This window comes from Kitasatospora phosalacinea, assembly GCF_030268885.1.
Lineage (GTDB): Bacteria > Actinomycetota > Actinomycetes > Streptomycetales > Streptomycetaceae > Kitasatospora > Kitasatospora phosalacinea_C.
In genome coordinates this window covers 1-49269 of record NZ_BSSA01000043.1, presented here as the reverse complement: position 1 = coordinate 49269, position 49269 = coordinate 1, and the positions used below count along the sequence as shown (strand labels likewise).

Genomic DNA, 49269 nt, shown 5'->3' with positions numbered 1-49269 from the left:
CCCGCGCAGCGGGTCCCTACGGGCCTTCGGCCCTTCGGTTCGCCTCGCGCTCCGCGCGAGGGGGCCGCCCTTCGGGCGGCCTGGACCCGCTGCGCGTGTCCGGCACCGCGGCTTCGCCGCGGTGCGGCCCGTCGCTTCGCTCTGGGCCTGGGCGCGCCTCCGCTTCGCTCCGGCGGCCGGGTCGGCTGATGCCCGGTCAACTCGTTGGCCTGGGTTTTTGGCTGACGGAGGGGCGGCCTTCGGCCGGGCTGACTAGGGAGAGGGGTGCCCGCCGGCTGCATGTCGGACCGGCCGGGGCTCGACTGGCATCGGCGGGCACCCGCCGTTCGTCTGCCCCGCTTCCTGCGGGTCATGCCATTCCGCCAGACGGCCTGTCATCCTCGCAGGTGCTTCACTTTGCACCGTCAGACGATCTCGCCGTTAAGGGGCTCCCCTCTGGGAGGAGGCGCTATGGCATTCCTCCCAGATAATGTGAGGAAAACCGGCCTTCCCTGCATCAGAAATTCCCCGCTTGAAAATCCCGTCTCAGGGCCTGTGTGAATTCTCCGTCGAATTCTCGGAGTGCGTGGTTCCGCCCAGGAGGTGTTGCTCGATTGCGGCCGGGACGCTCGCGGTCACCGCGAGGATCTGGTTCACCCCGGTGAGGTCGAACAGTCCTTGGACCCGGGGTGTGGGTGCTGCCAGCACGATGGGGATGCCGTGCTGGTTGCGGCTGGCGGTGATCAGCTCGCTCAAGCCGCTGGAGTCGCACGAGTCCAGTTCGGCAAGGTCCAGGACCAGCAGAGGCGGGCGGTCCTGGAACGCGGCGGCCAAGGCTCCGCGCAGCTGGTGGAGGCTGTCGTAGTCCAGTTCGCCGGCCAGGTGCAGCACGCGTGCGGGGGTGGGGGCGGGCAAGGTGGTGATGCGCAGGGTCGAATCGAAGTCCTGTGTGGCCACGTGGTCAGCTTGCCATGGCGGTGGGGACGGGTTGCCCCGGTAGTGCTGTCGCGCCCGGCCAACAGGTGGGCGCTGGGGGGTGTTTGCGCTGCTCACCGGGCGTAGCAGTGCCCCTGTCGCGCCCTTCTCGGCGGGGGCGTGACAGGGGGTCGTGACAGCTCTGGAGGTCACCGGAAGAACCGGCGCTTCCTGGGCTCGGGCGCGGGCTCCGGGTCCGGCTTCGGCTCGCGGGCCCGGAGCCGGGCTTCCCGGGCTTCGTCGGCGGCCTTGAGGGCGAGGGCTGCTTCGGCTTCGCGGGCCCGGTCGGACTCGGCGCGGCAGGGCTGGCACTCCTCCTCGCCGTCCCAGCTCCCGTCCATCTCGTTGTGGTAGCTCGGGTCGTCCGGCCGTCGGTGGCAGGTGGGGCAGTGGCGGCGCTGCATGTCCTGCTCGTGCTCCTGGGCTTTCTTGGCCTCCCGGGCCTTCTTCGCGGCCTGCTGGCGGGCGTTCTGGCGCTTGCGGTAGGCATCCCAGCCGTCGGGGTCGGCGAGGGCGTCGGCGAGGGTCTCCAGGCGGCCGTGGTGGCCGTAGCGCTGCCAGGCCGGGCCGGTCAGCCCGAACTTGCGCAGGTGCGCGAGCGTGGTGGCGATGATGGGGATCGTGCCGCTGTAGTCCCAGTAGTAGGGCTCGTCGGGGTCGCTGCCCCGGGTCCAGCGGGGCTGCCAGAAGGGCTGGGAGGCGTCTTGGACGGCCTCCAGGCGGTTCTGCAGGGCGATGGGGCCCAGGCGCCCGCCGAAGACGATGGCGACCGGTGGGAAGACCTCGTTCGGGTCCTGCCCCCGCACGGCCCGGGGCCGGTGGTTGTACATCAGGTGCCAGTAGGGCCGGGTCTCCTCGCCGCGCTTGACGGTGCGCTCGAAGAACCGGCGGTAGCGCTCGAACTTCGCGGCCACCGTCTCCGGCGTCATGGTGCCCCGGTCGACCTCCACCAGGAGCACCGGCAGGCCGAGCTGCGGGGCGCGCAGCACGGCGTCGGTGATGGCGCGCATCTTGGGGCCGACTTCGTGGACGGTCTCCGTCGACCAGTCCGCGATCTCCCCGACGCCGGGGCCGCCGAGCGGGCTGGTGCCCCCGCGCAGTACGGCGATGATCGTCTCGTTGACCATCATGCTGTGGGGTGCGCCGGATCGGCCGGCGCCGCGGGCGATGCCACCGAGGTCGCGTCCGGTGGGCAGCACCTCCTCCGCCGCCTCCAGGCCGTGGCCGGTCAGCCGCCACAGCTTCTCGCGCTCCGCGGTGTGCCCGTCGGAGGCCGTCAGCCCGTGCAGGTGGAGGTCGAGCAGCGCCGCCCGCACCGCCTTGTTCGACTTGAGGGCGGGGCGGACGATCCGTTGGAGCTGATCGGCGGTGGCGACCTTCAGCACGCCGAGCGCGGCGAGGACGTCGCCGCGCAGCTTGCTGGTCGACTTGTTCGGGTAGTCCGCCGACCCGGCCCACGCCTTCCCGCCCGCCACCGCCTGGTCCTCGCTCACGCTCTGCCCCTCTCGCTCGCCCGCCGCCCGCCCGGTCCCCTCGGCCGCGCGCAGCGCCCCGGCTCCGCCGGGAGGCCGCCCGGCCGGTGGAGGGAGAGCCCCAGCGGCTCGGGAGCGGCCGTCGAACCCTTCCGCCCAACCCCAACCCCACCCACCAGCCCACACACTCAACAGCACAGGAAGGACAGGGGGAGGACAAGAAGGGTTGTCGGGATTTCCGGTGAGCCCTTTTCAGGCGGTCTGACCTGCGCTTTTGACCGCCTAGGGCCGGAACCTTGCGGCAGGGGGTTCGGCAGGGGGAGCGGTAGGTGCTGCGGAAGCATGCACCGGGGCTGTCCACCAACCTTGACGGCCGGTGAGTTCGGCTGGCCGCCCGGGGCAAGCAGTCGCGGAGGAAGAAGCCGGCACCGCAGCAGCGCCCCGGTACCTGGAGCTACAGGGGTAAGGCCGTGCTCAGAGGTACTTCCTCAGCCAGTCGGGCATGCCCGGATCGTCAAGTCCCCAGGACTCCTGGAGCGATTCACCCTCGTCCCAGGCGTTCTCGTCGCCGTCGAAGAACTTCCGCCGGTAGCACCTGTACTTGGCGACGGTGTCGCCTTCGAGCCTGTACTCGTTCCAGTAGTAGTTCTGCTTCCCGTGACCCTTTTGCTCCTGGGTCTCGTAGATCAGTGTCATGGAGCCGGAGTGTAGCCAGGGCGGCGCTGAGCCTCGGTCGCGGTGCTGGCTGCCGGACGCGAGTGGGCGTGACCCGGACGGGGCCGGGCGGGTTGTCCAGGCATGACGCACCCCTCCCCTCATCCCGCTTCCCGGCGGCCCGGCCTGGGCGCCGGGCTGACCGCGCTGCTGCCCACCGGCGAGTCCTCCGGGTCGGCCGGCCATCGCGCCGCCGAACAGCTGCTGCTGTTGCGTGAGGCGGCGGTGCCGGTGCCGGTGCTCACCGCGGCGGTGGAGCTGCTGGGCCTGCTGGCCGACAGCAAGGACACGGTGACCCGCGAAGCGGCGGCCGCGACGGTGGTTCGGCTGCGCGCGGCCGCCGAGGCCGCCTCGGACCGGTGAGGTCCAAGGCGGCGGGGTTCACCGGCCCGTGTCAGGTCCGGGCCGGATCCTGGCGCAGGGCCAGGGAGAGGGCGCAGGCGGCGAGGCGGGCGTTGGCGAGCAGGACCGGGCGGTCCTGGCCGTCGACGAGGTAGGTGTGTGAGGATTCGAGGCCGACGAAGGCGAGCCAGCCGCTGCCGGGCTCTTCCTCCACCCAGCCGACGAGCTCGTCGCCGCGGGCGATCAGGCACAGGTGGTCCTGGTCGTACCAGCCGCGGATCGCCCAGTGGGGGCCGATCTCGGTCAGGACGCTGGCGTACTCGGTGGGGCCGAGGCCGCGACGGCTGATCGGCACCCGGTCGAGCGGGTCGGAGGCGTACCGGGTGCCTGCATGCGGAGGGGTGGTGTCGGCCGCTTTTTCCGCGCGCTGCGAAATTGGAGGCTCGCTGACGGGCGGCCGGTTTTCGTCGCGCGCAGATATTGGCGCCCCGTCAAAGCCGGGCACCGCAGGCGCCGGGGCGGCCCCCTGCCTTGATGCCCCGCCAGGCCCACCCGGACGGGCCGCCACCAACCTTGGCGCCGACTCATTTTCCGCGCGCTGCAAAATTGGCGACTCGTTGGCGGGCGCCCGGTTTTCGTTGCGCGCGGATATTGGCGCCCCGTCAAGGCCGGACCCCCACCTTGATGCCCCGCCGGGCCCGCCCGGACGGGCCGCCACCAACCTTGGTGCTGACCCGTTTTCCGCGCGCAACGGAATTGGTGGGTTGGCCAGGGCGTCCCGATGGGCTTGCTCGGCGGCCTCCAGGAGCTGGCCGGAGAACAGGGCCACGACCTGGCGCAGCCGCTCCAGCGCCTGGGCGCTGGCGCCGTCGGCCTGCACGGTGGCGGCGTAGTGGTAGGCGGCGCCGCCGAGGGCTTCGCCGAGCGCGGCCACGCGCTGGAGCGGGCCGGGGGGCATCGCGTCGGCCGCACCGGGGCGCATCGGGGCCACGGCCTTGAGCGCGTCGAGCAGTTGCCCGTCGGTCAGGCGGGCGGTGCGCTGGCGCGCCCGGGATGCCTTGGAGCGGCAGGAGGCGCTGTCGGTGCAGTAGCGGGCGGGTCGGCCCCGGCCCTGCCTGCGCGGCAGGGGCGTGCCGCAGACCTCGCACAGCTTCTGGTCGGCCTGCCCGCCGCCCTGGTCGTCTTTTTCGTGCGCGTCGGAATTCACGACCGGATCGTAGCCCGGTGAATCTTGACGGCGGCCGATTTTCTCGGCGCGCGGAAAATGGGGAGGCGGCGCTCCGTCCCCATCCTGCGGCGCGGGGCGGCTTCGGCGGGCGGCGGGCACCGCCTGCTGCACCGCTTCCGGCTGCGCAACGCGTTGCGCAGCCCGCTGCGCCAGGGCGGCCAAGGCGTCGTCGTCCACCAGGCCGCCGCCGTTGTCGGCGGCGAGCAGCTCCTCCACCAGCACCCGCTCCTGGGCACTGGCGCCGTTCCAGGGGTCGGCGACGTCGGCGAGGGCGGCCTGCGCCTGCTCGATGAGCCCGGCAGGCCGGCGCCGCGGCGTCGGCCGGCCGGTCCGCCGCCGCGCCTGCTGTCGCTCACGCCGCGTCGATGCGGAAGGCGGCGGGGAAGTGCGCGGCCGGTCAGAACTTGAGGTCGTCCGGTCCGCGGGTCCGCGGGGCCTTGAACCATGCGCTCGGGCGGCCCGGCTCGCGGGCGGGGTCGAGCGTCACGTCCTCCAGCCGCATCGGCCTGCCCGGAAGCCTCACCGGCACGGCCACCCAGGACTCCTGCTCCGGTGCGGGGTCGCTCCCGTCCAGCGCGGCCAGCACGTCCCCGGCATCCAGCCCCAGTTCCATGGCCTGGGCCAGGCACCAGGCGAGGGCGTCCTGAGCGGCCCGCTCGGCGGCGCGGTACCCGTCGAGAACGTCCTCGACGGCGGCCACCGCCGCCCGGCACCCGGCGCGCTCGCGCGCCGCGGCGGCCGTCTCCCGCAGCACCCGCCGCTCCGGCCCATCCTCGCGCCCCGCTTCCCCGGCGTCCCGCGGAAGCGGCTCCCCGCCGGGCTGCTCCTGCTCGGGCACGGCACCGAGGAGGGCATCGGCGCCCGCAGCGCGGTGGGCGGCGTCGACGGCCTCGGCAACAGCCGCCTCCTGGCGCTCCTTCACCCGTCCCCGGTACGCCTTCGAGGAACAGGACCGGCTGCAGTACTCCGGCCGCTGCCCCGCACCACCCGCGCGGATCGCCTCCCCGCACACCCGGCAGCGGCGTGCGCCGTCCGCCGCCCCCGGCTCCCCTGCCGCCGCTTCGTCCCTCTCCACGCCCGCGCCTCGGTCCCTGGTCGAGAAATACGCCCGAACAAATGCACGGGCAGCCCCCCGGGGAAAACTCCTCCGGTGGCCCGTACCGTAGCACCGGATAAATCCGGTCCACCGAATTCCGGCGCGGATTATTCAAATAAAAATGCGAGGAAACCCGCGAAGAATGCACTTCACCTCCGCGCGGAGTTTTTGCGGACCCTCGGGCGCGGCCGCATCCCGGTATCGGCCACGGCCGCACGAAGATGACGCGGCCGCGGTGCGCTCCGGCGCAGCGATTGACGGCCCGTCGGTGCGGAAGCACGGAAGGGCCCGCCGGAGGCTCCGGCGGGCCCTTCGCGCTGGTCGGGTGACCGGGCGGTCCGTCAGCTCTGGACGACCGGCAGGCCGGTGAGGTCGGCGACCTGGTCGCCGGTCAGGTAGCGGCGCTCGACGAGGTGCTCGGCGAGGGCGGTGACTGCGGGCCAGTGCTGGTCGAGGAGCGCGTCGGCCAGGTCGTGGACGACGAAGTAGTCGGTGGCTTTGTCCTCCTCGCCGAAGCCGACGGTGCCACGGTTGCCCGCGTCGAGCAGGAGCTCGCGGTCGCCCCAGGCACCGATCTCCACCGCCACGGCCCGCTCGGGGCTCCACAGGCCCTGCTCGCGCAGCCACCGGTCCGCGGCCCGCTCGCCCGCCCCGAGCACCGCCGCGAACCCTTCGACGGTGGGCATCGGGGAGCGCCAGTCGGTCACGCCGCCGGGGCTGTCGGCGCCGGTGCCGGCGGCGGGCGCGGGGAGCTGGACGTGGTTCAGGCGGCCGCGGCCGGCCAGCACGGCGACGGCGTGCGCGGCCTCGTGCACGGCGGAGAGCAGGTCGACCTGCTCCAGCGGCAGGCCGTAGTGCTCGGGCGCGGAGCCGTGAACGGTGGGCGCGTAGGAGCGGGTGGGGTAGGACTTGCCGCGGATGACGACGGTGCGGTGCCAGCGACGCTCCTGCGCCGGGACGGTGTGCGGGATCATGGTGGTACCTCCGGTTCGGGTCGGTGGTCGGCGGGGCGGCCGCGAGTTTGGCGACGAGACGGCCGCCCCGCGTTGTACGTGCTGGGGCGCGGTCAGCGCACCTTCGCCAGCGCCCGGCGGGTGAGCTGGAGGGCCAGGTCGATGGTCTCCTCGTCCCGCAGGGGGCAGTTGACGGCGTACTTGTGGCCGTCCTTGACGTCGCGCAGCTCGATGCGGGGGTCGTCGTTGTCGGCGACGTCGTGCGGGGTGAGCCGGAGGGTGAGTCCGGCGTTGATGGCGTTGACGTACGCGACGGCGCCGTAGCGGCGCTTGCCGGCGTCGCGGACCATCACGTAGTTGGACAGGCCGTCGCGGGTCCGCTCCGAGGTGCCCGCCTCAATCTCGACGCCGCCGATCTCGAGCACGCCCTTCAGGTAGGCCAGCACCCGCTCGGCGATCTCCTCGGTGCGCGCCCGGCCGCGGACCAGCGCCTCGATCCCGGCCCAGGTGGCGGGCTCCGCGGCCGCGTCGGCGGCCGCCCCGGCGACCGCCTCGTCGAAGGCTTCCGTCTCCTCCCCCATCAGCTTCAGGAACGCGGCGATCTCTTCCGGGGTGCCCTGCAGCAGCCTCACTGCCGTCTCCTCTTCTTCGGTCGTGCGCCGTACGCACGGCACACTCGCTTACACACGCCGATGCGGTGCATGCATGGAGCATCTCACGCACGCACACGCATGCACATGGTTTTGTAGAGATTGCTGAAGCAGGTGCCTGCTTTCGCGTTGGTGTGCTGCCGCACCGCAGATCAGCGCAGGAAGTGCCCGACGACAGGCAGGAGCACGCCCGCCACGGCGGCCAGCGCGCTGACGGCGGAGGCGTTGCGGCGCAGCCACCCCCAGACACGGGCGGGGCGGGAGGGTCGGCAGTCAGGGCGAGCGGTCGTCAGCACAAAGGGCTCCTTCACCGAACAGGCCTGCTCCCGGACGGGAGCTTTTGATGGCAGGGGAGTAGCTAGGCTGCCGAGGCGTTCTGTCCGGGCTCGGAGTGCACGGGTCTGGGACCTCAGGCGCCGGACGCGGGCGGCTGCCCGGCCCGGGGCCGCGGGGTGAGGGCCGGTCAGCCGTCAGTACAGACGGCAGGAGCGGCGGTAAGGATCACGGGCAGCACGGTGCGCAGGGCGCGGTCGGCGCGCTGCAGCAGGGGCGAGCGCGGTCCGCCAGTGCGAGAACATGCGAGGGCCCCCGGAAGCTCCGGGGGCCCTCGCTGGCGGCCAGCAAATCAGCGCAGGAGATGCCCGGTCACAGGCAAGAGCACGCCTGCCACGGCAGCCAGCGCGCTCACAGCGGAGGCGTTGCAGCGCAGCCACCTCCAAGCGCGGACGGGGCGACGACGGACAGGGCGGACGGTCCTCGACACGGGGGTCTCCTTCACCGGACAGGGCCTGCTTCCGGGCGGAAGCAGCTGCCTGCGGCAAAGTTGTTAGGCCCCTGCGGGGTTCTGCCCGGGCTCGGAGCGCGGGTCCCGTAGGGGTCAGGCGCTGGGTGCTCGGAGCAGCGCAGCCGCAGGACATCCGCATCAGGCCGGGCGGCGTGCAGGCGACGGCTTCCTCCCCCAGGGCGGCGGTGTCGAAGCCGGAGACGGACTCCTCGATCGCGGTGACGGCGGCCGGCAGGCTCGGGGCGGGCGGGGTGAGGTTGCGGGGCGTTGTTACTTCCCCGACTGGAGCGTCCTGACGATCGAGGCGGGTTCGTCGAGGCGTTCAAGGTTGAGGTCGTGGACGTTGCGCATGCGCAGGATGTCGAAGTCGGTGGGGTTCACCGGGCGGCGTCTGGTGGTGACGATCCCGGCTTCGGCGAGTTCGCGCAGGCCCTTACCGCGGGTGTCCTCGCTGAGCCCGAAGCGGCGCTCGGCGTCGCCGGGGCTGAACCAGAGCCCGGTTCCCTCGCCACCGCCCTTCTCGCACAGCAGGGCTAGCAGCATCGCGACGGCGGCGCCGGACAGGATCGCGATGTGGCCCTCGGTCCAGAAAGTGGCAGGGAGCTGGATGTAACGGTGGGCGAGGGATTTGCCCTGCTCCTGTCGCTCGCGGTTGGCGGCGCTGCCCGGCACCACGTAGGGCTGGCCCGTGCCGCCGTCGTCGAGGAGCGTGATGAGGTTGCCAAGCCCGGGACGGCTGGCGACCGCGATGAAGCCGTTCTCCTCGAGCCAGGCCTGGGCATCGGTGATCCTGCGGGCGCCGGCCGATCCGGGGTCGCGGAGGCCGAGCATGGCCGCCCAGGCCCGGGCGGGGTAGCCGAGCGAGACGCCGAAGTCGTCGGTCTGCATCCACAGATACGACAGGTAGAGCTTGAGCCGAACCTGGCCGCCGCGTCCTCCGCGGAGCATCCTTGCCAGGGGCGGGTCCTGGTCGCCGAGGTACTCCCGCTCCACGAACCGGTACCGGACCTGGGCGCGCCTGCGCGCACGGATGGCGGCGGACTTGGCGGCGCTGAGCGCCGTGTTGGTCGGCACGATCCGCTGGGGCGAGGACTGCTTGGACGCCGTCTTTTTCGCTTGCACCCGGGCACCCTCCGTTCGCAGAAGTATGTCTCAAGTAGCATTGAGTATTAGCAAGTATTGTACTGCCGGTCTATGGGGTGGGGTTACCCCCGCCGCAAAGGCGGGGGTAACCCCACCCCATAGGGTACTTTGCCAGACAGGAAGGCGGGGGTGGCCCGGCAGGAAGCGCTCTTTAGTCCGTTTGACTTTGCTCCGGAGATCTGCGCATCCTGATGGCGTGACCTTCGGCACCCAGCCGGACCACTCGGGGTTGTGCGTTCCCGAGCCGGGGTTGGCGAAGGCCTAGTTCCAGAAGGGCCTTAGCGAGTCGGTACAAGCAGGCGTCGTCCCCCAGCATTGGGCTTCGCATCGCACGTACCGGTAGGGCGGGGGATCCGAGCGGTTAGGGAGTGTCCACGCTCTCCCCGCCCCCCTAACGGAACCGGCGAGGGGCACACCCGACGGGTGTGCCCCTCGCTGTATGCCGGGCACCCGACGGCAGGCGCGTGCCCCACGGCCGGTCAGACACCGACATCGAGGTCCATCCAGCCGATATCCTCCAGCACCACGTCCAGGCCGTCGGCGCGGCGGCCGCGGTCCTGGAAGTACTGTTCGCGCAGGCCGTCAGCGAGGATGCGCTGCTGGGTGGACTCGCTCGCCCCGGCGTCCCGGGCTGCGTACAGGCGCCGGGCCACCTCGCCGGGCATGTGCTGAGTGATCAGCCGCTCGCGCGGGTCGTCCGTCGACCCGCCCGCCGCGGTGTACCCGAAGCGGGCCTGGATGTGCAGCATGAAGCCCGCCGTCTCGGCCTCGCGGCGCACCCGGGCCCGCACCCGCGGCTGCCAGCTCGCCCGCACCCGCGCCTCGATGTCCGCGGCCGCGGCCGGCCTCGGGGACGAGCCGCCCTTCAGCCAGCGCTGCACCGTGCGTTGCGAAACGCCCAGCTCGGCGGCGAGCTGCTTGGTGCTGCCCTTCGCGCCGCGCAGCAGGTGGCGCAGCCGGGCCGGAACGGACTGCGGGATCGGCCGGGTGCGCTCCGCCCGCTCCAGGCCTTCGTCGATCTCCCCCATGGTGATCTCCATTCGATGTGACTGGTGGTCAAAACAGCACGTCAGAGCCCCTGTGGCGGGGCGATGGCGGCGGCGGGCGCAACACGACGGGCACGCCGGGGGACGAAGGGCTGTGATCGCTTCTACGGCGCGATCTCGACCCCGCCCGCCCCCAAGGGCACCCGGCGAATTCCAGGCGCCCTGAGGGCCCACCAGGGCCCTTCTCGGGGCAGTGGGCGGTCAGGTGACGTCGCGGGTCATGTCGACGAAGCGGGAGTAGTGGCCCTGGAAGGCCACGGTGATGGTGCAGGTGGGGCCGCCCCGGTGCTTGGCGACGATCAGGTCGGCCTCGCCGGAACGGGGGGAGGTCTTCTCGTAGGCGTCCTCGCGGTGCAGCAGGATGACGATGTCGGCGTCCTGCTCCAGGGAGCCGGACTCGCGCAGGTCGGAGACCAGCGGCTTCTTGTCGGTGCGCTGCTCGGGTCCGCGGTTGAGCTGGGAGAGGCCGACGACGGGGACCTTGAGCTGCTTGGCGAGAAGCTTGAGGCTGCGGGAGATGTCGGAGACCTCCTGCTGGCGGCTCTCGGGGTTGCGGGTGCCGGACTTCATCAGCTGGATGTAGTCGATGACGATCAAGCCGATGTCGTGCTGCTGCTTGAGGCGGCGGGCCTTGGCCGCCACGTCCATGACGGTCAGGTGCTCGCTGTCGTCGATGAACAGAGGGGCGGCGGCGTAGTCGTCGTAGTAGCGGGCGAAGCGGGCCCAGTCGTCGTCGCTCATGTCGCCGGTCTTGATGTGCTGGTGGGAGATGCGGGCGTGGGCGGACATGATCCGCTCCTCGATCTCCTCGCGGCTCATCTCCAGCGAGAACAGGACCGAGGGGATCTTGTTGTCGATCGAGCAGGTGCGGGCGAAGTCCACGGCGAGCGTGGATTTCCCAAGGGCGGGCCTGGCGGCGATGATCACGAACTGCCCGGGGCGCAGGCCGCCGGTGACGGCGTCGAGGTCCCTGAAGCCGGTGGAGATGCCTTGCAGGCCGCCCTTGGCGTGCTTGCGGGCCTCGATGCGGTCGGCGAGGGACTCGGCGGTGGCGCCCAGCGGGCGAACCTCGGTGGAGGAGTCGCGGCCCAGGACGCCGAAGAGTTCGGACTGGGCGGCGTCGACGACCTCGTGCACGTCGCCCTTGCCCGCGAAGCCGAGGCCGGCAATGCGGGTGCCGGACTCGGCCAGGCGGCGGAAGACGGCCCGCTCGTGGACGATCTCGGCGTAGTACTCGGCGCTGGCGCCCACCGCGGCGCCCGCGCAGGTGTGCAGGTAGTCGGCGCCTCCGGCCCGCTGGAGGTGGCCGCGGCGGGTGAGCTCGCCCGCGACGGTGATGGCGTCGGCCGGCTCGCCCTTGGCGAACAGGGTCAGGATCGCGTCGTGGATGAGCTGGTGGGCGGGCCGGTAGTAGTCACCGGGCTGCAGGACGCCGATGACGTCGCCGATGGCGTCCTTGGACAGGAGCATCCCGCCAAGGGTGGCCTTCTCGGCGGCCAGGTCGTGCGGCGGCACCATCTCGATGCCGGCCACCGCCGCATCGCGCCCGCGGCCGGGGCGGTCGGCACGGGAGCGCCTGCCCGCACCGGGCTCCTGGTCCTCGTACGGGTCCTCGGGCACGTCCAGGTCGTCGGGGGCGGGAGGCTGGTTGAGATCGGTCTGCTGCTGGGGGATAGTCATGATCAGGCTCCTAGCGGGGTCTGCGGCGGCCGGGCCTTTCCAGGGGCTCCCGGCCGCCGCGCTGCGTTTCGGTGGGACTTCAGCGTCCGGAGCGCACCCGCGAGGGGTGGCACTTCGGGCAGGGCAGGATCTGGTCGCTCTCGATGTCCGGGTCGGCGATGGTGCGCATCATCAGGCTCATCGGCTCCCGGCCGTCGTTGCACTCGCCGCACCACTCCGGCACACGGGGCCGCTCCGGCGTACGGGGCCGGGCGGGAAGGGCCGCCTCGCGCTCACCCTCGGCGCTCTCCTCGCTCGCGAACACCGCCTCGCGCAGCTCCAGGTTCTTGACCCGGAACTCCAGCACCGTGCCGTGCACCCGCGGGGCGGCCTTGCCCTCCTCCGCGCGGGTCAGCCACGCCCGCAGCGACACGTCCAGCTCCCAACCGGTGTCGTCGCACGCCCGCACCAGCTCCGGCGCCAGGCCCCGCGCCTTCAACCGGCCCACCGCCCACTTGCCCGGCAGCCGCATCAGGAACTGCACCGCCTCCTGGAACCGCTCCGGGTCCACCGCGGGCAGCTCGACGACGGCCTCGGCGGGCACCGCGGCACCGGCCTCCCCCGGCGCAGCCGCCGCGTCACGCGAGTGACGCCTGAGGGGGTAGGGGGAGGAGGTAGTTCCTACCTCCCCCGGGGGGTGTGGGGGGTTGGACGCGGACTCGGGGAAAACCCGATTTCGGCTCTGACCTGCGGAAACGTCCTCGTTCCGGACTCGGGTTTTCCCCGAACTCGGGTTTTCCCCGATTTCGCTCTGACCAGGCGAAATCGGGTTTTCCCCGAGTCCGTCGGACGCCCCGGGCTCCGGACTCGGGTTTTCCCCGATTTCGCCCCTGACCTGCGACGATGTCTCGATGCCCTCGGCGACGTAGGGACGGTTGTTGGCCGGGTTGCGGTAGACGTAGATGACCCACTTCGGGCGCTTCGTCTTCGGGTCGTAGAGGGACTCCCGACTCAAGTGGCCGGCCTTCGTGAGCCGCTTGGCGATCACCTCGAACCGGTCCAGGCTCATCTTCCAGCCCATCGCCCGCAGCTGCGCCGCCAGCGTCTTCGCATCAGCTGGCTGGCCCGGGTTCATCAGCAGAAGCGCGGCCAGTACACCCAGATCCTCCGGCTGGAGTCCGGCCGTCTCGATGACCGCTCGCTGGAGCAGCACCTCCTCGGGCGGCTCCCACCCTCGGAGAAACGCGGTATCGCCGAACGACGTGGCGGACTTGCTCACGCTGCCACCGCCGATCCGGCGCAGCTCGACGCGAGCAGCCCGGCCTGGACGGCGGAGATGGGGCAGAGGTCCGCGACGGCGCCGAACCTGCCGGACCCGGCCTGGGGACAGAGCTTGCTGACCGCCCGCGCGGCCACCAGCTCCCGCACCGCGGGAACTTTGATCGCCAGTTCCCGCGCCGCCGGATTCACCCGGACGTGCATTCGGGGCGTGGTGTTGGGCACACGCTCTCGCGTGTACGGGGTCTTCTCTCGTACGCTCAAGATGAGCGCACCTCCGATCTCGCAGTCGGTCAGCTCGTTCGCCGAGTTAGCGCTCGGCAGCTTCCGGAAGCCCGCCCCCGGCCAGGGGCGGGCTTCCACCGTTCTGGGGACACTACTGCCGGGGCGCGGAGGCCCAGGCCAAGTCGGTCGGCTCAGGCAGCTTCTGCGCCTCGGTCTCCACGTCGGTGATGGCCCGGATTGCGCTCTGCACGCTGCAGTCGAGAGCGAACAGATGCTCCTGCGTCTGGTCGTAGGTCCATCGCGCAGTTCCCGTTTCCGGAGTCGACGTAGCGTCAAGCGCAGTCCGGAGCTGTGCCACCCTCGATGCCAGCGCCGTAGTTTCGGCCCGGATCGCGGCAAGTTCCGTGCCGAGGTTGCTCGGCAGCGGGACGTGGATGGTCGGGAGCAGCAGGTCGGGGTGCAGTACGGTCCCAGCCGGACGCTGGCCCAGCCATCCGCTGAGACGGTGGGAGGGAGCCTCGGTGCGGACGTGGCTGAAGCCCTGTTTCTCGTAGTACTTTTGCAGGCCCTTGTTGTTGCGCCACACGTCCAGTCGCACCCAGCTCTTGCCCTCTGCGGCCGCGATCACCGAGGCCCAGTCGAGGAGCCGCGCGCCGAGGTGCGTACCCGCTTCGGAGCGAGCCACGATCAACTTGTAGACGTAGAAGGCGTCGTGCAGGACGTCCTCCTCCCGCCAGAAATCGGTGTCGGCCCGATCGCGGCTGATCGTCGCGGCGATGCGGCCGGAGCGGGTGACCACCCAGGTTCGCCCCCGATTGATCTTCTCCAGCCACCCCTGTACAGCCCGTTCACCGAGGTCCGGGTCGGACCACTGGTCCACTCCCATCTCGGCGAGCCACTGTTCCGCCTCCGCCCGCATCTCCATCAGAGTCGGTACGTCATCGGGCGTAGCCCGGCGGACCTGGTATTGGTCGGTGTTCATCAGACCTCCATCTCGTAGACGAGCACGTTCAGATCACCGGGTGCGATGGTCACCATCACGCGGACCGGGGTGTTGTCGGGGCCGAACCCGATTCGCACGTGCTGTGCGACGGGCGTGCCGACTGGCAGTTCCAGCCGATCGATTTCAGCGAGCGTCGGCATCCGGAATGTGATCTCGTCCCGGATGCGGGTTTGAGGCCTGCCGATAGCTGCGAGGATGCCGCCGTTCATCGTGACGTCCCGCGGCTCTGTCAGTGGTGTGCCGATGGCGATCGAGGCGGGGAACCAGCTGTCGGCGATCTGCATGGGCTCGCCGTCGACCAGGCGGAGCCTGCGTCGCGCCACGGCCAGCTCGCCGCTTCCCAGTCCCAGCCACTGGGCCACGGAAGGCGGCGGCACTTCCCCGGGCGCTTCCGTGACGCTGATCAGCCGTTGCTCCGGCTCCCGCCCTTGTTGGACTACGCTCGCCTGCCAGTCGTCCAGGCCGGTGAGGACATCGTCTCGTCGAGTGCCGCGCTCGAAGGCCGACAGCTCCCAGGTCAGCGGGCTGACTCGGCGGACGAAGACGCCCGCTCCCTGGCGAGCCGTCACGACACCGTCGCTCTTCAGCAGTCCAACCACCCGGGCGATGGCTTGTGCGCTGAGGCCGTAGTGCTCGACGAGGTTTCGGGTCGACGGAAGCCGGCCTCCGGTCTCATCGAACTCGCCGTCTTCGATGCGGCGACGCAGGTCGGCGGCCACATCGGTCACGCGCGCTGCGGTTGTGGGGCTCTTCGTCATGGCAGCACAGTACCGCAACTTCTCATGAGAAGTCAGCTTCGGCGTGCCTGCGTGACGGTTCATCAACTGCCTTTCCTGGCCAACGACATCTCATGAGAAGTGGTTGACGATGGGTCAGTTCTCATGAGAGGTTTCTCCCCGTCGAAACTTCTCATGAGAAGTCCGATAGGTGGCCTCAGGGAGCCTTCCTGGACACCTCTGTGCCTGCTACCTGGGCTTATGCCTCATGCCCGGATGCAGAGAGGCCCCGGCGCGTCACCGCCGGGGCCCGGTCGGGAGCCGTACTGACGAGGAGACAGCACCCATGGACATCATGCCCGTCCCCACCGAATCCACCGTCGTCGAGCAGTTCAGCGCCACCCCCGCCGAGCGGTTCAGCGCCATGTACGCCGAGCACCGCTGGCTGGTCGAGGGGATCGTCCGCGAGCGGCTGCGCCGCAGCGATCGGCAGCTGGCGGAGGACTTGGTGCAGGAGACCTACCTCCGCCTGTGGACCCACCTCTCCGCCGGTCTCGCGGTCGAGTCGGAGACGGACCTGCTGATCCTGACGGCCCGCCAGGCAGTCGCCGCGCACTACCGCGGGGGCACCTCCGCCGAGGTCAGCGTCAACTACACGGTCTCGACCGGGATCGCCCGGCGGCTGCCGTCCGCCGACCCGGCCGAGGAGATCGCGGTGGTGCGCCTAGTGGCGGCGGAGCTGCTGGCCGACGTCGCGTCCGGCCCGACGCCGCTGGTGCTGGGCGCGCAGGTCGACGGCTTGATGGCGCTGGCGGTGGCCGCGTGAACGCCTACGCCGCCGCTGCGCTGGAGAACGCCAAGGCCCGGCTGGTGATCGGCTGGCCGCTGCTGCTCCTGGCCCTCGCGCTCTACTCCCCGGTGGACGGCCTGTCGCGGCTGCTGCTGGTGGTCGTAGGCGCGGTGCTGGTGGTGCGGGCGGTGCCAGGTCACCCGCCGGTGCACGGCAAGACGGCTCCGCCGTCGGCGCCGAAGTCCGGCTCGCCGACCGAGAAGAAGCCCGCGCCCGGGGCGGGCCCGCGCACTGCCGCGGGGCGCCGGGGCGGGATCCCGATGCAGAAGACGGCCCGGAGGGGGGGTGAGCAGCGGTGAGCGACGTCAGCGAGTACCGGGCCGCGCGCCGCGAGGACAAGCTGGCGGAGCGTCAGGCGGACCGGGAGGACCGCCGGGCGGCGGCCGAGGAGGCCCGCAAGGACGCGGACGCGGCCCGCCGCCGGGCTGCCGCGGAGCGGCGGGAGGCGGAGGACCGCAAGGCCAAGCGCCGTGCCGCCCGTGCGGCGAAGGTCGGCAAGGTCACCGGCTGGGTGACCGAGAACCCCGCCCGCGCCTTCGTCCGCCTGGTGCAGGCGTGCTCGATCATCCCGGCGGTGATCTCCCAGGTCGGCGCCCTGTCGGACGCGTCGGTCGAGGTCCTGCTGGCGGCGCTGCTGGCCACGATGCTGGAGGGCGCGGCCTGGGCGCTGGTGGCGATGGGCTCGGCGGCCGAGAAGGCCGGCAAGCCGTCGACGACCTACCGGGTGGGTGCGTGGGTGGCCGGTGCGGTCGCCGCCGCGATCAACCTGGCGCACGGCCTGCAGACCTACCCCGCCCACGCGTGGGTGGCGGTGGTGCTGGCCCTCTCCTCGCTGGTGGCGGTGTGGCTGACGGACTTGCAGACCCACGCCAGCCACCGCCCCTCCCGGGCCGAGCGCCGCCGCCTGGCGGAGGAGCAGGCCGCGGCGAAGGCGGCCGAGGTGGCGCGGGAGGCCGCGATTGCCGCGCACCGCGCGGCCCGCAAGCAGCACCAGCCGCAGGTGTACGAGGTGATGGAGCGTCTGATCTCCTCGGCCCCGTACGGCAGGCTCTCGGAGGACGACGCCTGGCGCACCGCGTGGGAGTACGTCCACGGGATCGCGGTGCCGGGCCTGACCGCGGACCTGCTGGCCGAGCGCAACGCGGCCCGGGTCCGGGTCGGGGAGCACGCGGCGCGTCCGGTGCTGAGCCCGATCGACCGCGGCCTGGCGGAGCTGCTCGGCCCGGCCGGGGCGGACGGGGACGGGGACGGCTCGACGCTGACCCTTCCCCCGGTCCTCCCGTACGACCTCTCCGAGGTCTCCGACAGCGTCTACCTGGACACCGTTCCGAGCGCCCTGGACGCCGCCTGGCGGGCGATCTCCGAAGAGCCCGAAACCCTTGGGGGAATTGAGGAGTACGCCCCTCAGAGCCCCTCTGGGAAGGCTCCTGGGGCCCCCTCCGGGAAGGCCCCGCGGAAGGCTGCGGGAACGTCCGCCGGGAACAGCGACGCCGAGAGGCCGCTCGACCCGGAAGACCTCGCGAAGGTCCGCGATCTCGCGGAGCTGATGGAGAGCGCCGGGCGCCGGATGTCCACCAGCGACGTCAAGGCGATCCTCGGCGGCGGCCGCAACTCCTACCTCGTGCGGGTGCGCCGGGCCATCGAGGCCGAGCGCACCGCGGCCCGCAAGCAGACCGAGGGGGAGCAGCGATGAGCCCCGCGACCCGCCTGGTCCCGCTCGCCGTCGAGCCGAAGTCGCGGCCCTGCGTCATCTGCCAGGACTGGGGCACCGTTCCGGACCCGGAGCGGCGCGGCCAGTACAAGACCTGCCCCGAGCAGTGCGCGGCCGCCCGCCGCGCGCAGGCTGGGAGCGGGCGGTGAGCACCGCGGCCCAGACCCAGGCGCTGCTGCCGGTCTACCGGTGGCGCCAGGCCCCGGCGGGCCTGGCCACCCGGACCCAGCTGCGCAAGCAGGGCCTGCGGCCCGGCGGCCAGGACGTCGTCGGTGAGATCCGCTGGCGCTCCAAGCTCACCCGCGGTGAGTGGCGCTCGGCCTGGCTCTACCTGGTCGACCAGGCCCTGCCGGTCCGCCCGATGACCGAAGGCCGGCGCCGGGCCCTGGAAGCCGCGATGCGGGCCCGCCGCACCTGCCCCACCTGCAAGACGGACGTCGGCTACGTCATCCCGACCTCGCTCGGGTGCTGCGTCCTCTGCGCCGACCAGCACTGATCCACCCGCACCACCGCACCACCCCTGCACTGACCCCCTTTCACCTCGCCTAGGAGCGAACGCCATGTCCGAGATCCTCGCCATCACCGCCGCCGCCCAGCCGACCGTCCCGGTCACCTGGACCACCGCCTCCGGCACCACCGCCACCGCGCAGATGCCCACCCACCTGCACGCCGCCTACGCCTCCGACGCCCACACCGCCGCCGTCGTCCAGCTCGCCGAGGCCCCGCAGACCGCCCCCGCGGTCTCCCCCGGCGGCGTGGTCGGCCTGTCCGGCGCGACCCTGGTCGGCCTCGGCATCGTCGTCTGGTTCGCCGCCCGCTGGAAGCAGACCCCCAAGGAGGTCAAGCGCAGCTTCTTCCTCGGGATCGTCGCGACCGTCCTGGTCGGCAGCTGGGGCCTGTTCGGCACGCTGACCGGCACCGTCCGCACGACCGGCGACTCGGTGGGCACCTCGCTGAGCAACACCGTCGGTCAGGGCCAGGGCCACTGACCCGCAGCCAGCAGCGCGACCGCTTCTGACGGTTGACCGCGCCGCCCCGGCCGGGCAGCACCCGCCCGGCCGGGACGGACGGTGAGACGTCAGCCCGGCGCCTCTTCCCCACCGACCCGTAGGAGGGCCCGATGGCCACCCTGCACAGCAGCCGACTCAACCGGTCCGGCCACGTGGTGGACGTCGTCAGCCACACCGGCCGCCCCCCGGAGCAGTCCTACTCCTGGCACTGCTCGGGCTGCGGGACCGAGCACCGCTACGGCCCCCAGGCCGCCGCCGAGAACGCCGCCGCCCAGCACGCCGCCACCTGCACCTCCGGCCGCTGACCCCCGTACCGCCCGCCGCACCCGCGCACCGACCCTCCAGGAGGAACACCGTGAGCAGCACGATCGAGTCGCCCGCCGTCGGCGGCCCGGCGCCGGAGGAGGTGCCGGTGCCGGAGGAGGTGCCGGTGCCGGAGGAGGTGCCGGTGCCGGTCGACCTCACCAAGCACGACGACGGCCAGGCCGCGGCCGCTGACGGGGCCGCCGTCGAGGGCGGCGAGGAGACGGCGCCGTCCGGCACCACCACCGCGGCCGCCGCCGTGGAGAAGGCGAAGGCGAAGACGAAGGAGGTGTTCGGCGAGGACGGGCCGGTGCGCGCCCACCTGGCCCGGGCCGGGCAGAACACGAAGTCCTGGCTGGGCGCGGCCGACGTCACCGACGAGGACCTGGTCCTCGAGCTGCTGCGGCAGAAGGAGATGACGCGCCGCCAGCAGGAGGCCGAGCTGCGCCGCCAGATCGCCCGCGTCTCCTCCGAGATCATCACGGCCAAGCGGACCGAGACCGCGGACGTGCGCACCAACGACGTCCACCGCGACGGCGACCAGGTGGTGCTGCTCAAGGGCAAGCGCGAGCTGCTGCAGGCGCAGCTGGCCGAGCACCAGGCGCAGGCCGCCGAGGTGCTGGCGCCGACGGAGGGTGAGGTCGGCCGGGCCCGCTGGGGCCGCAAGGCGTCCCGGGCCGCGGTGCTGGTCGGGTCCGTGGTCGGCGGCGGGATCTACCTGCCGATGCAGGACGTGCGCTGGCTGCTGGCCTCGCTCCCGGCCGCCGCGGTGGCGCTGTGGCGGGCCGGTGCCCTCCCGGAGGAGACCACCGCTGCGGCGCCGGGTACGGCGTCGGGCGCGGTGGCGGGGCCGACGGCGGGTCAGGTTCCCCCGGCTGCCCCGGCGGCGGACGCGGCCTGGCCCGCGCCGCACCAGGCCGAAGCGGTGCTCGCGGCCCTGGCCGCCGACCAGCGCGCCCCGCTGGTGCCGGGCACGCTGCCCGCCAACCCGGCGGTCCCGCCGACCGGCACGTTCCCCATCGGGCAGGTCAGCAGCCCGCAGTGGGCGGGAGAGTGCATCCGCCGCGCCCTGGCCAAGGAGAACATCCCGGTCGCGGAGATCACCGACGTCGCCCAGCAGCCGTGGGGGTGGACCTGCAAGGTCCGCATCTCCGAGGGCACCCCGGCCGCGATCATCAAGGCCGCGGCGAACCTGGAGACGCTGATGGACCTGGAGGCCGGGCGCCTGATCCCCACCCCGACCCGGCGCCGGGCGGTGGTCGACCTCAAGGTCGCCCACACCGACCCGTTCAACTTCGTGCCCGGCCCCGTCCGGCGCGCCCCGCGCTCGCTGTCCATCAAGGACCGCCCGACCCTGGGCTACTCGATGGACGGGCGGCCGCTGGAGATGAGCCTGTACGGGGTGCAGGGCGCGGTGGTCGCCGGGTCCGGCGGCGGCAAGAGCGCCACCATCCGCACGCTGGCCGAGTACCTGACGGCCTGCCGGGACACCGTCGTCGTCGCCCTGGACCCCTCCGGGGTGGGCCTGGGCCCGCTGGGCGGGGCGGCCGCGCTGACCTTGACCGACAAGGAGGAGATCGAGATCTTCCTGCGCGGCATGCACAAGGTGTCCCTCCAGCGCCCGAAGCTGCTGGGCAAGCTGGGCATGGGCACCGAGTGGCAGCCCTCCGAGCGGTGGCCGGCGCTGGTGGCCATCGGCGACGAGTGGCCGCAGACCACCGAGGCCAGCAAGGAGCGCGGCGAGGGCGTCATGCTCACCGGCCGCAAGGTCTGCACCCAGCTCCTGCTCGCCTCGCAGTTCGCCACCTCCGACTACATCGGCTCCGCGATCATCCCCAACCTGTCCCTGCAGATCCTCGGCCCCTGCCGCCAGGCCGACGTCACCGCCACCTTCGGCGGCGGCGCGATCGACGAGGGCTGGCTGGCCCACCGCCTGACGCCCAAGCAGGCCGAGGAACTCAACGACTGCGGCCGCTTCTACCTGCGCGGCGGCGGCTACAACGAGCCGGTGATCTGGCGCGGCAACTACTACGACGACGCCACCTGCCTGGAGCTGGCCGCCGAGCGCGCCGCCGCCGGCATCCCGCAGCTGGACGAGGAGTCGCTGAGCATGGGCGGCACCGACTTCGCCGAGCTGTTCGCGCTGCGCGGCACCGCCGCCAAGGCGGCCCGGGCCGAGGCCGACCGGATCGTCGCCGACGTCGTCCAGGCGCTGCGCGCCCGGGGCCTGGACCGGGCCCGCACCGAGACCCTCGCGCAGCTGCTCGCGGAGGACCGGCCGGGCGCCTACGAGGGGATCACCGCCGCCGAGACCGGTGAGCGCCTGCGGGCGGCGGGGGCGGGCACGGCCGTGAAGATCGGCGCGGTCGACGGCCGCGTCAACGCCAACGGCTACCGGCTCGGCGACCTCGAGGCCGCGCTCGACCCCACCGCCTGACGCCCGGTATGACCCGGTTCGTCACCCGGACGGCCCGCAGTCCGCCGCCCATTCGTCCCGGTTTGTCCAGCAGTCCCCGCCCGGTCGACCCGGTCGGACCGACCGGGTCCGGCCGGTCCCGACCGGAGGGCAAAACAGGTCAAACCACCTCGCGACCGCCCTCCGACCACCCGACAAACCGTCATAAAGCAGACAGGAGGCCTCGGTTGAGCGCCCACCGATTCCAGACCGGCGACCGGGCGATCGTGGCCCGCCCGGAGCAGCCGAGCGGCCACCGCGGCGGCGAGCAGGTCACCGTCCTGGCCGTCGACACCTCCCACACCATCGGCCGCAGCGACCAGCTCCTGAAGGTCGTCGAGGACGCCACCGGCCTGACCGTCGGCGTCTGGTCGAGCGAACTCGACCCGGTACAGCCCTGAGCATCCGCCACACAGCAGACAGGAGAGAAGAGATGAGCACCCACCGCTACCGGGCCGGGGAGCGGGCGGTCATCGCCCGCCCCGAGCCCTCCACCCCCCACCGGCCCGGCACGCCGGTCGAGGTCCTCCACGTCCCCGCGGCCGCGCCCGTCGCCGAGTACGTGCTCCAGGTGATCACCGACGGCGGCGACGTCGCCTCCGTGTGGTCGGGCGAGCTGGACCCGGTGGTGGCCCGGTGAGCCTGCGCACCTGGATCGAGCGCCGCCGCGCCGAGGAGGAGCTGGAGGCCGCCGACGCGGCCCGCGCCGACGGCAACCTGGCCTGCCTCAAGCGCGAGGACCCGGACGCGGCCCGGATCTTCACCGCCACCTTCACCGCCGCCCGTCGCGACCGCCGCACCCAGGACCAGCTGGTTGCCCAGCTCCAGGAGTACGCCGTCCTCAAGCACCAGGCCGGCCGCATGGACCTCTACGGCCAGATCTTCGCCTGACCTGCCGCCCAACCACCGCCCACCAGACAGGAGAGACCCAGCAGATGACGACCCAGCAGTCCGCCAGCGCCCCGGCCCCCGCCCCCCAGCCGACCGGCGGGAGCGAGAGCACCGCCCAGCCCGCCCCGGCCCCGTACGTCGTCGAGCGCGGCTCCGGCGCCAGCGTCGTGTGGCCCACCGCCGACCCGAAGCAGGGCTGACCATGACCGCCGACACCCGCACCCGCCACAGCGCCATCACCACCCAGGCCGGCGCCGACGTCGAGCTGCGCGAGGCCCTCCCGGACCGCCCCGGCCTCTACACCTGGGCCTGCACCGGCTGCCGGAAGTCCGGCTACGACGCCTTCAGCCTCGACCTCGCCGAGCACTTCGCCACCCAGCACGCCGAGCTCTGCCGCTCGCGCCCCTGACTGCGCCCCGGGGCGGCCGCCGAGCCTGCCAGCACACCGGCCGCCCCGGGCCCTCCACCGCTCCACCCAGCCCAGACCGAGCCAGCGAAGAGAAGGAAGAAAGCCATGGTTGACGGATTCACCAAGTGGGTCAACTCGCTGACCGCTGCCGCGCCGAAGAGCGCCGAGATGCGGGAGCTGATGCGCCGCCACGACCGGTGGCTGGCCGGCGCCCAGCTCGGCCGCACCTACTACGCCCCCGACGCCTACTACCAGTGGCAGGAGGGCACCGGCGCCAGCCCGGTCCTGGGCTGCTACCACTCCGTGGTCTTCGACGACCGCGGCCGCGACCGCCTCTACACCCCCAGCGGCTCCGACTCCATCGCGCTGTGGCTGGACTGGGGCGGCCTGGACGGCGCCGAGCCGTCCGTCCCCGGCCGCCCGACCCAGCCCTACATCACCGGCCGCCTCCAGGACTGGGACCACCCGGAGCTGTGGACGATCAAGCAGGTCACCCGCTGATGGCCGCCGAGAAGCTCGTCGAGGAGATCCTCACCAGCGGCGGCGGCACCGTCCAGGTCGTCCTCCTGGACGGCGGCGGCGTCCCGGACGCGGAGCACGGCCCGATCTGGCGCTGCGGCGGTTGCGGCGACGGCTCCTTCTGGGCGCTGACCGACACCGACGGCCTCATCGACCCGCTGCGCCTGGTGGCCCGCGTCGCCCGCGACCACGCCGAACTCTGCACTCGCTGACCAGGAGGACTCCCGTGCCCGCCACCCTCGCCACCATCGCCGCCGACCACGGCCGCGACCTCGCCTACCTCGCCGACACCGACACCGTCACCGCCGACACCGTCACCGAAGACCTGCGCGACGCGGTCACCACCCTTCAGATCCGCGGCCACGACACCGACGCCGAACTCCTCGGCCAGGCCCTGACCCTGCTCGACCAGGCCGCTCACCCCGGCCACCGGCACACCGGCAACACGCACGTGCTCCTCGACCAGGCCGACCGCCTGCTGCGCCGCGAGCTGCCCGAGATCAGCCGCGAATACCGCACCACCCACGGCACCCGCTGACCTGACCCTGTCCCACCCAGCCCCGGCGACCAGGAAGGAGACCCGCGATGCCACTGCTCACCGCCACCCGCCCCACCCGCTCCACCGGCTTCGACACCGACGCCGCGGGCCTGCTCCTGGTCGCCGAGGTCGAGCACTACCTGCGCAGCCTCACCCCACCGGGCCGGACGACCGTGGCCACCACCGCCCCGACCGCCCGCCCCGGCGGCGCCCTGGACCTCACGCAGCTGCTCCAGGCCGCCGCCCCGACGGTGGCGCCCGTTGCGGCGGCCGGGTCAGTGCTGCAGCCCTGGCACCACCCGTACCCGCTCCCGGCCCCGACCCTCACCGACCGTCTGCTCGGCCGCCGCCCCGTCGCCGACACCACCGTCGAAGAGCACTTGGACCTGGTCGCCGCCTACATCCACCGCCACGGCTGGACCCAGGGCCAGCTGTGGGCCGCCGACGGCGCGGTGTGCATCCTCGGCGCCCAGCTCCACGTCCTCGCGCACGGCTTCGGCACCCCCTACACCGCCACCCGCGCCCGCCAGCGCCTGGGCAACGCCCTCGGCCGCCTCGGCCACCCGGTGCCCGTCGACCGCTGGAACGACCAGCCCGGCCGCCGCGCCTCCGACGTCCACCACCTGCTGCGCACCGCGGCCGCCCACTCCTGAACACCCGGCAGCACCCGCCCTGCCCTGCCATCGCACCGGAGGACCCGCCATGACCTCGGAGACCGCCACCGTCGCCAGCATCCGCATCCAGGACGTGGTCTGGCGTGCCGACCTGACCGTCAACGGCCAGCCCTACCCGATGCACTACAAGTTCCCCGACCGCTACCGCGGCCGCCGCCTGGGCGCCCGCGCCCTATTTACCGCGGACGGGCTGACCGAGCGCCAGTACACCGAGATGGTCGCCGCCCACGAGCTCGGCCACGCCGTGCTGTGGCTGGCCGCGGGCCTGCACGTGACCGGCATCGCCATCTCCGGCACCGGCCGCGGCGCCGGGCACACCCGCGCCCGGCGCACCGGCATCGCGGATGAGGCGCTCTGGCTGCTGCTCGGCGCCGTCGCCGGGGAGGTCGCCCAGGGCCGGTGGCTGCGCGAGGTGGGGCTGTGGACCGAAGACCGGGCCGTCCTGGTGGAGGCCACCGCCGTCAGCGACCGCCAGGCCGTCCTGCGCACCGCGGTCCCCGCCCCCCGCTTCGGCACCGTTGCCGGGGCCGGCGGCCTGGGCCAGGACTACGTGCACCTGCAGTCCCGCGCTGACCAGGAACTCGAGCGCCTGTGGCTGCAGCTGACCCGAGCCCTGCCCCACCTGATCCAGCAGCAGGTCCTTACCAGCCGCGAACTCGCCGACCACCTCGGCCTGCCCCTGAACGCCCCGTCGGACGCCGACCGCTGACCGACCCGCACACAGCGAGGCCCCGCTTTGGCGGGGCCTCGCTGTCGTGGACGGTCGGCGGTTTCACCGACAGATCCTGCACGTAGGCGCTGATGGAGGTCCTCCGGCCGACCGGCGGCCGGAGGACCCCTCAAGGATCACAGGCACATCAGCGCGGTGATCGCGATGACCGTGAGGGCGAGCATGCCGGTCGCGAACTTCGCCCACTGCCAGAAGTCCTTGTTGTCGACCAGCTTGTGGACCAGCCGCAGGAGGTCGCCGTGGCCGGCCTCGGCGGGCTCGGACGTGACCGTGGTGGAGTTGTGGAGCACCAGCATCCCGACCTTGCCGTCCAGCACCTGGTGCTGCTCCGCCGCCGGGCGGTCCAGCTGCTGGGGTACGAGGACGGCCGGTTCCTGCTCTGGTGCCGGACCGGAGTTTTCCTCGGCGGCTTCCTGCACGGCCGCGATGCGGCGCTGGAGGGCAACCCGCCCCCATGCCCGCTCGGCCGCCCGGACCTCCTCATCGAACAGTTTGCTCCCCACGCACAGGGCCGTGACGATGTCCAGGGGCGGCAGGATGCCGAACTCCATCATCGCGTCCACGGCGCTGACGGTGAGTGGGGCTCCCAGGCGCTTGGCGGCGGCGACGAGTTCCGTGGGCGGGACGGCACCCGGGGCGCTGCGCACCTCGCGCAGCGCCTGCAGGAGCTCCTTCTCGCTCGAGACCTCCTCGAACAACTCGGTCCATCGCCGCGGGCCAAGGGCTGGCGTGCCGTCCTCTCGCAGGACGAAGCCCCTGTCGGATTGGGCCTGGGTGCTGACTTCCCGGTGGCGCTGCACCCAGGACTCGACGGGGCCGTCGCAGGCGCGGACGTAGGCCGTGGTGATCGACAGCGAGGGCAGCCCGTTGCCGGAGGCCGCCTGCGACAGGGTGCTTGCGGAGTACATCGCCCGACGCGAGAGCTGCTTGTAGCTCAGCCCCGCCTGCCGGCGCAGGCTGCGCAGGTCCTCGGCGAACGCCCGCACCTCGGCTGGGGTGTTCCAGGGGATCTGCTTCTCAGGCCGCGGCATCGTGCTCACCCGCCTCGTGCCCGGTCGCAGCGGTCTCCAGCACCACTGGGGCCTCCAACTCGGAGGCCCGGTGCTGCTCGGGCTCCACCGACGGTGAGGGGAGCACCGCCGTCGGCGAAGTGGCCGGCACCCCGGCGGCCGCCGGAGTCGCGGGGCCCGCCGGGGTGCCGGTGTCGGCGTCCTCCGCGGTGCCGTCCTTGTTCTGGTTGAGCTGGGTGATCACCTGGGTGGCGGCCAGGGTCAGGGTCGGCACGGTGACCACGGCGGCGGCCACCGACATGCCCAGGGCGACGAGCAGGGCGATCACCGCGCAGATCGCGATGAGCGTTCCCATCCACAGCAGGACGGTGTGCGTGGGCGACGGCTTTGAGCCACCGCCCTTGCGCGGGTTGGGCGGGCTGGTGAGGGCCATGGAGGCCTTCCCCTTCTCCGCGACCGAGGCCGCGGTGCCGACGCCTACCTGCTTCGGGGTAGGCGTGGGGCAGGCCCCTGCTCCAGGGGCCTGCCCGTTCCACTAGTCGGTAGCGACCCCGCTGCAACCCGGGAAAGCGTCGCCACTACGAATTAGACATCATGCAACCCCTATCTGGAAAAGCCCTATCGGTGGCACTTTGTATCGATCATGAAATGCCGTCAGATTCGAACCCAACGCTCCGGTAGTCGAACATCCGGGACGGTTTCCTGGGGGTCGCGCTCGGAGGAGGAGGGATCGAAGATCCTTCCGGGTTGTTCACCGGTCCCGTCTGCTCTTTGATCGGCTCCTGCGCATCCGTGCAGGTCAGGAGGTTGTTCGCTGATGGAAGCCAATGGAATTGATTCGAGTATCATCGAGCGGCAATTCAGACTGGAAAACAATCAACCCGGGGCACACGCTGATGTCCGTACCTTCCGCCCCGGAGGCCCGTGACGGGAGGTCGAGTGCTGCAATAACGCCGCACTAGTCGGAGCGAAAGTTGAAATATCGGGAAGGCCCTGCAACGCCGACTCGAATTGCCGCCGGATGAGGGGATGCACATGAAGGTGCTGGTCAGGGTTCCTGATCTCCGCGATCGCCGGAGAGGCACGGCCTCATCGTCCATTCTCCGCGCTCGCGGCGGACAGGGCTTCTGGCATGCGCTTTCGGCTGTCCCCGCCCAGGACAGCGCATCCCGCACAGGGGATGTTCAGTCCAACTCCGTTGTTCGGTAACGGTTGATCACTGGTCCACCCGCCCCGAACAAGGCCTACCAGGCCCTCGTCGCCGGTCCCACCGGCCGCGGGGGCCTCGTAGTATCCCGGGCCTGCCGGGACTCCCGCCTCCTGCAGCACAAGGGGCGCAAAACGGCGAAGCCGCTCACCACCCCCGCGCCCCCGTCGAGCGGACACGCGCCTTCTGCCACACCACAGCGCCCACCGCGCCGCCGGCGACGGCCCGCCCCGGCACCGCGGCCGGCCGGATCCTGGCCGCCGAGACCGAGCCCCATCTGCCCGGCACCAGCGTCCCGAGCATCCCGGGTACCGCACCGTTCGCGGTCCGCACCTGCCGCGCACCCCGCGGATGCTCCGGCTCGTCCAGGTGACGTTCAACAGCGGCCCGCAACCCGCACGGTGAGGCATGGGTTGAGCCGATTACTGCTGCTCGTCCCGCCCCGTGGAGTCTGCCCCGTGCGTGTTCGTTCCGTCCTCGCCGCCGTCCTGTCCGCCGCCGCAGCGGCCGCGCTGCTCACTGTCCCGGCTGACGCCGCGGCCGCCCCCGGGCTTCGCACGGCCGCTCCGGCCGTCGCCGGGCAGCACCGCGCGGGCGAGCAGGTCACCACGACGCTTCGGGAGGCGATCGACGCGCTGCCGGTGGCGGAGGAGTCCCGGGAAGGCTACGAGCGCACGAAGTTCCGGCACTGGGTCGACGCCGACAAGAACGGCTGCAGCACCCGGGCGGAGGTGCTGATCGCCGAAGCGGCGAGCGCGCCGTTCGTCGGCGCGAAGTGCTCTCTGTCGGGCGGGGTGTGGGTCTCGCCGTACGACGACATGGTGCTGCAGGACGCCAAGGCCCTGGACGTCGACCACGTCGTCCCGCTCGCCGAAGCCTGGGACTCCGGCGCCTCCGCCTGGTCCGCTGCCGAGCGGCAGGCCTACGCCAACGACCTCGACGAGCCGCGGGCACTGATCGCGGTGTCCGCGAAGTCCAACCGCAGCAAGGCGGACAAGGACGTCGCGGAGTGGCTGCCGCCGGCCGAGGCCTACCGCTGCACCTACCTGACCGACTGGACGGTGGTGAAGACCCGCTGGGGCCTGAGCATCGACCAGGTCGAGGCGGACGCGCTGCACCGCCTGGCCGCCGACTGCCCCAACAACGAGGTCACCGTCACCCTCGCCCGCTGACCCGCCCGTCCCAAAACCCGACCACCAAGAAGGGGTAGCGAGCCCTGACCTCCTCCCGCGAAACCACCGCTCCGCGGACCACGTCGACCCGGCGGTGTTCGCCGCCGCGCTGCCGCAGCACGTCGTCTCCGCGACCGTCCTGGTCACCGACACCGACGACCGTGTCCTGATGCTCCACCAGGCCCGCCCCTACCCCGGCCACCCGGCCTGGTGGCAGCTCCCCGCCGGGCTCGCCGACCCGGGCGAGGCCCCGCCCGCCACCGCACTGCGCGAACTCGCCGAGGAGACCGGCCTCCACCCCGCCGGGGTGCTGCGCCCGCTGGCCGTCGACTACCGCAGCGCGGCCGACGGGTGGCCGCCGGTCATCGACTTCGCCTTCGCCGCCGACCCGCTCCCGCCCGGGACGACGCCGGTGCGCCTGAGCGCCGAGCACGACGCGTTCGCGTGGCGGACCTGGGAGCAGTGGGAGCCGTTCCTGCAGATCGAGCAGCGGGCGTGGTTCACCTCGCTCCACGCCGCCCACCGGCGGGGGAGCGTCGTGGTGCTGGTCGACGGCCGAAACACCGCGGAAACCGCCACAGGCACGGGCGCGCCGGTGCCACCGCCCGCACGCCCGGGAAGCTGACCTACCGGCCGGCACGCAGCGTGCCGGCCGGTAGGCCGCTGGCGTGTGCGGGCGTCCGGCGGCCGTCGACCGGTGCTCACGGGGAATTCACCGCGCAGGGTCTGCCCGCGTAGCGCGGGCGGGGGTCTCATGGACGCGGCCTCGGCGATGTGCGCCGAGCCGCGCACCCAGGAGGCGCCCCATGCGTTCGACCACCCGGATCCCGGCCGCGGCCGGGACCGCCCTCGCGCTGGCCCTCAGCGGCCTCGTCCTGGGCCTGGGCGCCGCACCCGCGCACGCGAGTACCTGCTCGCGCTCCTACCTGCCGCTGCCCGACCCCACCTGCACCCCGGGAGCGTACAACCCGGACGTCACCCAGTCGACCATCCAGTCCACGATCTGCGTCTCCGGCTGGACCGCGACGGTGCGCCCCTCCACTTCCTACACCAACGCGCTCAAGGTCCAGGGCATCGCCGACTACGGCTACGCCGACACTCCTACGAGGAGGACCACTTCGTCCCCCTCGAGCTCGGCGGCGCCCCGCGCGATCCGGGCAACCTGTGGCCCGAGCCCTACTCCGGCAGCCCGAGCGCCACCACCAAGGACGGCATCGAGACCAAGCTCAAGAACGCCGTCTGCTCCGGCCGCATCACCCTGGCCGCCGCCCGCAGCGCCATCAAGACCAACTGGACCACCGCCCTCGCCGTGACCGGCATCGGCTGACAGCCTGCACCGGCCTGCTCGCGGCCTTGCCTGCGGTCCGGGCCGGTGCGGCGGGGGCCCGGCTTCAGGGGGGAATCGGCCGGGCCCTCGTCCGCTGCACCCAGCACCTGCCCCAGGAACGCGCCTTCATGCTCTTTGGCGAGCGCCGGACACGAAGATCGGGGCGCAAGCCGGCTACGGGTGCCGCCGGACGCCTGCGCGCCGCCGACCCCAGCGGTGTTCTGAGGCTGGTTCATGCCCGCAGCCGTGCCGGACGACGTTCGGCACCCGCACCGCCCGGCTGTCCGTGCGGCGCAACCGTCGGTGCGGTCGGTGGCTGTTCCTGGCGAGGAACTCCGCGGCAGCCAGCACCTCTCCTTCCGGGCCCGGAGCGGCTCGCCCTGCGCGGCGGGTGCGGCGGTGGGGCCGGGAAAGGGCAGAGGGTGGCTCCGCCCTGGGGCGTGCCACCCTCGTGGGCGCCGCGCCGGGAAGTCGCGGTGAGCCCGGTATCCCTTGTTCGTGGTGCAGCCACTGCGCCAGGGAAGCTCCGGCCGTGGCCGAAAGGTGCGCTGGTTTCCAGGGTGTCATTCCCGCGCCAGGGTCAGCAATGCGGCTCGGCCGAAAATGAATCAATCCTGCCCTGTGTTCATCGCTGAGCTGCGGTGACAGGGGGGCGTAGATACGGTTCCGCGATCCAGGTGTGTCCTTGAGGGGGTGGCGTGCTGGTCGAAACGGAATCAATGGCATGGCTATGGCAGATACGGATTGTGAGCGGTGCGTCACCGGTGGGAGGATCACACCGGTTCGGCGTACGGGGCCGGGAAGCCCTGCCGAACCGTGTTGGTGCAGCCGACCAGTCGCGTCCGTCCGCGGGCGCGACTGCTGCTCATGAAAGGGAAAGCCCATGCGCACCCCCGCTCCTTCAGTACCCGCTTGCCTTGAGCCGACCGCCCGGCCCGCCGGGCGGCGCCTGACGGTCACCGAGGCCGTGGTCATCGTCGTCATCGTCCTGACCGCCGGCGCCCTCGCCCTGGCCGGGCTGCCGGTCGCCGCCGTCACCGGCCTGCTGGGCGCCGCCACCTACGCCGCCCGCCGGGCCGTTGCCGGCCTGCGCGAGCACAACATCCCGACGGCCGGCACCGCCTGACCCACCGTGGGACGGCATGAAAAGGCCGTCGCCGCTTCCACCCGGCAGCTGGAGGTCCTGGCGCTGTGGCTGCGTGCCCAGCGCCGGGACTGCGGCCTGACCTACGCGGCGATGGCGAAGAAGAGCAACCACACCTACACCTCCACCGCCTTCTCCCGCGCCGCCAGCGGGAGCAGCGTGCCGACCTGGAACCTCACCGAGGCCTACGCGGCCGTCTGCGGCGCGGACCTGCGCACCGCGCGGAGCCTGTGGCGTACCGCCCGCCTGGCCGAGCACCGGATCCGGCAGGAGGCGAGGGGGGACGTCTCCGGCCAGGACATCGCCGCCAAGCTGTACGACGTCCTGGCCACCCAGCCCCGCCTGATCTCCGACTACGTGAACCTGCGCCGCGCGATGATCGGACTGCGCGCCCGCAGAGGCCAGCTCTCCCTCGCCCAGCTCCAGAAACTGGCCGGCCGCAGCGACAGCGGCGCCTGGCGCCTACCGGCCAGCAGCCTCGGCGCGATCCTGCGCGGCGAAGCCGCCCCGGACCTGCGCCACGTCCTCGCCTTCGTCCACGCCCTGGGCGACGGACGCCGGGAAGCCGAGTGGGCAGCTGCGTGGAGCCGGGCAGAGCGCGGCGGAGGCGGCAACCTCGCCCTGGGCTCCTGGTACCAACTGGCTGACATGGTGAACACCGCGGACACCCGAAGGCCCCCGAACCCCGTCAGCTTCCGGATCAGCGCCCTCACCACCGTGCCGATCCCCGATACGGCCGCCGTAGCGGCCCACCTCCCCTCGGCCGTAGACCTCACCAGCGACGACCTGCACTTCCTGCACTCCCACGGCCTCACCGTCCACGAAGCCGCCGAGCACGGCCCAGTGCCGCACCTGCCCTTCGGCGGCTACACGCCCGCGGGCCTGCCCATCCGCATCCCGCGCCACGCACACGCACCCCGATGGGCCACCCGGCCCTCCCTCAACTGACACCCCGTCCGCCCCGCCGACCCGAGGGGCCACCACCATGCCTGCCATCGCCACCCGTCAGCACCGTCGCCTCGACCTGACCGCCCTCTACGACCTCCACCACCACAACTACCTGCGCTACGCCGAACTCCTGCTGCGCACCGGCGACGCCCACCGCGCCGTCGACGACGCCTTCGACGCCCTCGCCGAGACGTGGCAGCAGGTCCTGTCCACCTCCAGCCCCGCCGCCTGCGCCTGGCAGACGGTCCGTGACCACGTTCGGGCCCGGGCCGACCCCGCCCGGCTGCAGCCCACCGCCCACCTGGAGCCGCCGCAGCAAGACGCCCTGCTCCTGCACACCGTCCTCAACCTCCCCCTGGACGTGGTCGCAGACCTCACCGGCGCCGAGGCCGCCACCGTCCATGTCCACCTACGCGCCCTCACCGCCCGCACCAGCCGCCCGAAGCCCGCCTGATCCAGCACGGCCGGGCGGCGACCTGAGCTGGCCTGGACGAACCGCGGCAAGATGCGAGCGGTGCGCGCCACCGCAGCAGGCCGAGGCGACCGCGCTGGCGCTGAGCTCGGGTGCCGCGGGACCCGAGCGGAGGCAGGTCCTGGGTTCAGCCGACGCGGTGGTGGTCAAGTGGAGTCCCAGCGGGTGACCTGCAGGACGATGCCTTTGCCGGTGGTGGAGGTGCTGTTGCTGACGACTTTGAACCAGATGAGGGATCCGCGGGCAGTGAGCAGGCAGTAGCCGGTTCCGGTGGCGAGTTGGCGACTGTCGGTCTCGCTGGGCAGTCCCTGGCGTTCGACGTCCTGCAGGCACTGGTCAGGGCTCGGCTTCTGGGCGGCGGACTTGCCCCATCCTCTGGCCTGGACCACGACGATGTTGTTCAGCCCGCACTCCTGGACGATGAGGTCTCCGGTCCCGAAGGGGGCTTCTACAGGGCGGGCGCTGGGGGTTTCGAAGTCGGCGCCCCACAAGTCGCACTGGCTGCTCACGCCGAGGGTGAGTTTCACGTCCTGGTAGGCGACCTTCCACCCCTCGGCGTCGGCGGCCGCGTCCGTGGGAGAGGGAGGCGGCGCGGAGGTGTGCGGCGCGGTGCCGCCCTCGGCGGGCGCGGAGGGCTGCACGGTGACGGTGGCGGTCGGGGCCGCCGCGCTGCCGCTCCCGTCGGCTCCGTTTGAGCGGGTGGCGATCACGGCGACCGCGACGGCCAGCACCACCACCGCGGCCACCAGCGCGCCGACGGTGACCCGCAGGAGCCGGTGGGACGTGCGGGCAGGCGGGGGCGGCGCCAGGGGCGGCCCGGCGGGGACGAAGCCCGGCCCGGCGGGCGCCGCCGCGGGCGGGTGCGGCCACCACGGCTGCCGGGGGTGCTCGACCTCCTGGCGCAGCCGGGCGCGCATCAGCCGGTACTCGTCGCTGTTCTCCTCCGCGGGACGCTCCGCGAGCGACAGGAACATCTGGTGCGCCTGGTCCACGGCGAGGCTGACTGCCCGCCGGTCCTCTTCCAGTTGCGCGGCCCGCACACCGGTCTGCCGTAGCTGCTCCTCGGTCTCGGCGGTGGGCTGGCCGGCCTGCCGCAACCGCTCCAGATGTTCCCGGAGGTAGGCGATCTCGTAGTAGCGGCGCGACAGCTCGGCGTTCACCCGGCCCCGCTGCGCGTTAGCGTCCAGCTTGCTCCTGATCGCGGAGTGGATGACGGACAGCAGGGTGTGGCGCTGCTGCTGGAGCACGGCCTCGGGTACGGACGGGTTGCTCTGGCGCAGCGCCTCGATGGGCGGCACCTTCTTCAGGGACAGGTCGTGGAACTCGTCGGCCGTGAACGCGGCCCTGTAGAGGCTGTGGGTCCTTTCCCTGACCTCGTCCGCGAGCGGCGTCCCTATTTTTCCCTCGACCATGTTCAGAAAAGCATCGACGAATTCATCCGGCGGAAGATTGTCGCCGTTCTTCCACCGGGTGACCGTCGACTTGTTGCGTCCGACTGCGGCGGCGATTTCCACCCCGGTCAGGCCGGAGCTCTTCATCAAGGCTGCTATCTGGTCGGCGAAAGCCTTCCGTTCCGGCCCGCCTCTGGCGCTCAGCCTGCCGCGGCCGCCATCCTCTGCTCCAGGACCTGCTACCTCGCCCGAACTCATTTCCGTGTCCACCCCTCGTGTGCGACCACCACGGACCCCCCGTCCGGTATTGCAGGCGCACCCTATCCCCTGCGGCTCCCAGCGCACACCCGTGCAGTTCCGGGCCGGGTGCACCCCCGCAACCGGCCCGGAGCCGGTCCCTTCGGCCCCGTCGGCCGCAGTTGCGGCCTGTGTAACCGGCTGTCAGCAACGCTTCAGCTACCTCATCGAATACCGGCTGCCCAGCAGGTCGGGGCGTGTTTTGCGCCCCCGCAACCATTCCTGTCGAAAAGCGGCCGGAAAAACGGCCCCTGGTTTCAATTCCGCAACCCGGTCTCCCAGAGAAAAGATGGATCCACAAGCCGCAGCCAAGCGGATGCCACCTCTTCAAAGGGAGACCCAAATGAACCTGTCGATGCTCATCAGGACGGTCACCGCAGAAATCATCGCCCTCGTCCTCGGAGCAGCGCTCATCCTCCCGCTCGTCGTGATCAGCCTCCCCGCGCTGCTCGTCCTGTCCTTCAGCGCCGCAGGGCACAACCGGACCGTCAGCCTCATTTCGCTGATCGCCGATTGGACGCGCCGAAACCCCCGCACCAAGCCGGCCCCGACCCGCACCGGGCCGCGAAACCCGGTGCGCACGACGGACAGGAGCAGGTGACCTGTCCCGGGCCCGCGGCTCCGCCGCCCCGGGCCCGGGACAGGCACTTCCAGCCCAGCGCCGCTGTGCACGCGGCCGATAAGGAACTGGTGGTGCGCGCCGCGGGCAATGGATGGCGGCGCACACCACCGCCACGATTCTCCTCCGTCCCGTACCGCGGTCCGGCAGCGATCTACGTCTTCGCGGGCAGGAGGAGGCCTCCTCCCGCCCGCGGCGCCGTGCTACGCCTTCGGATTGGCCGTCTAAGTCCAGTAGCGCTCCACCACGGCTTCCATGCCGGCCAGCCCGGCATCCAGGCCGAGCTGGCGGATCCAGTCGTCGACTTGCTCCTGCCGCTCCTGCACGACGCGCAGGTCCAGCGCTGGGTTGGCGCGGAAGATGCCTCCGTGCGACCCGCCGCTGTCCGGGATCTGCTGCAGACCTTCGGGGTCCAGTAGGTCCGCGACCGGTCCGTCTGCGACGAGGTGCAGCTCACGCGGCTGTGCCACCAAGGAGGCGTCGATGTCCGCGAGGCGGGCCAGCTCCGTGACCACGGCGTCGTCGACGAGCGTTCTCACGAGGCCGTCGAACAGATCCGCCAGGACCGGCACCTGGTACAGGAAGGGCCACGCCATGTGCTTCAGGCTGGCGGCGAACAGCCGGATTCGGGCGTGGACGTCGATAGTGACGGTCGCCATCGGCGCTGTGCTGGTCGTGCCGTAGACCTCGGGCAGCTTGACCGTCGCCACGGCCTCTACGGGGTGCTCCACCGGCGAGTCGCTGTTGATGCGCCACACCAGCCGCGCGGTGCGGGCCCGGTTGTGCCCAAGGCGGTGGAATCCGTTGAACCCGCCGTCCCGCTGCATGAGGGCGAGCAGAGCGTGGGGCAGCGGCGAGTTGTTCAACGCCTTCGCGAGGGCGGAGACCCCCTGCTCTGACAGCGGCCGCCAGCTGCCGGCCTCGCCCATCGGGAGGTTGATGCCGGTGCGCAGGATGAAGTCCTCTGACGCCTTGCCGTCGCCGCGGACCTCCAGGCGTGGGACCATCAGGCTCTGCCCCAGGCCCAGCGCCCCGCCGACCTGCTCTTCGCGGACCAGCTGCAGCAGCCGGGCCCGGTCCGCGGTGGAGTTCTGCCCGCTCAACCGGATCGGCGCCTTCAAGTCGATCAGTACCGGCCGCGGGGCGACGGTGTGGTCCACCCGGACCACCACCACGCTGCGCCCGGAGCCGTCGTTCAGCGGGACGGGGATGAACGTCGGCTCCCACGGCGGGTCGAGCCTGGCGTGGCACGCGGCGGCGATCTTGTCGATCGTCTCCTGGGCGTCGACGCCGACGACGCGCTCGGCGCCGTCCTCGGCCTTGTCGAGCACGCCGACCATGATCAGGCCGCCGTAGGAGTTCGCCATCGCCGCGACGGTTTTCACCAAGCTGGAGGAGAACTCGCGCTTGAACTCCAGTGTCAGGCTCTCCACCTGCTCCGGCTGGTTGGCGAAGGCGCGGATGCGCTCGATCGTCAGGTCCGCCGCTGCCGCGGCGAACAAGGAGGTAGTCATCCGCACATGCTTCACCAAAAGCCGTGCGAACACAGCGAGTTGGCGGCAACCGCCGCGCCGGCCCGCCTCTGCGAAGCCTCGAGCAGGCGCCCGGTGCCCCTCGGCCTCCAGTACCGACTCCCGGCAGAGCGCACCCTCATCTTCTCCGGACCGTTGGCAGTGCCGATCCACCCGTCGGCCAGCTCCGATGTGACGACATGGCGCCGTACCGTCGTGGCGGCACGGCGCCATGCCGTCGTGGCGGAACGACGCCGTGCTGCCACAGCGCGCGAAGCGTGCCGGACGGCCGTCGCCCGTGGCGGCTACCCGGTGAGCGCGCCAGCTCAGCTGGGTCAGGCCGAGTGCGAAGCGGTGATCCGGTTGAGCATCAGCTCGGCAACCGCCGACAGCACTTCGGGATCGAGGTGGGCGGCCAGGGCGTCGACGATGTCCGACGGGCTGGTCAGCGGGATGACCAGCTGCTGCAGCGGAGGGTGCTGGGCCCCGGGGGCATTAACGCCGTTAACGGTCGGGCTGGCTGAGCCAGACTCCGACATCAAGGGGACCTGGGCGTTAACGCCGTTAACGGTCTGGTCGCCCGAGCCCGCCTTGGCGTCGATCGGGGCCGGAGCGTTAACGGCGTTAACGCTCGGGGCGCCCGCCTCCCGGCGCGCGGTGCGCTGGCGGGGCGCCGAGGGCGCCTTGATCGCCTGCTCGGCGGCCGCCGCCTGCTGATCCTTGGGGAGCCGGCCGATCCGGCGGCCGTGCTCGACCTTCAGCTCACCGGCCTCGACCTTCTCCTGGAGTTCCGGCTCGAGTCCGAGCAGCGCCAGCCGCTGGGAGACCCACGCCGCGGTCTTGCCCAGCCGCTTGGCGACCTGGCTCTGCGAGCCGTGGACCTTCACGAGGTCCTGGATCGCGCGGGCCTGGTCCAGCGGGGGGACGTCGACGCGCTGGATGTTGGCGATCAGCGCGCTCTCCACGAGGTCGGAAGCGCTGCCGGCCAGGTCGTCGTTGACGTCGATCCGCAGCTCAGTCAGACCTGCGAGGTGCGCGGCAGCCAGGCGGCGGTTGCCGTCGACGACGACGTACTCGGCGCTGTCCAGCGCGTCCTCGTGGCCGGGGTGGACGGCGAGGAAGGACGCCCGCCGGACGATTGCGACCGGTTGGAGCTGGCCCCTTTGCAGCAGCGACTCAGCGAGCTCATCCAGATCGGTCAGCTCGTCGCGGGGGTTGAACGGGTTGTGCGCCAGCAGCCCCAACTCGACCGAAGCCGGAGGACGCCGGCCCTCCCCGGTGCGGATCTGCTCACGGGTCCGCACCCGCCTGGGCCCCGCCTCGGCGGCCTCACCGTCATCACCGATGCTGAATCCGCGCGTGACCCGCTGCGCCGGGGGCGTCATACCGCAAGCTCCTTCGCCAAGTCGCGCATCACCTGCGCGTGTTCACTGTCGGGCGCGTACTCCAGCAGCGGGATCTCCCCGTCCGCCGCCTCACGGCCCTCCTTCAGGTCCCCGATGACCGCCAGGACCGAGGGAGAGCTCGACTTCTCCCACTGCTCCCGGTTCTCCTGAACGAGCTTGCCGCGGCGGCTGTCGTAGGCGTTGATGACCAGCCCCAGGTAGTCGACCTGGATCCGCCCCTTGCGGCACAGGTCGTCCATCTGCGTCTTCAGCAGCCGGAACGCCCGGTGCGACGCCTTGTTCGCCCACACCGGCGTGATCACCCCGGAGCGGTCGGCGAGCTCGCCGTCCCGGCGCCGCACGTAGTACAGCGCGGTGTCCATGTTCAGCCCGAGGCTCGGCGGACCGTCGATGATGATGACGTCGTAGTCGTCCTCCAGCGGCTCCAGCGCCCGCTCCAGCGCAGCCTCGCTGAAGGACACCTTCGACAGGGCGACATCGCGCAAGAACGCGTCGTCGGACGCCGGGAGCAGATGCAGCCGGTCGCCGAACCGCTCACCCCCCAGCGACACCAGCAGCTCGCGGACGTCCCCCTTCGCGGTCCCGTCCATGTGCATCATCAACGTCTCGACGCCGTCCTCGTACATGAGGTCCTCGAAGCCCAGCTCAGCCGTCAGGTGCCCCTGCGGGTCGTAGTCGACGATCAGGACCCGGCGGCCGGACTCGGCCAGCGCCTGCGCGATCCCGGAGGAGATGAACGTCTTGCCCACGCCACCCTTCTGGTTCGCCACTATCACCCGCACGACCGGCTGGGCCACCAGCGGCGCGGACGGCGACGGGTGCTCCTCCAGCCACAGCGTCAGCGCCTGCGCCAGGCCCTGGACGTAGGTCACCCCCCGCTCGCTGCAGGTGCTCTTGAACCGGTCCGGTTCGCCGGACGGCAGGAACGTCCCCCAGGTCTTGGCCCCGGTGGTGTCCACCTCCGGCACGTCCTCGACCTCGTACCAGGCCTGGATCGCGTGCTCGGTGGCGTCCTGGATGTCCAAGCCGTGCTCGAACGCTCGGATCTTGAGGTGCCGCCGCAGCTGCGGTGGCAGAGAAGTGATTAGCTTCTCTCGCTTCTGACTGGCCATAGGGCTGCTCATGAGGCCGAACATTACTAGGTTGTCTGGCTGGTGTGCTGGAGCCACAACAGTGGCTCCAGCCACGATGCCTGTCCGGTTCCAGCAGCACCCTCCCGGCAAACAAGCCCCGAGGAAACCGGCCCGCGGCCCTCGGGGGCTGGTTCAGCGGGCGGTGCGGTCGTCGAGGACGACGCGGGGGCCGTTGCCGCTCTCTTGCTGGTCGTGTTCGCCGCGGGGCCGGGTGGCGGCCACCACTTCGGCGATCCGCTCGTAGGAAGTGACGGCCAGCGACCAGGTCTCGATGTCCCGGGGCTGCTCGACGCCGCGGTGCACGGTGGCGTGCAGGGCGTTGAGGAGCGCGACAGTGGAGCGCCCGGACAGGTCGGTGGTGAACGGCTTCTCCGGGTTGGGGCGGTCCCACTCACGGGAGCGCTCCTCGGTGGCGTTGAAGTGCGAGGTGCCGCCGGGGGAGGCGGCGCGCACCTGTTCGTTGAGGAAGTCCCAGGTGTGCGGGTGGCACTCGACGGTCAGGGTGTGGATCGCGCTGGCCTTGCGCAGGGTTGCCACGTGCGCGGACCACACGAAGACGGGCGGGATCAGGTCGGCGGTGCCGCCCAGCAGCCTCTCCCCCTCGCGGCGGTCGACAGCGGAGCGGAAGGCAGCGGGCTCGGACACGGTCAGGTTCTCCTCGGTGCTGGTGACGGACGGGCTGCTGTCGCCCGCGGCGGTGAAGTGGGCGGTGCTCTGTGCGTGCTGTACGGGGGCCGGTTCTTCAGGGGCAGCCGCAGGGGCCTCCTGCCGCGCCGGATCGTCCGGCCCGCTGTCCGCGGGCAGCCGTGCTCCCTCCGATGCGAAGGAACCGGTCGCCGCCTGCAGCCGCAGCTCACCGAGCTGCTCCAGCAGCTCCTCGATTCGTTTCTGCTGCGCGCCGGATTCCCGGTGGTAGCGCGCCGACTCGCTCTGCTCCTTGCTGATCACGCCGATCAGCTGGTCGCGGTGCGTCCGCAGCTCCGACAGGACGGCCTGGGCCTGCTGTTCGATGTGCTCAGGCAGGGCCTCGACCGAGTTTTTGATCGTGGTGCTGTCCTCGAGCAGTCGGGTGGCCTGGCCGAGGAGCTGCTCGACGTTGCGGCCGGTCTGGGTCACGTTCCCCCCTTGAGGTGTGCGGCCGGTTACGGCCGCGGCTGCACCAGGGTGGAGTTCGCGCACCCACCGTGGTGGCCGGAGTTGGGGGTGTGACCGGAAATCAGATCATCACTGTCCGGATCTGGTTGGCTACATTTTGTTCTGATGGCCCGTCGGCCCTTCGCGCTTGCCGGTCTCCGCCAGAGGCAGCCCAGCCGTCCCCGTTCGATAACCAGGTGTGGGGCGTCGTCCTCCGCCGCGCCTCAATCATGAACGCCGACGAGTACGCCGTCCTGCTGACCCCCCCTGGCGACCGCGCCGCCTACGAGCTGCTCGCCGCCCGACTCATCAAGGAGGCCCCGCCACATGACCAGGCCACGCCCCCGCAACATCCCCTCCGCCACGTCCCCGCTCGCCCCGCCACCCAGCCCCGCCTGGTGGCGAAAGTCGGCCCGCTGCGCGCCGGCGACCAGGCCGCCGAACCCGCCACCGCCTCCACGCCGGAGTCCGCGGCCGGGCAGCCGCTCGCCGCGGACGCGCCGACCGACTCCGAGCCGCAGCAGCCCGCCACCCGCTCCCAGCGCGGCCGCGGGCCTCGCCCCGCCCCCGAAGCAGCCTCCGCCGTCGCCACCACCGTCCGCTGGGACCTTGAAGAAGCCGCCGCCCTGGACCGCTGGATCCTCGACCTGCACGCCGACGCCCACCGCACCCGCCTCGACAAGAGCGAGGTCCTGCGCGAGTTGGTGCGCCTTGCCCAGGAACACGAGCCCACCCGCCTTGCCCTCCTCAAGCGGCTCTGACTCGACCGCTGCGGTGGGCGACCCACCTGCCGCAGCCCGCCGTCGCCTGCTCTGCCGAAACCGCGGCCGGAATTTCCACCGCGGTGCTGGCCTGCTTCGTCATCAGCACGCGAGATCCCCACCAGGAACAGGCTCGTCGAAACTTGCTGCAGCATGTCGTCGACGGCCATTACCCTCCGGTCATGAACCCTCTGCTTGCTGCCAGCTTGTTGCCCAAGCAGCCTGAGACCTGGCAGCCCATCAGCCGACGGCTGGCGGGCGAGCCCCTTGAGGATCCCATCGAGGACTTTCCCAACTATCTCCGCGACGGCCTCGTCCACTGGGCTGAGCGACAGGTCAAGGAGGACCTTGCTCGCAAGGTCCTGCTGCGCCTGCGAATGCAGCAGATGGAGTACAGCACCATGGCGAGCTCGCTGTGCAAGCGGCTGGCCAATCCCTACGTCGATCGGGCGCTCGACATCCTAGACGCCCTGGTGTTCTTCGGGCGCCTGCCGCTGGCCAAGGCGTTGGACGAGCTGGAGGAGATCCTCTTCGACGGGGGTTCCGTCTGGCGTGTCGATCTGCAGGAGGGCTGCCTCGAGCGGCGGGTGGATTCGGCGACGAAGGCCCTGGTGCAGCAGGCGAGGGAGAGCGCGGCGCGGTCGGGCCGGGACGAGGCGAGCGCGCTGCTCGCGACCGCCTGGGCGAAGACCTACGGTGTGCATCCGGAACCGGATGCGGCGTACGCGGCCGCGGTCAAGGCTGTGGAGTTCGTGGCCGGCCGTATCGTTCTGCCGAAGAACACCGACCCGTCCCTCGGGCAGGTCCTGTCGACCCTGGACCAGGGGCGGCAGAAGTACGAGATGGCGATCCCCGCCGCTGACGGTAACCCCGCGTCGATCGACGCCTTCGTCAGCGTGCTGGAGCTGTTCTACCGGGGGCATCGGGACCGCCATGCCGGCGGATCCACCAACGTGCCCACCACCCAGGCCTCGGCCGAGGCGGCCGTCCCGCTGGCCGCGCTCCTGGTCCACTGGTTCACCCAGGGCGTCGTCCGCAAGCTCCCTGACCAGCCCAAGCGGCGACGCAAGAGCGGTTCGGGCGGCGAAGTCGGGTCCACCACAGCAGGGTGACGCGCAGCACCTGCTGGGAGGGCCAGTCAGTGGACGCTGTCGGGTTGGAGGGAGGGCGGGGACCGAGTCCAGCCGGTCGCGCCAGCGTAGCCGTCGAAGTCGGTATCGAAAGCGAAGCGGGGCGCCGGGTTCACCCGGCGCCCCGCTCGGCCTTCGTGGGCCGGCTGCGGCAACAGCCTCGTGGCCCGCTCCCCTTTTGTTGATCACCCGACAAGCCAGGGAAACCTGTCCTGGAACAGTCTGCTTCCCGTGATCTGTTACCACAATAGATCGCGGGACATGGAGCGGGTTTTTGAATTAATGACTGAGGCCGCATGGGCTCTGAACTGCAGATTTCCTGTGGACTCTCTATGCCAAAGTTGTCGTCGAAGTCCAGTCGGCGCGGGACGATCTGAATTAATGGGGCCCCGAGGATATGCCGTATGGACTTGCATCATTGACTGCTCTGAAGGGATGATCCTGATACCCCGTCAGAAACGCGGACGGCAATCCGCAGGGGTACGCACATTGTTGATCACCCGATAAGCCAAGAGGCCATAACTTCATGAGCATCGAGATCCAGCGCCCCCAGCCGCTGCGCGGCAGCCTGCCGGTCGGCGCCACCACCATCGTGATCCTGACCGTAGTGGTCGTGATCACCGCCACCATCCGGCCCGGAGTGCTGAACAACCCGCTCGCGGCCACCGCGGCCACCACGGTGGTGGGCACCGTTGTCGCCTGGCTCACCGGGCGGGCGCTGCGCAGCACCCAGCGCCTGCGCTGGAACCCGGGCCGGTAGTCCGTGGCCGGCCGTACGAAGGCCGGTGTCGAGCCGGGGCTGGCGGAGGATCTCGCGCGGTTCCTCCGCCAGCTCCGGCGACGGCCCGACGGCACCGACCTGACCTACATAGAACTCGCCGACAGGCTCGACGGCGCACGCTACTGCTCGGCGGCCACCCTCTCCCGGGCGGACCGAGGCGGAGACTGCATTCCCCGGCTGGAGACAGTCCGGGGCTACGTGAAAGCCTGTGGTGGCTGGGCTCATGACCAAGAACAGGCCCGACGGCTCCTGGCCGCCGCCCACCGCCGACGCCGACGCGCCAAGACCGCCAGCACGTACGCCGATCCCCGACTCGGCGCACGCGCAGCCCGCCGACAGCACCCCGCAGTCGCCCCGCACCCCCACTACATCCGCACCCCGGTCGACTTCCAGCTCGGTCTGCGCTCTTACCGGGAGGAGAACGGAAGCCTCTCGCTGCGCGCCATCGCGCTCAATGCGTCCAGGAGCGGCTACCCGATCTCGAAGAGCGCCGTGGACCGCATGCTCTCCCAGCCCCGTTCGTTTCCCACCTGGGACCAGGTGATGGCGGTACTGGTGGGCTGTCGGCCCAAGCGGATGCCGGACCTCAACGTCTGGCACAGAGCCTGGAGACATGCGTTTGTCCGGCCCAAGTCACCCGCGGCGGCAGCGGTCTGGGCGAAGAACGAGGCCATTCTCTCGGTGCTCATGGAGGACCGTGTCCTGCTGGGCCTCCTCGCCTCCCTCTCTGATGCCCAGGGTGCACCGACCGTGCTGTCGGAGAGGGTGTGGAGAGCCGTCTCGGCGGAGCGGAGCTGGCCCCACGCCCCCCGTGTTCCGGCTGTCGCCTATGGCTGATAGCCGGTGCAGGGCGGGGTGCGCCAGCCACCGGAAGCACCACCGGCTTGGTCAGGACGGCCGGGACCTGTACGCCCGCTGACGGCCGCTCAGCGCCCCGCCGGACCCCGAGTCCGTACGGCGCGAAGCGGCGGGGCCGCCACCGACTGGTGTCGGCCCCGCCGCTTCGGTGTCGAGCTGTACGGCGGCCGGATCGACTGCGAGTACACCTATATGTCCTGGTCAGCGACCCTGGCCCGGGCACCACGCTGATCCCTTGCTACGCCTACCCGAGGGGCGCTCCTGGTACGAGCCCGACACCGCGGGCCGCTGGACCTGGCGGAGCGACACCGCGTAGGACGGCGCGGATCGGGTGGACCAGACCCGCTGCACCCCCGGAACCCGCTCAATTGGGCCCCGGCCGGGGTGCCCGCACCGGCACGGGCTAGATGCGGCAGGATCTCAGACCCTCGCTCGACCGGGGAGCTCCATCCGGGTAGTACGGTGTCGCCATCCGGCACCGCGGCCGGGACAGAGCAGTGGGGTGGAACCATGACCGTTGCCTTCGAGGTGGCCGACCTGACTTTGAAGGACGGCACAGTGGTGCGGCCCCCCACCGACGGGATGACCGTGTTCATCGGCCCGAACAACAGCGGCAAGTCAAAGCTCCTGCACGAACTCGCTGTATTCCTGACCACCAATCAGGGACCGTCGAATCCCCCTACTTACTGGATCGCGAGTACGAACATCCGGAGCAGCGGCAGTTCTGCAGAGTTCGTCGAGTGGCTCCATGCCAGAGGCGAGGAGCCGAGGCCGCACCCTCAAACAGGTCAGCCCACCTACGTGCTGCCTGCAGGGCAATCCGGCGCCGGCCCTTCCCGAACGCAAGTGATGAATTCCTGGGAAAATCGTTCTTTCCAGATGATCGCTCATTTCCTGGTGGCCCAGCAGTCGACCCAGGAACGGCTGAACAACCAGAGCGACTCGCAACTGTGGGACTCCGCTCTCCCACCCGGTCATCCGACCCAGCACCTGTTCGCGGACCGGGAGGCCCACCACCGGTTCTCCGACCTCGTGCGTTCGGCGTTTGGCGAACCGATCGCGCTCAACCGCTACGAGCAGCAGATCCGCCTCCAGGTCGGCGACCCGGGGATGGAGGACGAGGTCCCCCCGATCTCGCGCGAACTCCGCGAGGCATACCAGCGGCTTCCCCAGCTCAATCAGCAGGGCGACGGTTTTCGCAGCTTCGTCAACCTCCTGCTGCACACCCTGGCCCGGCCCAAGCCGGTCATCGTGATCGACGAGCCCGAGGCATTCCTCCATCCGCCCCAGGCCCGGCTCCTGGGCCGCTATCTCGCGGAACTCCCCCCATCGCCCTGCCAGGTCTTCGTCGCCACCCACAGCGCCGACTTCGTGAGCGGCATCCTGGAAGCCACCGACAAGCCGGTGGCCCTGGTCCGGATCTCCCGCAGCGTCTCCGGCCCCCGCGCCAGGGTCCTGGAGCCCGAGGACGTCGCGCAGATTTTGCGCACCCCGGCCCTGCGCTACTCCAACATCATTTCCGGCCTTTTCCATGACGGCGTCGTCCTCGGCGAATCCGAAGGCGACTGCCAGTTCTACGCCGCCACCTTCGACACCCTTGCGAAAGGTCGGCCGAACAGCAACCTCGTCTTCCTGCCTACCGGCGGCAAGGCTAAGCTCGCCGACACCGCCCGCCGCCTGCGCCAGTGCGGTATCCCCGTCGCCGTCGTCGCCGACCTCGACTTCCTCAACGACCGCGCCCTGATCAAGCGCGCCCTCAACGCCCTTGGCGGCGACTTCACCGCAATCGAATCCGACCTGAAGACCCTTGAGGACACCGTCAACTCCACCGTCACCGTCACCAGCGCTCCGGAGATCAAGAAGGAGATCAACCGGATCCTCGGCGACCCCCGCAACGGGGAAGTACTCACCACCGGGCAGCGCAAGGACATCACCGCGCTCCTCAAGTCCTCCGGCGCATGGTCGCAGATCAAGAAGGCGGGCCTGCCGGCGCTCGGGAGTGGAGAGCCCTACGCCGCCGTGCTGCGCCTGCTCGATTACTTCGCCGGGATCGGAGTTTTCCTCGTCCCTGTCGGTGAACTCGAAGGATGGGTCCGCCAGGTGCCCGCCAGCAACAAGAGCGGCTGGCTCACCAAGGTTTTCGAAGACGGCCACCATCTACGCCCGTCACCGGAACTCGGCGACTTCCGCGCGAAGGTGAATACCTACCTGGCATCCAGCCGGTAGCGAAGTAGGGGCGCCAGGCGTCCAATCAGTCGGTGCTGCGCGCGGTCATGGCGCCCAACGTAGTTCCGGCCCGGGGCGGGAGCGCGGGGTGTGCCCGGATTTCGCGGTTCGGGCCGTCGAGTGAGCCTTCTCCTGCGCCTCCTCCGCGCCTGGGAACACGGTCCCGCTCGACTTGCCGCAAGTCGGCCCTGTGCGGGCTGCTGACGCCCGCTCAGCGCCTCGCTGGGCAAGGGGGGCCGCGCAGCACGGCGGCGGGCCGCCACCAGTCGGTGTCGGCTCCGCCGCTTCGGTGTCGAGCTGTACGGCGGCTGCAGCGGTTTGCCGGCCGGTCCGTGACGCTCCTAACCCAGACAGAACCTGCTTTGCGCACAGTAACTCGCCGTGAGGCCGACTCCGTCCGGGAGCGGGCCCTGTCAGGTTAAGGAGATCTTCATGTCGACTGCCCGCCCCGACCGCCACCCCGCCCGCCCCACTCGCGCCTGGACGTGGCTGCGCCGCAACGCCTCTGCCGTCACCGCGCTGGCCGCCCGGCGATGCTGCCCGCCTTCGCGATGACCGACGACGTCCCCGCGGCCCTGGCCGACATCACCGAGGACCTCGATGCCGCCGCGCACCGCTTGGACGAGGTCGCCGAACAACTCGGCCGCGGCGAGCGGGACGATCCGGGCACCGAGGCCGCCGGCGTGGTGGAAGCCGTCGACGCACAGGTGGTGGTGGACAGCACGGACGACCCGGGGACCAGCGGGAGCTGGGGCGAACCCGCGGGGACACCGCGGGATCAGCCAGGACCCCTGCCGCAGCCGCAGCACCGGAGCACGTCCGATTTTTTCGCGAACAACGCGAACAAGCGGCTCAACCCCGGAGCGATCATGCGTCTGGCCGACGTCGCCCGCCGCGATCCCCGTGTCGTGGAAGAACTGGAGACGTCGATCCAGGCGGCGGTCTACAGCTTCGACGCCAACGAGGTGCTCCACACCGCCGAGCTCCTGCAACGGGTGAAGGATGAGAGCCGCTCCTTGGAGCTGTTGCGCCATGAGCTGTTCACAGCCGGGCGGGCGCTGCCCTCCCGGTTCTGGACCCACTGACCCCGCCGCCCGGTAAAGCACCCTCGTCGGGGCCCTGCACGGCCCGCTGGCGAGCGTTCAGCGCCCCACCGGAGCCGAGGCCGCACAGCACGGCGGCGCGGCCGCCACCAGCCGGTGTCGGCTCCGCTGCTTCGGTGTCGAGCCGCACAGCGGTTGCAGCGGTCCGCCGGCCGGTCCGTGACGCTCCGAACTCGTAGGCCCCGGCCCCAGACGGACCGCGTTTTGCGCACAGTAATTCTCGTGCACCCAAATCTGTCCATGAGTGGACCTGCCAGGTGAAGGAGCTCTCCATGTCGACTGCCCACCCCGACCGCCGCCCCGCCCGCGCCTGGGCGTGGCTGCGCCGCAACGCCTCTGCCGTCACCGCGCTGGCCACCGTGGCAGGCGTGGCCCTGCCCGCCGCCGAACGCCTCCTGCTGCGCTGACCCGCCGACAAGCGCCCCGTCGAGCCCGGCACCGTCCACCGCCTCGCCGTCGGCCCCGTGCCGTCCAGCCCGGTGTTGGCGAGTGCGCCGCTGCCGCACTCGGCCTTCCCCTCGTTGACCGCCGGCGCGCCTCCGGCCGCGGACAGGACCCCGAGAAGACCGCCACCGTCTACCAGCAGATCGTGACCGCCTTCAACGAGCATCCCCGGCAGGTCTTCCGGGTCCGTGAACTGCACGAACTCCTCGGCCTGCCCACCGACGAACCATCGATCAACATCACCCGCTCCCGCCTGGGACGGCTCGTTCGCCAAGGACTCCTCGACCAACCTGGCCGAGGTCTCTACCAGAAACGGACTTAACGCCCTCTGAAAAGGCTCAATGAGTCGTTGAAGGCGGGGATCCAGTTCTCGTACTCGGTGGCGGCGTTGGCGATCGCTTGCAGTGCGTCTGGGGAGCCGAGCGGCGCCCACGTCTCGCGGCCCACGAGGTCGGCGTCACCGGGTCAGCGGCTGGCGCTGACCAGCAGTGCGGCGTGGGGAAGGTGCAGCAGGCCATCGGCGCCGAGCAGGTCCCGGGACAGAGAATCGAAGTGCTGCTTCACTTCGGCGCGTGCCTCTTCCGGCTGGCTCAGCAGCAGCTGCCCGATGAAAGCCACGCCGGCGGCGGGGCCGCTCCACCACTCCTCGGCACTGGCACGGTGGTCCCAGCGCAGTGTCCGACAGATCGGCTCTCGCAGTCCGGCGCCTGCCAGCAGCATGGTCAGGCCGTCCGGGGTGCGGGGGAAGTCGTCCTCGGCGGCGAGCGGGGGCAGTTGCGCCGGCCGGGTCACTCCCGCCGCCTCGACGGCCCGGCCCAGCAAGGACTGGCCGGCCGGCGCAGGGTCCGCCCAGATCGTTAGCGCGATTCGTCCGCCCGGGCGGACCACACGGCGCAACTCCGCAAGCGCGTCTGTCGGGCGTCCCACGTGGTTGAGGACGAAGTTGCCGACCACCGCGTCGAAGGCGCCGTCTTCGAAGGGCAGCCGCGGCAGGATCGCGGTCAGGACCTCGGCGGAGGGCGCGGCCCGTCCTGCCAGCTCCACCATGCTCGGCTCCGCGTCGACCGCGGTCACCCGCGCGCCGCGCTCACAAGCCGCTGCGGCGGCCGTTCCGGTCCCCGTCCCGACATCGAGAAGCCGCGTCCCCTCCCCGACTGCGGCCGCATCGAGCAACCACGGAACCGGATACGCGCACAGCCGCGCGAAACTCCCCGCGAACGCCTCGGCACGCCCCGCCCATGTCCGCCGCTCGTACTCGTCGAAAGCCGTCACCGCACCGATCCTCCCCGGGAACGCCGGCAGCACCTGGTTGCCGTGCGCGAACGCGGCGACCGCCCCCGGCCAAGACCATGGGACAGAAAACTACTGGCAGTCAAGATCGAATGGCAATCAGTCAAGGTCATCGGCCAGAGGGGACACATCCCCGATCCGGCGCTGACGATCTCTGCCGCACAGCTGTGCTCGATTCCCGGCCAGAGCAAACATGCCCCGGAAGATCAGACACAGGTACTCAGGGAGGGTCAGTGGCGGGGGCGGTTGAAGTAGGCGACGGCGTCCGGGCGGGTGGCGAGGTAGGCGAGCAGGGCGCCTGCGGCGAGCAGGGCCAGCGCCTGGACCACGGCGGTGCCGCCGGCCTGGGAGTTGATCGCGAGGCCCAACACACCGATCAGGCCCTGCCAGGCGCCGAAGGCGACCACGCCCGTGCGCAGCGCGCTGCGGCCCTTGTCGAGCCGGGCGGCCAGGGTGACGGCGACGGCGGCGTGTACCGCGGCCCACACCAGGGCGAGCTGTGCGAAGCCCACGGCGGCCTGGGCGGCCTGCACCTGGTCGCTGATCGCTCCG

Annotated in this window: 57 protein-coding genes and 1 pseudogene; 33 read left to right on the top strand and 25 right to left on the bottom strand. The window is 71.5% G+C overall.

All coding sequences use genetic code 11. From position 1 onward, the window contains the following. Window positions 1-525: 525 nt before the first annotated feature. From QSK52_RS36475 to QSK52_RS36465, 3 genes are all read right to left on the bottom strand, one after another. Complete coding sequence (locus QSK52_RS36475; protein ID WP_285740574.1) at window positions 526-936, bottom strand: STAS domain-containing protein; 411 nt, start codon at window positions 934-936, stop codon at window positions 526-528. Window positions 937-1103: 167 nt separating this feature from the next. Further along, window positions 1104-2447: a replication-relaxation family protein gene (locus tag QSK52_RS36470; RefSeq protein WP_285740573.1), complete on the bottom strand. Its 1344-nt coding sequence runs from the start codon at window positions 2445-2447 to the stop codon at window positions 1104-1106. Between the two features lie 453 nt (window positions 2448-2900). Then, window positions 2901-3122 (bottom strand): hypothetical protein, encoded by a 222-nt coding sequence (locus QSK52_RS36465; RefSeq protein ID WP_285740572.1) that lies wholly within the window; start codon window positions 3120-3122, stop codon window positions 2901-2903. A 102-nt stretch (window positions 3123-3224) separates the two neighbouring features. Between QSK52_RS36465 and QSK52_RS36460 the strand changes: the two genes are divergently transcribed. Further along, window positions 3225-3503 carry a hypothetical protein gene (locus QSK52_RS36460; RefSeq protein WP_285740571.1) on the top strand — a complete coding sequence of 93 codons (279 nt, stop codon included), beginning with the start codon at window positions 3225-3227 and terminating at the stop codon, window positions 3501-3503. Window positions 3504-3534: 31 nt separating this feature from the next. Here the strand turns inward: QSK52_RS36460 and QSK52_RS36455 are convergent, their stop codons facing one another. The 12 genes from QSK52_RS36455 to QSK52_RS36400 form a co-directional block, all read right to left on the bottom strand. Beyond that, a complete protein-coding gene (locus QSK52_RS36455) occupies window positions 3535-4926 on the bottom strand; it encodes a hypothetical protein (RefSeq protein WP_285740570.1) in 1392 nt (463 codons plus the stop codon). A gap of 181 nt (window positions 4927-5107) precedes the next feature. Beyond that, entirely contained in the window at window positions 5108-5632 is a 525-nt protein-coding gene (locus tag QSK52_RS36450; RefSeq protein WP_285740569.1) for a hypothetical protein, read from the bottom strand. Between the two features lie 515 nt (window positions 5633-6147). Beyond that, window positions 6148-6780, bottom strand: coding sequence for a hypothetical protein (locus QSK52_RS36445; protein WP_285740568.1), 633 nt, complete (start codon window positions 6778-6780; stop codon window positions 6148-6150). 92 nt (window positions 6781-6872) lie between these two features. Next, the gene (locus QSK52_RS36440) at window positions 6873-7391 is read right to left on the bottom strand and encodes a hypothetical protein (protein WP_285740567.1); all 519 of its coding nucleotides are present in this window, start codon (window positions 7389-7391) and stop codon (window positions 6873-6875) included. Between the two features lie 170 nt (window positions 7392-7561). Further along, window positions 7562-7705 (bottom strand): hypothetical protein, encoded by a 144-nt coding sequence (locus tag QSK52_RS36435; protein WP_285740566.1) that lies wholly within the window; start codon window positions 7703-7705, stop codon window positions 7562-7564. Window positions 7706-8463: 758 nt separating this feature from the next. Then, a complete protein-coding gene (locus QSK52_RS36430; protein WP_285740565.1) occupies window positions 8464-9315 on the bottom strand; it encodes a hypothetical protein in 852 nt (283 codons plus the stop codon). Between the two features lie 500 nt (window positions 9316-9815). Continuing rightward, complete coding sequence (gene tpg, locus QSK52_RS36425) at window positions 9816-10364, bottom strand: telomere-protecting terminal protein Tpg (protein WP_285740564.1); 549 nt, start codon at window positions 10362-10364, stop codon at window positions 9816-9818. A gap of 219 nt (window positions 10365-10583) precedes the next feature. After that, a complete protein-coding gene (gene dnaB, locus QSK52_RS36420) occupies window positions 10584-12062 on the bottom strand; it encodes a replicative DNA helicase (protein WP_285740563.1) in 1479 nt (492 codons plus the stop codon). 79 nt (window positions 12063-12141) lie between these two features. Next, window positions 12142-13320 carry a hypothetical protein gene (locus QSK52_RS36415; protein ID WP_285740562.1) on the bottom strand — a complete coding sequence of 393 codons (1179 nt, stop codon included), beginning with the start codon at window positions 13318-13320 and terminating at the stop codon, window positions 12142-12144. Next, entirely contained in the window at window positions 13317-13583 is a 267-nt protein-coding gene (locus QSK52_RS36410) for a hypothetical protein (protein ID WP_285740561.1), read from the bottom strand. The genes QSK52_RS36415 and QSK52_RS36410 overlap by 4 nt, the downstream gene beginning before the upstream one ends. A 112-nt stretch (window positions 13584-13695) precedes the next feature. Further along, entirely contained in the window at window positions 13696-14526 is an 831-nt protein-coding gene (locus QSK52_RS36405) for a GNAT family N-acetyltransferase (RefSeq protein ID WP_285740560.1), read from the bottom strand. Further along, window positions 14526-15305, bottom strand: coding sequence for a GntR family transcriptional regulator (locus tag QSK52_RS36400; protein ID WP_285740559.1), 780 nt, complete (start codon window positions 15303-15305; stop codon window positions 14526-14528). The genes QSK52_RS36405 and QSK52_RS36400 overlap by 1 nt, the downstream gene beginning before the upstream one ends. A gap of 304 nt (window positions 15306-15609) precedes the next feature. Here QSK52_RS36400 and QSK52_RS36395 point away from each other — a divergent pair, with 304 nt between their 5' ends. From QSK52_RS36395 to QSK52_RS36310, 18 genes are all read left to right on the top strand, one after another. Beyond that, window positions 15610-16089, top strand: coding sequence for an RNA polymerase sigma factor (locus QSK52_RS36395; protein WP_285740558.1), 480 nt, complete (start codon window positions 15610-15612; stop codon window positions 16087-16089). Continuing rightward, window positions 16086-16412: a hypothetical protein gene (locus QSK52_RS36390; RefSeq protein WP_285740557.1), complete on the top strand. Its 327-nt coding sequence runs from the start codon at window positions 16086-16088 to the stop codon at window positions 16410-16412. Before QSK52_RS36395 ends, QSK52_RS36390 begins: the two co-directional genes overlap by 4 nt. Then, window positions 16409-17806: a hypothetical protein gene (locus QSK52_RS36385; RefSeq protein WP_285740556.1), complete on the top strand. Its 1398-nt coding sequence runs from the start codon at window positions 16409-16411 to the stop codon at window positions 17804-17806. Before QSK52_RS36390 ends, QSK52_RS36385 begins: the two co-directional genes overlap by 4 nt. Next, a complete protein-coding gene (locus tag QSK52_RS36380) occupies window positions 17803-17973 on the top strand; it encodes a hypothetical protein (protein ID WP_285740555.1) in 171 nt (56 codons plus the stop codon). Before QSK52_RS36385 ends, QSK52_RS36380 begins: the two co-directional genes overlap by 4 nt. Next, window positions 17970-18320, top strand: coding sequence for an RRQRL motif-containing zinc-binding protein (locus tag QSK52_RS36375; RefSeq protein ID WP_285740554.1), 351 nt, complete (start codon window positions 17970-17972; stop codon window positions 18318-18320). Before QSK52_RS36380 ends, QSK52_RS36375 begins: the two co-directional genes overlap by 4 nt. 64 nt (window positions 18321-18384) lie before the next feature. Then, window positions 18385-18813, top strand: coding sequence for a hypothetical protein (locus QSK52_RS36370; RefSeq protein ID WP_285740553.1), 429 nt, complete (start codon window positions 18385-18387; stop codon window positions 18811-18813). Window positions 18814-18944: 131 nt separating this feature from the next. Beyond that, window positions 18945-19139: a hypothetical protein gene (locus QSK52_RS36365; protein ID WP_285740552.1), complete on the top strand. Its 195-nt coding sequence runs from the start codon at window positions 18945-18947 to the stop codon at window positions 19137-19139. A gap of 50 nt (window positions 19140-19189) precedes the next feature. Then, window positions 19190-21574 (top strand): hypothetical protein, encoded by a 2385-nt coding sequence (locus tag QSK52_RS36360; protein ID WP_285740551.1) that lies wholly within the window; start codon window positions 19190-19192, stop codon window positions 21572-21574. Window positions 21575-21780: 206 nt separating this feature from the next. Then, a complete protein-coding gene (locus QSK52_RS36355; RefSeq protein ID WP_285740550.1) occupies window positions 21781-21993 on the top strand; it encodes a hypothetical protein in 213 nt (70 codons plus the stop codon). A gap of 32 nt (window positions 21994-22025) precedes the next feature. Continuing rightward, entirely contained in the window at window positions 22026-22232 is a 207-nt protein-coding gene (locus QSK52_RS36350; RefSeq protein ID WP_285740549.1) for a hypothetical protein, read from the top strand. Beyond that, window positions 22229-22483 carry a hypothetical protein gene (locus QSK52_RS36345; protein ID WP_285740548.1) on the top strand — a complete coding sequence of 85 codons (255 nt, stop codon included), beginning with the start codon at window positions 22229-22231 and terminating at the stop codon, window positions 22481-22483. Before QSK52_RS36350 ends, QSK52_RS36345 begins: the two co-directional genes overlap by 4 nt. Before the next feature lie 44 nt (window positions 22484-22527). Beyond that, window positions 22528-22683, top strand: a complete 156-nt coding sequence (locus QSK52_RS36340) for a hypothetical protein (RefSeq protein WP_285740547.1) — start codon at window positions 22528-22530, stop codon at window positions 22681-22683. 2 nt (window positions 22684-22685) lie between these two features. Next, complete coding sequence (locus QSK52_RS36335; RefSeq protein ID WP_285740546.1) at window positions 22686-22892, top strand: hypothetical protein; 207 nt, start codon at window positions 22686-22688, stop codon at window positions 22890-22892. Between the two features lie 105 nt (window positions 22893-22997). Further along, entirely contained in the window at window positions 22998-23393 is a 396-nt protein-coding gene (locus QSK52_RS36330; RefSeq protein ID WP_285740545.1) for a hypothetical protein, read from the top strand. Further along, the gene (locus QSK52_RS36325) at window positions 23393-23623 is read left to right on the top strand and encodes a hypothetical protein (RefSeq protein ID WP_285740544.1); all 231 of its coding nucleotides are present in this window, start codon (window positions 23393-23395) and stop codon (window positions 23621-23623) included. Before QSK52_RS36330 ends, QSK52_RS36325 begins: the two co-directional genes overlap by 1 nt. A gap of 14 nt (window positions 23624-23637) precedes the next feature. After that, window positions 23638-23949, top strand: coding sequence for a hypothetical protein (locus tag QSK52_RS36320; RefSeq protein WP_285740543.1), 312 nt, complete (start codon window positions 23638-23640; stop codon window positions 23947-23949). Between the two features lie 47 nt (window positions 23950-23996). Continuing rightward, the gene (locus tag QSK52_RS36315; RefSeq protein WP_285740542.1) at window positions 23997-24602 is read left to right on the top strand and encodes a DUF6197 family protein; all 606 of its coding nucleotides are present in this window, start codon (window positions 23997-23999) and stop codon (window positions 24600-24602) included. Window positions 24603-24651: 49 nt separating this feature from the next. Then, entirely contained in the window at window positions 24652-25332 is a 681-nt protein-coding gene (locus QSK52_RS36310; protein WP_285740541.1) for a hypothetical protein, read from the top strand. Window positions 25333-25469: 137 nt separating this feature from the next. Here the strand turns inward: QSK52_RS36310 and QSK52_RS36305 are convergent, their stop codons facing one another. Both QSK52_RS36305 and QSK52_RS36300 read right to left on the bottom strand, forming a co-directional pair. Next, entirely contained in the window at window positions 25470-26384 is a 915-nt protein-coding gene (locus tag QSK52_RS36305) for a helix-turn-helix domain-containing protein (protein ID WP_285740575.1), read from the bottom strand. Next, window positions 26371-26796: a hypothetical protein gene (locus QSK52_RS36300; RefSeq protein WP_285740540.1), complete on the bottom strand. Its 426-nt coding sequence runs from the start codon at window positions 26794-26796 to the stop codon at window positions 26371-26373. Before QSK52_RS36300 ends, QSK52_RS36305 begins: the two co-directional genes overlap by 14 nt. 1232 nt (window positions 26797-28028) lie before the next feature. Here QSK52_RS36300 and QSK52_RS36295 point away from each other — a divergent pair. Both QSK52_RS36295 and QSK52_RS36290 read left to right on the top strand, forming a co-directional pair. Next, a complete protein-coding gene (locus QSK52_RS36295; RefSeq protein WP_285740539.1) occupies window positions 28029-28742 on the top strand; it encodes an HNH endonuclease family protein in 714 nt (237 codons plus the stop codon). A 94-nt stretch (window positions 28743-28836) separates the two neighbouring features. Then, a complete protein-coding gene (locus QSK52_RS36290; RefSeq protein ID WP_285740538.1) occupies window positions 28837-29367 on the top strand; it encodes an NUDIX hydrolase in 531 nt (176 codons plus the stop codon). A 551-nt stretch (window positions 29368-29918) separates the two neighbouring features. On the opposite strand, the gene QSK52_RS36285 is transcribed toward QSK52_RS36290, so the two are convergent. Then, complete coding sequence (locus QSK52_RS36285) at window positions 29919-30305, bottom strand: hypothetical protein (protein ID WP_285740537.1); 387 nt, start codon at window positions 30303-30305, stop codon at window positions 29919-29921. Between the two features lie 647 nt (window positions 30306-30952). Here QSK52_RS36285 and QSK52_RS36280 point away from each other — a divergent pair. The 3 genes from QSK52_RS36280 to QSK52_RS36270 are packed head-to-tail and all read left to right on the top strand — an operon-like array spanning window position 30953 to window position 32615. Further along, window positions 30953-31195 (top strand): hypothetical protein, encoded by a 243-nt coding sequence (locus QSK52_RS36280; protein WP_285740536.1) that lies wholly within the window; start codon window positions 30953-30955, stop codon window positions 31193-31195. A 6-nt stretch (window positions 31196-31201) separates the two neighbouring features. Next, window positions 31202-32161, top strand: a complete 960-nt coding sequence (locus QSK52_RS36275) for a helix-turn-helix domain-containing protein (RefSeq protein ID WP_285740535.1) — start codon at window positions 31202-31204, stop codon at window positions 32159-32161. Window positions 32162-32198: 37 nt separating this feature from the next. Beyond that, window positions 32199-32615, top strand: a complete 417-nt coding sequence (locus tag QSK52_RS36270) for a hypothetical protein (RefSeq protein ID WP_285740534.1) — start codon at window positions 32199-32201, stop codon at window positions 32613-32615. A gap of 164 nt (window positions 32616-32779) precedes the next feature. Here the strand turns inward: QSK52_RS36270 and QSK52_RS36265 are convergent, their stop codons facing one another. Further along, window positions 32780-34282: a helix-turn-helix domain-containing protein gene (locus tag QSK52_RS36265; protein WP_352230352.1), complete on the bottom strand. Its 1503-nt coding sequence runs from the start codon at window positions 34280-34282 to the stop codon at window positions 32780-32782. 382 nt (window positions 34283-34664) lie between these two features. Here QSK52_RS36265 and QSK52_RS36260 point away from each other — a divergent pair, with 382 nt between their 5' ends. Next, complete coding sequence (locus QSK52_RS36260) at window positions 34665-34922, top strand: hypothetical protein (protein ID WP_285740532.1); 258 nt, start codon at window positions 34665-34667, stop codon at window positions 34920-34922. 242 nt (window positions 34923-35164) lie between these two features. On the opposite strand, the gene QSK52_RS36255 is transcribed toward QSK52_RS36260, so the two are convergent. The 4 genes from QSK52_RS36255 to QSK52_RS36240 form a co-directional block, all read right to left on the bottom strand. After that, window positions 35165-36454 carry an AlbA family DNA-binding domain-containing protein gene (locus tag QSK52_RS36255; protein WP_285740531.1) on the bottom strand — a complete coding sequence of 430 codons (1290 nt, stop codon included), beginning with the start codon at window positions 36452-36454 and terminating at the stop codon, window positions 35165-35167. 332 nt (window positions 36455-36786) lie between these two features. Continuing rightward, complete coding sequence (locus QSK52_RS36250; RefSeq protein WP_285740530.1) at window positions 36787-37836, bottom strand: ParB/RepB/Spo0J family partition protein; 1050 nt, start codon at window positions 37834-37836, stop codon at window positions 36787-36789. Next, window positions 37833-38882, bottom strand: coding sequence for a ParA family protein (locus tag QSK52_RS36245; RefSeq protein WP_435053458.1), 1050 nt, complete (start codon window positions 38880-38882; stop codon window positions 37833-37835). Before QSK52_RS36245 ends, QSK52_RS36250 begins: the two co-directional genes overlap by 4 nt. 240 nt (window positions 38883-39122) lie before the next feature. After that, window positions 39123-40106, bottom strand: a complete 984-nt coding sequence (locus QSK52_RS36240; RefSeq protein ID WP_285740528.1) for a hypothetical protein — start codon at window positions 40104-40106, stop codon at window positions 39123-39125. Window positions 40107-40321: 215 nt separating this feature from the next. Between QSK52_RS36240 and QSK52_RS36235 the strand changes: the two genes are divergently transcribed. The 8 genes from QSK52_RS36235 (at window position 40322) to QSK52_RS36200 (ending at window position 47749) form a co-directional block, all read left to right on the top strand. After that, window positions 40322-40885: a hypothetical protein gene (locus QSK52_RS36235; protein ID WP_285740527.1), complete on the top strand. Its 564-nt coding sequence runs from the start codon at window positions 40322-40324 to the stop codon at window positions 40883-40885. A gap of 182 nt (window positions 40886-41067) precedes the next feature. Beyond that, window positions 41068-41997: a hypothetical protein gene (locus QSK52_RS36230; RefSeq protein WP_285740526.1), complete on the top strand. Its 930-nt coding sequence runs from the start codon at window positions 41068-41070 to the stop codon at window positions 41995-41997. Between the two features lie 544 nt (window positions 41998-42541). Next, window positions 42542-42775, top strand: coding sequence for a hypothetical protein (locus QSK52_RS36225; protein ID WP_285740525.1), 234 nt, complete (start codon window positions 42542-42544; stop codon window positions 42773-42775). 3 nt (window positions 42776-42778) lie between these two features. Beyond that, on the top strand, window positions 42779-43633 hold the full coding sequence (locus QSK52_RS36220; RefSeq protein ID WP_285740524.1) for a helix-turn-helix domain-containing protein: 855 nt from the start codon (window positions 42779-42781) through the stop codon (window positions 43631-43633). 531 nt (window positions 43634-44164) lie between these two features. After that, window positions 44165-45880, top strand: a complete 1716-nt coding sequence (locus tag QSK52_RS36215; RefSeq protein WP_285740523.1) for an ATP-dependent nuclease — start codon at window positions 44165-44167, stop codon at window positions 45878-45880. Window positions 45881-46431: 551 nt separating this feature from the next. Beyond that, on the top strand, window positions 46432-46965 hold the full coding sequence (locus QSK52_RS36210; RefSeq protein ID WP_285740522.1) for a hypothetical protein: 534 nt from the start codon (window positions 46432-46434) through the stop codon (window positions 46963-46965). Between the two features lie 290 nt (window positions 46966-47255). Then, window positions 47256-47390, top strand: a complete 135-nt coding sequence (locus QSK52_RS36205) for a hypothetical protein (RefSeq protein WP_285740521.1) — start codon at window positions 47256-47258, stop codon at window positions 47388-47390. A 182-nt stretch (window positions 47391-47572) separates the two neighbouring features. Further along, on the top strand, window positions 47573-47749 hold the full coding sequence (locus QSK52_RS36200) for a type IV toxin-antitoxin system AbiEi family antitoxin domain-containing protein (RefSeq protein WP_285740520.1): 177 nt from the start codon (window positions 47573-47575) through the stop codon (window positions 47747-47749). Between the two features lie 143 nt (window positions 47750-47892). Here QSK52_RS36200 and QSK52_RS36195 read toward each other — a convergent pair whose 3' ends face one another. Together QSK52_RS36195 and QSK52_RS36190 are read right to left on the bottom strand one after the other, a co-directional pair. Further along, window positions 47893-48699: a class I SAM-dependent methyltransferase gene (locus QSK52_RS36195; protein ID WP_285740519.1), complete on the bottom strand. Its 807-nt coding sequence runs from the start codon at window positions 48697-48699 to the stop codon at window positions 47893-47895. Between the two features lie 248 nt (window positions 48700-48947). Beyond that, window positions 48948-49269: pseudogene (locus tag QSK52_RS36190) on the bottom strand (hypothetical protein); the annotation flags it as partial.

Excerpts from the sequence above, each read along its gene's own strand:
- QSK52_RS36465 (WP_285740572.1), bottom strand. The coding sequence starts at position 3,122 with ATGACACTGATCTACGAGACCCAGGAGCAAAAGGGTCACGGGAAGCAG.
- QSK52_RS36460 (WP_285740571.1), top strand. The coding sequence starts at position 3,225 with ATGACGCACCCCTCCCCTCATCCCGCTTCCCGGCGGCCCGGCCTGGGC.
- QSK52_RS36445 (WP_285740568.1), bottom strand. The coding sequence starts at position 6,780 with ATGATCCCGCACACCGTCCCGGCGCAGGAGCGTCGCTGGCACCGCACC.
- tpg (WP_285740564.1), bottom strand. The coding sequence starts at position 10,364 with ATGGGGGAGATCGACGAAGGCCTGGAGCGGGCGGAGCGCACCCGGCCG.
- dnaB (WP_285740563.1), bottom strand. The coding sequence starts at position 12,062 with ATGACTATCCCCCAGCAGCAGACCGATCTCAACCAGCCTCCCGCCCCC.
- QSK52_RS36405 (WP_285740560.1), bottom strand. The coding sequence starts at position 14,526 with ATGAACACCGACCAATACCAGGTCCGCCGGGCTACGCCCGATGACGTA.
- QSK52_RS36400 (WP_285740559.1), bottom strand. The coding sequence starts at position 15,305 with ATGACGAAGAGCCCCACAACCGCAGCGCGCGTGACCGATGTGGCCGCC.
- QSK52_RS36395 (WP_285740558.1), top strand. The coding sequence starts at position 15,610 with ATGGACATCATGCCCGTCCCCACCGAATCCACCGTCGTCGAGCAGTTC.
- QSK52_RS36380 (WP_285740555.1), top strand. The coding sequence starts at position 17,803 with ATGAGCCCCGCGACCCGCCTGGTCCCGCTCGCCGTCGAGCCGAAGTCG.
- QSK52_RS36370 (WP_285740553.1), top strand. The coding sequence starts at position 18,385 with ATGTCCGAGATCCTCGCCATCACCGCCGCCGCCCAGCCGACCGTCCCG.
- QSK52_RS36365 (WP_285740552.1), top strand. The coding sequence starts at position 18,945 with ATGGCCACCCTGCACAGCAGCCGACTCAACCGGTCCGGCCACGTGGTG.
- QSK52_RS36350 (WP_285740549.1), top strand. The coding sequence starts at position 22,026 with ATGAGCACCCACCGCTACCGGGCCGGGGAGCGGGCGGTCATCGCCCGC.
- QSK52_RS36340 (WP_285740547.1), top strand. The coding sequence starts at position 22,528 with ATGACGACCCAGCAGTCCGCCAGCGCCCCGGCCCCCGCCCCCCAGCCG.
- QSK52_RS36335 (WP_285740546.1), top strand. The coding sequence starts at position 22,686 with ATGACCGCCGACACCCGCACCCGCCACAGCGCCATCACCACCCAGGCC.
- QSK52_RS36330 (WP_285740545.1), top strand. The coding sequence starts at position 22,998 with ATGGTTGACGGATTCACCAAGTGGGTCAACTCGCTGACCGCTGCCGCG.
- QSK52_RS36325 (WP_285740544.1), top strand. The coding sequence starts at position 23,393 with ATGGCCGCCGAGAAGCTCGTCGAGGAGATCCTCACCAGCGGCGGCGGC.
- QSK52_RS36315 (WP_285740542.1), top strand. The coding sequence starts at position 23,997 with ATGCCACTGCTCACCGCCACCCGCCCCACCCGCTCCACCGGCTTCGAC.
- QSK52_RS36310 (WP_285740541.1), top strand. The coding sequence starts at position 24,652 with ATGACCTCGGAGACCGCCACCGTCGCCAGCATCCGCATCCAGGACGTG.
- QSK52_RS36305 (WP_285740575.1), bottom strand. The coding sequence starts at position 26,384 with ATGCCGCGGCCTGAGAAGCAGATCCCCTGGAACACCCCAGCCGAGGTG.
- QSK52_RS36300 (WP_285740540.1), bottom strand. The coding sequence starts at position 26,796 with ATGGCCCTCACCAGCCCGCCCAACCCGCGCAAGGGCGGTGGCTCAAAG.
- QSK52_RS36285 (WP_285740537.1), bottom strand. The coding sequence starts at position 30,305 with ATGAACCAGCCTCAGAACACCGCTGGGGTCGGCGGCGCGCAGGCGTCC.
- QSK52_RS36280 (WP_285740536.1), top strand. The coding sequence starts at position 30,953 with ATGCGCACCCCCGCTCCTTCAGTACCCGCTTGCCTTGAGCCGACCGCC.
- QSK52_RS36270 (WP_285740534.1), top strand. The coding sequence starts at position 32,199 with ATGCCTGCCATCGCCACCCGTCAGCACCGTCGCCTCGACCTGACCGCC.
- QSK52_RS36265 (WP_352230352.1), bottom strand. The coding sequence starts at position 34,282 with ATGAGTTCGGGCGAGGTAGCAGGTCCTGGAGCAGAGGATGGCGGCCGC.
- QSK52_RS36260 (WP_285740532.1), top strand. The coding sequence starts at position 34,665 with ATGAACCTGTCGATGCTCATCAGGACGGTCACCGCAGAAATCATCGCC.
- QSK52_RS36255 (WP_285740531.1), bottom strand. The coding sequence starts at position 36,454 with ATGACTACCTCCTTGTTCGCCGCGGCAGCGGCGGACCTGACGATCGAG.
- QSK52_RS36250 (WP_285740530.1), bottom strand. The coding sequence starts at position 37,836 with ATGACGCCCCCGGCGCAGCGGGTCACGCGCGGATTCAGCATCGGTGAT.
- QSK52_RS36230 (WP_285740526.1), top strand. The coding sequence starts at position 41,068 with ATGAACCCTCTGCTTGCTGCCAGCTTGTTGCCCAAGCAGCCTGAGACC.
- QSK52_RS36225 (WP_285740525.1), top strand. The coding sequence starts at position 42,542 with ATGAGCATCGAGATCCAGCGCCCCCAGCCGCTGCGCGGCAGCCTGCCG.
- QSK52_RS36215 (WP_285740523.1), top strand. The coding sequence starts at position 44,165 with ATGACCGTTGCCTTCGAGGTGGCCGACCTGACTTTGAAGGACGGCACA.
- QSK52_RS36210 (WP_285740522.1), top strand. The coding sequence starts at position 46,432 with ATGACCGACGACGTCCCCGCGGCCCTGGCCGACATCACCGAGGACCTC.
- QSK52_RS36205 (WP_285740521.1), top strand. The coding sequence starts at position 47,256 with ATGTCGACTGCCCACCCCGACCGCCGCCCCGCCCGCGCCTGGGCGTGG.